The sequence below is a fragment of the Colwellia sp. KS18-150 genome (genome assembly GCF_057551365.1).
Genome location: NZ_BAAJMC010000005.1, coordinates 172,329 through 229,999 on the forward strand (window position 1 = coordinate 172,329; position 57,671 = coordinate 229,999).

At 38.6% G+C, this 57,671-nt stretch carries 42 protein-coding genes (2 of these 42 cut by a window edge); 21 read left to right on the plus strand and 21 right to left on the minus strand.

All coding sequences use genetic code 11. From position 1 onward, the window contains the following. Window positions 1-2,503, minus strand: partial view of a beta-galactosidase gene (locus AC27IF_RS09560; protein ID WP_487053956.1) — the 5' portion only. 647 nt of this gene lie to the left of the window's left edge; the window shows 2,503 of its 3,150 coding nt (coding positions 1-2,503); it begins with the start codon at window positions 2,501-2,503; its stop codon lies beyond the left edge, outside the window. 126 nt (window positions 2,504-2,629) lie between these two features. Here AC27IF_RS09560 and AC27IF_RS09565 point away from each other — a divergent pair, with 126 nt between their 5' ends. Together AC27IF_RS09565 and AC27IF_RS09570 are read left to right on the plus strand one after the other, a co-directional pair. Next, complete coding sequence (locus AC27IF_RS09565) at window positions 2,630-3,454, plus strand: helix-turn-helix transcriptional regulator (protein ID WP_487054024.1); 825 nt, start codon at window positions 2,630-2,632, stop codon at window positions 3,452-3,454. A 346-nt stretch (window positions 3,455-3,800) separates the two neighbouring features. Further along, window positions 3,801-5,933 (plus strand): alpha-galactosidase, encoded by a 2,133-nt coding sequence (locus AC27IF_RS09570; RefSeq protein ID WP_487053957.1) that lies wholly within the window; start codon window positions 3,801-3,803, stop codon window positions 5,931-5,933. 37 nt (window positions 5,934-5,970) lie between these two features. Here AC27IF_RS09570 and AC27IF_RS09575 read toward each other — a convergent pair whose 3' ends face one another. Beyond that, window positions 5,971-6,741: a DeoR/GlpR family transcriptional regulator gene (locus tag AC27IF_RS09575; RefSeq protein WP_487053958.1), complete on the minus strand. Its 771-nt coding sequence runs from the start codon at window positions 6,739-6,741 to the stop codon at window positions 5,971-5,973. A gap of 487 nt (window positions 6,742-7,228) precedes the next feature. Between AC27IF_RS09575 and glpK the strand changes: the two genes are divergently transcribed. The 6 genes from glpK (at window position 7,229) to AC27IF_RS09605 (ending at window position 17,197) form a co-directional block, all read left to right on the plus strand. Continuing rightward, a complete protein-coding gene (gene glpK, locus AC27IF_RS09580) occupies window positions 7,229-8,707 on the plus strand; it encodes a glycerol kinase GlpK (protein WP_487054026.1) in 1,479 nt (492 codons plus the stop codon). Between the two features lie 111 nt (window positions 8,708-8,818). Further along, window positions 8,819-11,584, plus strand: coding sequence for a TonB-dependent receptor (locus AC27IF_RS09585; RefSeq protein ID WP_487053959.1), 2,766 nt, complete (start codon window positions 8,819-8,821; stop codon window positions 11,582-11,584). A gap of 134 nt (window positions 11,585-11,718) precedes the next feature. Continuing rightward, complete coding sequence (locus AC27IF_RS09590; protein WP_487053960.1) at window positions 11,719-13,239, plus strand: tryptophan halogenase family protein; 1,521 nt, start codon at window positions 11,719-11,721, stop codon at window positions 13,237-13,239. A 9-nt stretch (window positions 13,240-13,248) separates the two neighbouring features. After that, window positions 13,249-13,998 carry a SapC family protein gene (locus AC27IF_RS09595; RefSeq protein WP_487053961.1) on the plus strand — a complete coding sequence of 250 codons (750 nt, stop codon included), beginning with the start codon at window positions 13,249-13,251 and terminating at the stop codon, window positions 13,996-13,998. A gap of 95 nt (window positions 13,999-14,093) precedes the next feature. Then, the gene (locus tag AC27IF_RS09600; protein WP_487053962.1) at window positions 14,094-15,551 is read left to right on the plus strand and encodes an SLC5 family protein; all 1,458 of its coding nucleotides are present in this window, start codon (window positions 14,094-14,096) and stop codon (window positions 15,549-15,551) included. Between the two features lie 23 nt (window positions 15,552-15,574). Further along, complete coding sequence (locus tag AC27IF_RS09605; protein ID WP_487053963.1) at window positions 15,575-17,197, plus strand: glycerol-3-phosphate dehydrogenase/oxidase; 1,623 nt, start codon at window positions 15,575-15,577, stop codon at window positions 17,195-17,197. 80 nt (window positions 17,198-17,277) lie between these two features. Here AC27IF_RS09605 and hisIE read toward each other — a convergent pair whose 3' ends face one another. From hisIE to hisG, 8 genes are all read right to left on the minus strand, one after another. Beyond that, window positions 17,278-17,898 carry a bifunctional phosphoribosyl-AMP cyclohydrolase/phosphoribosyl-ATP diphosphatase HisIE gene (gene hisIE, locus AC27IF_RS09610; protein ID WP_487053965.1) on the minus strand — a complete coding sequence of 207 codons (621 nt, stop codon included), beginning with the start codon at window positions 17,896-17,898 and terminating at the stop codon, window positions 17,278-17,280. Continuing rightward, complete coding sequence (gene hisF / locus AC27IF_RS09615) at window positions 17,892-18,668, minus strand: imidazole glycerol phosphate synthase subunit HisF (protein ID WP_487053966.1); 777 nt, start codon at window positions 18,666-18,668, stop codon at window positions 17,892-17,894. The genes hisIE and hisF overlap by 7 nt, the downstream gene beginning before the upstream one ends. Beyond that, on the minus strand, window positions 18,650-19,387 hold the full coding sequence (hisA, locus tag AC27IF_RS09620) for a 1-(5-phosphoribosyl)-5-[(5-phosphoribosylamino)methylideneamino]imidazole-4-carboxamide isomerase (protein WP_487053967.1): 738 nt from the start codon (window positions 19,385-19,387) through the stop codon (window positions 18,650-18,652). The genes hisF and hisA overlap by 19 nt, the downstream gene beginning before the upstream one ends. Window positions 19,388-19,391: 4 nt before the next feature. After that, window positions 19,392-20,042, minus strand: a complete 651-nt coding sequence (gene hisH, locus AC27IF_RS09625) for an imidazole glycerol phosphate synthase subunit HisH (protein WP_487053968.1) — start codon at window positions 20,040-20,042, stop codon at window positions 19,392-19,394. Beyond that, a complete protein-coding gene (gene hisB, locus AC27IF_RS09630; RefSeq protein ID WP_487053969.1) occupies window positions 20,042-21,121 on the minus strand; it encodes a bifunctional histidinol-phosphatase/imidazoleglycerol-phosphate dehydratase HisB in 1,080 nt (359 codons plus the stop codon). The genes hisH and hisB overlap by 1 nt, the downstream gene beginning before the upstream one ends. Before the next feature lie 40 nt (window positions 21,122-21,161). Next, entirely contained in the window at window positions 21,162-22,253 is a 1,092-nt protein-coding gene (gene hisC, locus AC27IF_RS09635) for a histidinol-phosphate transaminase (RefSeq protein ID WP_487053970.1), read from the minus strand. Then, window positions 22,253-23,581, minus strand: coding sequence for a histidinol dehydrogenase (hisD, locus tag AC27IF_RS09640; protein WP_487053971.1), 1,329 nt, complete (start codon window positions 23,579-23,581; stop codon window positions 22,253-22,255). Before hisD ends, hisC begins: the two co-directional genes overlap by 1 nt. Window positions 23,582-23,735: 154 nt before the next feature. Further along, window positions 23,736-24,638 (minus strand): ATP phosphoribosyltransferase, encoded by a 903-nt coding sequence (hisG, locus tag AC27IF_RS09645; RefSeq protein WP_487053972.1) that lies wholly within the window; start codon window positions 24,636-24,638, stop codon window positions 23,736-23,738. A gap of 503 nt (window positions 24,639-25,141) precedes the next feature. Here hisG and AC27IF_RS09650 point away from each other — a divergent pair. The 7 genes from AC27IF_RS09650 (at window position 25,142) to fadD (ending at window position 32,188) form a co-directional block, all read left to right on the plus strand. Further along, the gene (locus AC27IF_RS09650; protein WP_487053973.1) at window positions 25,142-25,435 is read left to right on the plus strand and encodes a hypothetical protein; all 294 of its coding nucleotides are present in this window, start codon (window positions 25,142-25,144) and stop codon (window positions 25,433-25,435) included. Window positions 25,436-25,506: 71 nt separating this feature from the next. Further along, a complete protein-coding gene (gene yoaA, locus AC27IF_RS09655) occupies window positions 25,507-27,453 on the plus strand; it encodes a DNA repair helicase YoaA (protein WP_487053974.1) in 1,947 nt (648 codons plus the stop codon). 59 nt (window positions 27,454-27,512) lie between these two features. After that, window positions 27,513-28,223: a tRNA (adenosine(37)-N6)-threonylcarbamoyltransferase complex dimerization subunit type 1 TsaB gene (gene tsaB / locus AC27IF_RS09660; RefSeq protein WP_487053975.1), complete on the plus strand. Its 711-nt coding sequence runs from the start codon at window positions 27,513-27,515 to the stop codon at window positions 28,221-28,223. Between the two features lie 72 nt (window positions 28,224-28,295). Next, window positions 28,296-28,646, plus strand: a complete 351-nt coding sequence (locus AC27IF_RS09665) for a hypothetical protein (protein ID WP_487053976.1) — start codon at window positions 28,296-28,298, stop codon at window positions 28,644-28,646. Window positions 28,647-28,685: 39 nt separating this feature from the next. Further along, window positions 28,686-29,378: a M50 family metallopeptidase gene (locus AC27IF_RS09670; protein WP_487053978.1), complete on the plus strand. Its 693-nt coding sequence runs from the start codon at window positions 28,686-28,688 to the stop codon at window positions 29,376-29,378. Window positions 29,379-29,397: 19 nt separating this feature from the next. Further along, window positions 29,398-30,291 (plus strand): alpha/beta fold hydrolase, encoded by an 894-nt coding sequence (locus tag AC27IF_RS09675; protein ID WP_487053979.1) that lies wholly within the window; start codon window positions 29,398-29,400, stop codon window positions 30,289-30,291. A gap of 241 nt (window positions 30,292-30,532) precedes the next feature. After that, window positions 30,533-32,188, plus strand: a complete 1,656-nt coding sequence (fadD, locus tag AC27IF_RS09680) for a long-chain-fatty-acid--CoA ligase FadD (RefSeq protein WP_487053980.1) — start codon at window positions 30,533-30,535, stop codon at window positions 32,186-32,188. Between the two features lie 75 nt (window positions 32,189-32,263). Here fadD and AC27IF_RS09685 read toward each other — a convergent pair whose 3' ends face one another. Next, window positions 32,264-33,001, minus strand: a complete 738-nt coding sequence (locus AC27IF_RS09685) for a YciK family oxidoreductase (RefSeq protein WP_487053981.1) — start codon at window positions 32,999-33,001, stop codon at window positions 32,264-32,266. 364 nt (window positions 33,002-33,365) lie between these two features. Between AC27IF_RS09685 and AC27IF_RS09690 the strand changes: the two genes are divergently transcribed. Further along, window positions 33,366-35,810, plus strand: a complete 2,445-nt coding sequence (locus AC27IF_RS09690; protein ID WP_487053982.1) for a VolA/Pla-1 family phospholipase — start codon at window positions 33,366-33,368, stop codon at window positions 35,808-35,810. Window positions 35,811-35,924: 114 nt separating this feature from the next. Then, window positions 35,925-36,989 (plus strand): protease SohB, encoded by a 1,065-nt coding sequence (sohB, locus tag AC27IF_RS09695; RefSeq protein WP_487053983.1) that lies wholly within the window; start codon window positions 35,925-35,927, stop codon window positions 36,987-36,989. A 57-nt stretch (window positions 36,990-37,046) separates the two neighbouring features. On the opposite strand, the gene AC27IF_RS09700 is transcribed toward sohB, so the two are convergent. Then, on the minus strand, window positions 37,047-38,405 hold the full coding sequence (locus AC27IF_RS09700; RefSeq protein ID WP_487053984.1) for a dicarboxylate/amino acid:cation symporter: 1,359 nt from the start codon (window positions 38,403-38,405) through the stop codon (window positions 37,047-37,049). Between the two features lie 218 nt (window positions 38,406-38,623). On the opposite strand from AC27IF_RS09700, the gene AC27IF_RS09705 reads away from it, so the two are divergent. Then, window positions 38,624-41,134 (plus strand): Ig-like domain-containing protein, encoded by a 2,511-nt coding sequence (locus AC27IF_RS09705; protein WP_487053985.1) that lies wholly within the window; start codon window positions 38,624-38,626, stop codon window positions 41,132-41,134. Window positions 41,135-41,224: 90 nt separating this feature from the next. Here AC27IF_RS09705 and AC27IF_RS09710 read toward each other — a convergent pair whose 3' ends face one another. Then, the gene (locus AC27IF_RS09710) at window positions 41,225-42,334 is read right to left on the minus strand and encodes an arginase family protein (RefSeq protein WP_487053986.1); all 1,110 of its coding nucleotides are present in this window, start codon (window positions 42,332-42,334) and stop codon (window positions 41,225-41,227) included. A gap of 377 nt (window positions 42,335-42,711) precedes the next feature. Here AC27IF_RS09710 and topA point away from each other — a divergent pair, with 377 nt between their 5' ends. Next, the gene (gene topA / locus AC27IF_RS09715) at window positions 42,712-45,384 is read left to right on the plus strand and encodes a type I DNA topoisomerase (protein ID WP_487053988.1); all 2,673 of its coding nucleotides are present in this window, start codon (window positions 42,712-42,714) and stop codon (window positions 45,382-45,384) included. 68 nt (window positions 45,385-45,452) lie between these two features. Here topA and AC27IF_RS09720 read toward each other — a convergent pair whose 3' ends face one another. Together AC27IF_RS09720 and AC27IF_RS09725 are read right to left on the minus strand one after the other, a co-directional pair. Continuing rightward, the gene (locus AC27IF_RS09720; protein WP_487053989.1) at window positions 45,453-45,824 is read right to left on the minus strand and encodes a ribosome recycling factor family protein; all 372 of its coding nucleotides are present in this window, start codon (window positions 45,822-45,824) and stop codon (window positions 45,453-45,455) included. A gap of 77 nt (window positions 45,825-45,901) precedes the next feature. Next, window positions 45,902-46,669 (minus strand): hypothetical protein, encoded by a 768-nt coding sequence (locus tag AC27IF_RS09725; protein ID WP_487053990.1) that lies wholly within the window; start codon window positions 46,667-46,669, stop codon window positions 45,902-45,904. Between the two features lie 320 nt (window positions 46,670-46,989). Here AC27IF_RS09725 and cysB point away from each other — a divergent pair, with 320 nt between their 5' ends. Further along, window positions 46,990-47,964, plus strand: a complete 975-nt coding sequence (cysB, locus tag AC27IF_RS09730; RefSeq protein WP_487053991.1) for an HTH-type transcriptional regulator CysB — start codon at window positions 46,990-46,992, stop codon at window positions 47,962-47,964. A 56-nt stretch (window positions 47,965-48,020) separates the two neighbouring features. Here cysB and AC27IF_RS09735 read toward each other — a convergent pair whose 3' ends face one another. From AC27IF_RS09735 to pabB, 3 genes are all read right to left on the minus strand, one after another. Next, window positions 48,021-49,397 carry an L-serine ammonia-lyase gene (locus tag AC27IF_RS09735; RefSeq protein WP_487053992.1) on the minus strand — a complete coding sequence of 459 codons (1,377 nt, stop codon included), beginning with the start codon at window positions 49,395-49,397 and terminating at the stop codon, window positions 48,021-48,023. Between the two features lie 145 nt (window positions 49,398-49,542). Beyond that, window positions 49,543-50,121: a CoA pyrophosphatase gene (locus AC27IF_RS09740; protein ID WP_487053994.1), complete on the minus strand. Its 579-nt coding sequence runs from the start codon at window positions 50,119-50,121 to the stop codon at window positions 49,543-49,545. A 3-nt stretch (window positions 50,122-50,124) separates the two neighbouring features. After that, entirely contained in the window at window positions 50,125-51,585 is a 1,461-nt protein-coding gene (gene pabB, locus AC27IF_RS09745) for an aminodeoxychorismate synthase component I (RefSeq protein WP_487053996.1), read from the minus strand. A gap of 180 nt (window positions 51,586-51,765) precedes the next feature. Here pabB and AC27IF_RS09750 point away from each other — a divergent pair, with 180 nt between their 5' ends. Next, window positions 51,766-53,295, plus strand: a complete 1,530-nt coding sequence (locus tag AC27IF_RS09750) for a fumarate hydratase (RefSeq protein ID WP_487053998.1) — start codon at window positions 51,766-51,768, stop codon at window positions 53,293-53,295. A gap of 71 nt (window positions 53,296-53,366) precedes the next feature. On the opposite strand, the gene dapD is transcribed toward AC27IF_RS09750, so the two are convergent. The 3 genes in view from dapD to map are tightly spaced (at most 40 nt apart) and all read right to left on the minus strand, a layout consistent with a single transcriptional unit that may run on beyond the window. Next, window positions 53,367-54,200, minus strand: a complete 834-nt coding sequence (gene dapD, locus AC27IF_RS09755) for a 2,3,4,5-tetrahydropyridine-2,6-dicarboxylate N-succinyltransferase (protein ID WP_487053999.1) — start codon at window positions 54,198-54,200, stop codon at window positions 53,367-53,369. Between the two features lie 25 nt (window positions 54,201-54,225). Continuing rightward, window positions 54,226-56,862 (minus strand): [protein-PII] uridylyltransferase, encoded by a 2,637-nt coding sequence (gene glnD / locus AC27IF_RS09760; protein WP_487054001.1) that lies wholly within the window; start codon window positions 56,860-56,862, stop codon window positions 54,226-54,228. A 40-nt stretch (window positions 56,863-56,902) separates the two neighbouring features. Then, window positions 56,903-57,671 carry the 3' portion of a type I methionyl aminopeptidase gene (gene map / locus AC27IF_RS09765; RefSeq protein ID WP_487054002.1) on the minus strand. 20 nt of this gene lie beyond the right edge of the window, so only the last 769 of its 789 coding nucleotides appear in the window; its start codon lies off the right edge, out of view; its stop codon occupies window positions 56,903-56,905.

The following is a 57,671-nucleotide window of genomic DNA, read 5'->3' on the forward strand; positions in this document are numbered from 1 at the left end:
CATCTTGCCAACGTGATGCCCAAGCATTGGGATCAATATTATCCGCCTCACTTGTTCCTATATCATTATCAATGGGAGCGCGATAAAAGTTATCTACTAATGGAGAGCTTATGACTTTAGTGCCTTGTCTTTGCCATAATGTTAAAAGGCCAGACTCTTTATTCCAAATAAAAGTGAAAGTATCAGAAGATGATGTAGCCGCTTTATTACTGATCTCTATTTCTTTATCTGATTTATGTAGAGTTATAGCAGTTGCGTTATCTTGATTAGTAATACCGCTATTGATTAAAGTGTGATCTGTCGTTATTGCATTGACATTTTTAAGACTAAATTGCTCAATGGCAATAATGCTTCCGGCCAATGAAAAATCATTATCTTCAATCGTTACAATTTCAATGTCTAAATGATATTTGCAGCCAGTTAATCGTTTAAACTCAGTATCAATCGTAATATCTTGTGTAGATTGTGCTTTAATAGCTAATGGTAGCGTTGACGTCTGAATAGTTTTGCCGTCTTCAGTTAAACGCCAAATTAACTTTTCATTATCTGTGTCTCTAAACAAGTACTCACTGGTTATGTGCAACAAAAACGTTTGGCTCTGTGGTGTATTCGATTGCTCGCTTAAGCAACATTGAAAAAACTGTTGGCAATATTTAACCTCGCTAAGCGAGGGGTGCGGTGTTCTATCAGGAAACACTAAACCATTGATACAAAACTGCCTGTCGTTCTGTACATCGCCAAAGTCACCACCGTACCCCCAATAACTATCGCCATTGTCATCTTGCTTAGTTAAGCCTTGGTCGACCCAATCCCATATAAAGCCTCCTTGTAATCGTGGGTTTGCTCTGAACGCTTGCCAATATTTATTAAAGCTACCTAAACTGTTTCCCATAGCATGAGCATACTCACATAAAATTAATGGTCTAGTTTCCTCAGGTAGCGCAATCCATTTTTTAATTGACCACTTAGGCACAGCTTCAAAGGGTTGATCTTCGTCCACTCTAGAATACATAGGGCAAATAATATCGGTCGCTTTAGTATTTGCACCTCCTCCTTCATATTGAACAGGGCGAGATGGATCAAAATCTTTTGACCAAGCATACATGGCATTATGGGTTGAGCCGTGGCCTGATTCATTACCTAATGACCAAATAATAATACAGGCATGGTTTTTATCACGTTGGGCCATTTGTGTATATCTACTCATAAAAGCGTGTGTCCATTGGGGATCAGCGGCTAAGCGCCCCATAGGTGACATGCCATGAGTTTCAATATTAGCTTCATCGCATACGTACAAACCAAATTGATCACATAATTCATACCAACGAGGATGATTTGGATAGTGAGCTGTACGAACGGCATTAAAATTGTTTTGCTTCATTAATTTAATGTCGTTAATCATATCTGCTTCGGTTGCGACATGACCAAGCTCTGGATGATGTTCATGACGGTTTACGCCTCGAATTAATAAAGGTTTGCCGTTGAGGCATAATTGTCCTTTTTTAATTTCAATTTTTCTAAAGCCAATATCATAAGCTTCTATATCAACCATTTGGTTATTATCATCAAGCAAGCACACCACGCATCGGTATAGTTTGGGTATTTCTGCGCTCCATTTTGTGGGCGATGAAATAGCCATGTTATGAAAACAAATATCTTGGTAGCCACCATTTTCGTCGATGACTTTATTACTAGTTGCTTCAATATGCTTTTCTGAAATAGGAGTTTGTTCATCAAATAGCTGTACCTGTACCTTATAAGTACTTGGGGCTGCTATGGTCGTTTTTATGCTGAGGGTAGCATCTCGATAGCAAGCATCGAGATCCGGGGTAATGTAAACATCTTGAATGTGTGATTTAGGTTTAGACAGTAAAGTTACATCACGAAAAATGCCACTCAGCCACCACATATCTTGATCTTCAAGATAACTACCATCACTCCAGCGAATGACCATTACCGCTAATTTATTTTCTCCTTCTTGAAGAAAGTGGGTTAAATCGAACTCACTAGGTAGGCGACTATCTTGTGAATAACCAACCCATTGGCCATTACACCAAAGGTGAAAAGCAGAGTTAACACCATCAAAAATGATATGGTTTTGCAAAGACAGTTGCTCATCGGATAACGTAAAGCTGGTTCGGTAACAACCCGTGGGGTTGTTGGCAGGTACAAAGGGAGGGTTGACAGGAAATGGATATTTTACATTGCAATAAATAGGTTTATCAAAACCATGTAGTTGCCAATTCGAGGGCACAGTAATTTTATGCCAATTTTTATCATCGATATTGTTGTTGATAAATGACTCTGGCACTTCCTCCGGGGCATTAAAAAGCTGAAAGTCCCATTCACCATTAAGCGATATTGTCGATTTATTAGTGTTATTTACAGCATCCGATATTGTTTGGTAACCACTAAGTGGGCTATGTGCCTTAATTTGGTTGACTTGAAATGACAGTGGGTTTTCCCAATCTCTGCGCTGGATAATAGCTGCTAATGTGGTCATAAACTTTATACCTTTAACCCTTACGTAATAACACGTACTTAATGCATAAGGTAAATATAGCTAAAATTGCTTAGTTAGTTTATGCTAAAAACTATCAAAGGTTTATCCAAAACTATCATTGTTGTTATGAAGTCAAAGTTCAAAGAAGTATTAGATATTGGTCCTAATTGTTATGAGCGATTTATAGATTTAGACAATGCCCCTGAAATTGCTGAGCTAGGTATTCAAATGGCAGGATCGTCAAATCTCTCTGGACGATACCATGTTAGTCGGATAAAGCCCGCAGATCACACCTTGTTTTATACTCTAGCCGGCCAAGGGACACTTACCACTATGGCTGGCAGTTATGGTTTAGTGGAACATTCATTGGCAGTTTTGCCAGCTAATGTTCCATTTTCAGTTAAAATAAATGCTCAACAATGGGATATTATTTGGTTGAATTTATGTGATATTGATAAATGGCAATATATACCTCAGACTTTACCAACAGTCTTATATAACCAAAATCTTGAATCATTACATTTAGCATTAGAGTTGCTATATCGAGAAAAAGAAGCTTTGTTACGAAAATCAATGATTGAAATTATTGATAGCTATTTGTCGAAAGCTCTCAGTAAGGTTGATAAAACACCTGAAAGTCAGCGATTAGTAAATTTATTTGCAGCGGTTGAAAAGCAGTTACACTTTAACTGGTCCATACAAGCGATGTCTGAATATGTTCACTATTCGCCACCTCATTTACATCGACTTTGTTTAAAACAATTTAACCGCAGTCCAATCCAACAATTAATTTTTCTGCGTATCGAGCGGGCTAAATACTTATTACGTAATACCGCTTGGCCTATTTCTCAAATAGCCCACTACGTCGGTTACTCAGAAATATTTAATTTCTCTAAGCGTTTTAAAAAGTCAGTAGGGCTATCACCAAGTCGATTTAGACAAAAGAAATAATTTGGATGTATTTCCTCTTTTAATAAGTAAATAGAAAGCTAATCATTTCATCAAATTATACTCACTCTGAACAATTAACGAATCAAAAAGAACATATAAATCACTATTTGCGAACATTTCATGGTGACTTGTTGGTGATTATGTACTAAGATTTTTCAAAATTTGCAGCCACAACCAGAATATATACTTAGCATTATTCACCGGTTGTTAATACTTAATATATCCAAATGACTTAGAGTAATTTATGCCGAGTTTACTACTATTGTAGTTAATGCAGAAAATTAATATAGAGTACTTAAGCTTTATAAAGTCTTTGTTAAAGAGCTTCCTTTAGGAGAAAGTCCCGATGAATAAAAAAACACAATTTGTACAGTTAAACAGTTGTAATGTCTCGATGATTATTAACTGTCAATCACGAACACCAGAAGTGTTGTATTGGGGTAAATCACTTACAAAAGCAACAACAGCTAATATGATCAAACAGTTAGCCACCAGACAAGAAGTTAATTGTGCATTGGCTATCGAGGCTCCAATATCGCTTTCTCCTTTATTAGGGCAGGGCTTTACCGGTAGCCCTGGTATTGAACTCCATGATCAAACTAATGGTTGGGGGTTAGGTGGTGATATTTCTGCAGTAAATCAAATAAATGACAATGAAGTAATTTTTGAAAGCCTTGATGAATTACGTAATATTAAAGTGGTTCATCACCTTCATTTAGAGCAAGAGTCTGATGTTCTTGCCGCTTCTACTACACTAATTAATTTAGGTGAAAAACCATTAGCCATTAACTGGTGTGCAGCACCAACGCTACCTTTACCTGATAATATGAACAAAATTATGTCTTTTGAAGGGCGTTGGTCTAAAGAATTTTCTCGTCAAACAGTCGACTTCTTCCTAGGTAGCTTTGTTCGAGAAAATAGAAAAGGAAAAACGTCGCATGATAATTTCCCCGGTTTTGTCGTTCATAATAATTTAACCAGTGAACAATCAGGAGAATGCTATGGCTTTCACCTAGGTTGGAGTGGTAACAATAAACTTAGGGTAGAGCATTTACCTGAAGGGCGGAATTACGCACAACTTGGCGAATTACTATTGCCAGGTGAAATTGAGTTAGCTGCACAGGAAAGTTATCAAAGTCCTAAACTCTATGCTAGCTATTCAAACCAAGGTTTTAGTCACTTATCAAATAAGTTTCATCAGTTTGTTCGTAGTCACTTATTATCGCCAAGTATAAAGAGTAAACCACGACCTGTTCATTATAATACTTGGGAAGGTATTTATTTCGATCATAATATCAATACCCTAAAAGCATTGGCGGATCAGGTTGCTGACTTAGGCATTGAGCGTTTTGTACTTGATGATGGCTGGTTTAATGGCCGCCGAGGTGATAATGCCGGTTTAGGTGATTGGTTTGTTGATAAAGCTATTTACCCAGAAGGTTTAGCGCCGTTAATTGAACATGTTAATGACAAAGGTATGGAGTTCGGTATTTGGTTTGAGCCAGAAATGGTTAATCCAGATAGTGATTTATTTCGTCAACACCCTGATTGGGTATTGTCAGTTGAAGGAAGTGAGCAGTTAGCATTTCGCAACCAATATGTTCTTGACTTAACGCGCGATGAGGTGGTGGAGTATTTATTTAAAGTCATCAACGATGTTCTGATTGAATACCCTAATATTGCTTATATAAAGTGGGATAATAATAGAGATTACAACCATGCAGGTGATCAGTATGGAAAACCTGCCATTCACAAACAAACGTTAGCTTTTTACAAGTTAGTTGATCGCATTAAAGCAGCACATGCAGGTTTGGAAATTGAAAGTTGTTCATCTGGTGGCTCACGTATTGATTATGAAGTATTAAGTCATACAGATAGAGTTTGGACTTCAGATTCAAACGATGCCCTAGATAGATTATCTATTCAACGAGGTTGTTCATTCTTTTTCCCTGCTGAAATTATGGGAGCACATGTTGGACCAAGAGATTGCCATATAACGGGACGTAGAGTGGGAATGGAAATGCGTGCCGCGGTTTCATTTTTTGGCCATATGGGTATTGAAATGGACCCTCGTGAACTCACCGGTGAAGAAAGTGCCCAATTAAAAACCATTATCGAACTACATAAGAAACACCGTACTTTAATTCATAGTGGTGAATTAATACGTATGAATGATGATGAGTTTTCTGTGGATTTTGCCATAGTGAACAAAGAGCGAACTCAAGGCTTATATGCTTATAATAGTATTAAAGAGATTGAGCGAACGAATCAGCCTAAATATCGTTTTGTTGGTTTAGATGAAGAGAAAACATACCAGATAGATTTAATTTGGCCAACGCAGTTAAACGAGTATTCACCCTCAGTGATTGGACAAATAAATGGTCAGCAGTTTAGCGGAGAAGCACTGGTAAACTTTGGTATGCAGTTGCCTAGAGTGTTTCCACAAACGTCACTTATTTTTGAACTAACACAAATCTAAATTATGAAGAAGGCACTAGCTGCGCCAGGTATTGCAGCTAGTGTTTTTGAATTATATTTGTTTCTACTTGATGATTAATTAATAACTCACTAATTTCATTTGGTGGTTTTTTATCTGTAAATAATTGATCTACTTGAGTAATACTACCTTGTTTTACCATAGCGCTGCGGCCAAATTTCGAGTGGTCTGCGGCCAAAATAACCTTGTCTGAATTATCAATGATGGCTTGAGCAACTTTAACTTCACGAAAATCATAATCGAGTAATGAGCCGTCTGAGCTAATGGCACTAATACCTATAATGCCAAAATCCATTTGAAATTGCCCAATGAAGTCACAGGTGGCTTCACCGATAATTCCCCCATCGCGGTGACGTACTTCACCTGCAGCAATAATGACAGTAAAATCTTCTTTAGCAGATAATATTGTCGCGACATGAATGTTATTGGTAATAATATTCAGGTTTTGATGGTTTAACAGTGCTTTCGCAATCGTCTCAGTCGTGGTGCCTATATTAATAAACAAGGACGAGCCATTGGGGATATTCTTTACTAGCTCTTCAGCTATTAGCTGTTTTGCTTCTAAATTCAATATCTTTCTACTGCGATAGGAAGTGTTTTCTGTTGTCGATGAATTAATCTCTTCTGCACCGCCATGATGCCGAACAATTAACTTCTCTTCGGCTAAATAATTAAGGTCTCGCCTTATGGTTTGCGGAGTTACATCAAAGTATTGCACAAGTTCATCAATAGTCACATAGCCCTTATCTTTTAAGAACTCAATAAGTAACCGTTGCCTTTTATTTTGCATTTTATAACCTTTTACCTGTGAATTTACCTACTTAATTGAACATTACTAATGTTCAGAATATACAATTTTTAAGCTAAAACAACATTTATTTGTTGTAAATCATCATAATGAAAATATTTATTTCACTTGGTAGATGTTTTTGATGAATAAAAGTTCATTTTGAGTTTGTATATATTGATAATTATTGATTTGTTGTCTATATACTTAGGTGTTAACAATATAAAAAATTAATGAACATTATATAGTTGTCTATTCTATGTTCTAACTAGTTGTATTTAAGGTTATTTCTAGTGTGCTGCCAGAGTTGTGTTAGATGTAAGGCTAAATTGTTTATTAAATATTGACTTTCGTTTGTATTTATTTAAAAACAAAAAAACAATTATATTAAACACTTAACTTTATATTTGTTCGTTTTTGAAAATTAAAGGTTGAAAAATATTCGATTACGAACTAGATTATGGCAAATGTTATAGAAAATGATGTTTTTATGTCTAGTTATATATTGTCTATCGATCAAGGTACGACCAGCTCTCGCGCTATTGTTTTCACAAAAGAAGGCAATGTTGCCGGTGTTGCTCAACAAGAGTTCCCTCAACATTTTCCTAATGATGGTTGGGTGGAGCATGATCCTAATGATATTTTTCAATCCGTGCTATCTACGTGTAAGCAAGTGCTTGTCGACAATGAATTATCGGCGAGTGATATCGCCGCGATTGGCATCACCAATCAAAGAGAAACCACGATTGTTTGGGATAAAGCTACTGGTAAGGCGATATGTAATGCCATTGTTTGGCAAGACCGTAGAACGAACGATTATTGTAAGTCTATTGAATCCCCCTCTTTGAATGCTCTTATCAATGAAAAAACAGGACTATTGTTAGATCCATATTTTTCTGCCACTAAAATTCGTTGGATTCTAGAAAATATAGCTGGTGCAAAAGAAAAAGCTGAAAATGGTGACTTACTTTTTGGCACGGTTGATACTTTTCTTTTATGGCACTTAACGGGTGGTAAGTCCCATAAAACCGATGCCAGTAATGCCTCAAGAACCATGCTATTTAATATTCGCGAGCAATGCTGGGATAAAGAATTACTTGCGCTATTTTCTATTCCTGCAAGTCTTTTGCCTGAGGTTATGGATAGCTCAGCCCAATTTGGCTTAACAGAAAAGTCTATTTTTGGTGATGCTATCCCTATCTGTGGCATAGCTGGCGATCAGCAGGCTGCGCTTATTGGCCAAGCTTGTTTTAAAAAAGGTATGGCTAAAAGTACCTACGGCACTGGTTGCTTTCTAATGCTCAATACCGGTGATGAAATACTATCCTCTCAAAATAAACTCCTTAGTACTGTTGCTTATCGATTAAATGGCAAAGTCACTTATGCCATTGAAGGCAGCATATTTATGGCGGGAGCCACCATGCAGTGGATTCGCGATGGTTTACAGCTTATTAGCCATGCTAAAGAGTCTGAAGCGCTGGCGGATCAAATTCCTTATGAACATGGTGTGGTGTTAGTACCTGCCTTTACGGGGCTTGGTGCTCCTTATTGGGATGCCGATGCTCGTGGCGCCATTCTCGGTTTGACCAGAGATTCTGGCATTAAAGAAATCGTATCAGCCGCACTGCAATCCGTTGCTTATCAAACAAAAGATTTATTGCTCGCCATGGAAAGTGATGGTCTATCTCCTCAAGTGCTTCGTGTTGATGGTGGCATGGTCCAAAACGATTGGTTGCTAACCTTTTTATCGGGTTTATTAGGCATAAGTGTGCAACGACCTAAAGTGAGTGAAACAACAGCATTAGGTGTTGCCTATTTAGCCGGTTTAGCTGTTGGAGTATTTGAGTCGACAGAGCAATTAGCGCAAATGTGGCACTGTGAAAAAACCTATCAAAATACGTTAGATGAAAAGTTAACAAATAACTTATATAGCCAGTGGTTACAAGCGGTAAGCAAAGTACAGAGTTAGGACCTTATTAAAGTATTATTCGTTGAAAAACGCGTAGTTAGGAAGTGTTATGTGAAGGATCACAGGTAAAAAAACTATTATAAAACCATAATCTTCTAAGGGGAGATAATTATGCAAAAAAGAATTAAAGCTATGGGTAAACATACTGCATTAGCTTTAGCAATTTCGAGTGCTTTAACTAACGTAAATGTTCAAGCTGCTGAAACCGATACACAAGATGTTGAAGTTATCACAGTGACGGGCATGCTAAGTAGCTTAAAAAGAGCAATGTCTGATAAGAAAGAATCAGCGGTTGTGTCAGATGGCATCGCAGCAGAAGATTTAGGTAAATTCCCTGATCTTAACGTAGCCGAGTCTTTACAACGTATCACAGGTGTTTCAATTGACCGTAGTGGTGGTGAAGGACAAGCGGTAACAGTACGTGGTTTCGGTCCACAGTTTAATACTGTTTTAGTTAACGGTCGTCAAGTTGCTACTGATAGTGCTGGTCGTGAATTTAACTTTGATATTTTAGCTGCCGATCAAATTACGGGTGCTAATGTTTATAAGACAGGAAGTGCTCAACTTCAAGAAGGCGGTATTGGTGGTACAATTAATGTAACCACGGCAAGACCTTTCGAATACGACGGTTTTCAACTTGTTGGCTCAGTGAAAGGCATGTACGAAAGCTTGTCTGAAGAAGTATCTCCCGCTGCGTCTTTACTAGTGAGTAATACTTTTAATGATGACAGAATGGGCCTTTTACTCGCCGTAAGCCATTCAGAGCGTGATGTGCAAATTAACCGTATTGAAACGGCTGGTTGGCGTTCAGGTCAAACTATCCAAAACAGAAATGAAGTGTTATTTACTAATGCTTACATTCCTCGTAATTGGGATCAAATAGTCGACAATCAAGAACGTACTCGTACTAACGCAAGTTTAGTTTTTCAATATGCTCCTACCGATGAGATAAGCATCACTGTTGATGGTTTTATGTCAAAGTTTGAGGTTAACTCTGAAGTGACTGATTTAGCTTCTTGGTTTGAACCTGATCGTGTTGGCAGTGCTACTATTGATGAAGCAACGGGTACATTAACGTCATTTACTCAAGAAATTGGTATTCATGGTAGTAATGGTTTAACAGGTAGTGGCGATCCAGCGACTGACTTCGTTTCTCATACACGTAACTCTAGAGATGTAACCAATAAAGGTTTTGGTATTAAAGTTGATTGGGATATTACTGATCAGTTAACGTCTTCTTTTGATTTATCAACATCATCGGCTGAAAATGATCGTGCTGGTAATGACAGATTTAACGTTGTTGGTATCATCAATAACTATGAATTTGACTCAACTGGTGGCACACCAACAGTACGTCATGATGGTTTTGTTGATGGTAGCTTACCTGATGCCAGCTTATCTCGTTTACACTACAATGAGAAAGGTAATAAATTCTCAGACGAAGATGAAATCTCAGAATTTAAAGCTGACTTCGTCTATGCAGCTGACGGTGATGTGTTTGAATCAGCGAATTTTGGTTTTTATCGTCAAGAACGTGAAAAATCAAGCTTTCAAATCTTTGGAAACCAGTGTGAGTACTGTGGTTATGGTACAGAAGCGCCAAATGACATCATAGATTTTAGACCATATACTGCTGAGAACTATTTTTCAGGGTTAATTGATACTTTCTATACTTATGATGGCGATGCCATGGTAGATTTCTTGGCGGATCAAGGTTTCCCAATTGAGCCGACATTACAAGATAATCGTTATACCATTAATGAAGATATCACCAGCTTATATCTTGATTTCACATTTGGTTATGATATTGGCGATATGCCTATCATGGTTAACTTTGGTGCGCGTTATTCAACAACTGATGTTGATGCTACTGCCATTCAAAGTGATATCACCGATGTAATTGCAACGTCAGATAATACCTTATTTCAAAATGTGTTCTCGAACGCGCCGCAACAAATTACTGAATCAGCTTCATATTCAAACTTGTTACCTAGCTTAAATGTTAAGTTAGAAGTACAAGAAGATATGGTAGTACGCTTTGCTGTATATGATTCAATAACGCGTCCTACTATGTCGCAAATGTCTCCAGCGACTACGTTTAATGAACCACGTCGTCAAAACTTAACGGCTCAAGGTGGTAACCAAGCACTTAAACCATACACAGCTGAGAACTGGGATATTTCTTACGAGTGGTACTATGGTGATGCAAGCATGTTCTCATTTGCCTTCTTTAACAAGAAAGTTGATGACTTCATTATCACTTTATCAGGTGAAGAAACTTATACCTTATCTGACCGTATGCCAACAGACTTCTTTTGTACAGGCGATTTATGTACAGATGAAACTGCAGCAGCTAACCCTGAGCTGAATGGTGAGCAAGAAGTTTACACCGTTACTCGCCCGCAAAACGGTGAAGAAGCGAATGTAACAGGCTATGAAGTTGCCATTACTCATGTTTTTGACAATGGTTTTGGTATTACAGCCAATGCTACGGTTGTAGACAGTGATGTTAGCTTAGGTGAAGACACCACTGAAACGTTTGCTTTAGAAGGTTTAGGTGACTCACAAAACCTTATCCTTTTCTACGAAGCTGATAACTGGCAAGCACGTATTGCTTACAATAATCGTGATGAATTCTTACGTTATATTGATAATGCTTCAGCGGGCGGCTCTACTGGTGAGCCTGTTTACACTAAGCCATTTAGCCAATGGGATATCAGTGCAAGCTATGACATTAATGAAAACGTATCTGTGTTCTTCGAAGGTATCAACATTACTAAAGAAGAGTTAGTTCAAACAGGTCGTTTTGCTAATCAAATTTACAATATTGAAGATAATGGCTCACGCTACGCCGTAGGTGTACGTGCTAAGTTCTAAAGTGTTGTAATGGTTTAATGGCCTCCGGTACTTGAGGAGGCCATTTTTTGTAAACTCTATAGTTTTATTTATAAATTAACAGGTTATAGTTTAGTTACGCCTATTTAAAAACTATACATGTTAGGAAAAACATAATGTCAAATGCAGTGAAAAATATTGTTGTGGTTGGAGGTGGAACAGCGGGTTGGTTAACCGCAGCTGTTATTGCAGCACAACACAAGCATGCTAATGCGCATCAGTTCACTCTTACCTTGGTTGAATCTTCCGATATTCCTACGATAGGGGTTGGTGAAGGTACTTGGCCAACAATGAAAAATACCTTACAACAAATAGGCATTAAAGAATCAGACTTATTTAAACGCTGCCATGCTGCGTTTAAACAAGGTGGTAAATTTGTAGAGTGGGTTCATGGTAATGAAGATTACTATTACCATCCGTTTACCGTGCCATTAGCTTATGGACGAATAGACTTAGCCCCTTATACATCAGAAATTAAAAACTTTTCCCCTGAGACTAATTATCAGCAGGCATTATGTGAAGCAGGTCTTGCACCACGTACTATGTCTGAGTCCGATTATCAAGGACAATGTAACTATGGTTACCATTTAGATGCCGGCGCTTTTGCGGATTTATTAAAAAATCACTGCAAAGAAAATTTAAATGTTAAGCATATAATCGACACAGTAAAAATCTGTAATACTCGTGATGAAGCAACTATCGATAGTATTATTCTAGAAAAAAATGGCGAGGTAACTGCTGATTTATTTATTGATTGTACAGGCACAGCATCACTGTTATTAGGTAAAACATTAAAGGTACCTTTTAAACCAGTAGATCAATACTTATTTAACGATAGCGCTCTGGCTATGCAAGTGCCTTATGAACATGAGGACTCGCCCATTGCATGTCACACCATAGCAACAGCACAAAATGCAGGTTGGATATGGGATATTGGCTTAACAAATAGACGCGGTGTTGGTCATGTTTATGCCAGTGACTTTTTAAGTGATGATGAAGCAGAAGCTAATTTACGTAAATATATCGGCCCTCAAGCCGATGGTTTAACGGCAAGAAAAATCAGTTATGAATCTGGGCATAGAGAGCAGTTTTGGAAAGGAAACTGTGTCGCGGTTGGCATGTCGGCAGGGTTTGTTGAGCCATTAGAAGCCACGGCAATTATGCTAGTTGAAATCTCAGCCCGTTATATTGCTGAAAATTTACCTGCCGATAATACACAAATGCCGTTAGTTGAGCAGCGCTTTAATACCCAAATGGATTATCGTTGGAGCCGCATTGTCGATTTTCTTAAATTTCATTATATGTTAACCAAACGACCGGAGCCGTACTGGCAAGCACATTGTCAAGACAGCTCAATACCACAAAGTTTAAAAGATGATTTAGCACTTTGGCAATTTCGTGGCCCAACAACGAGTGACTTTACTAGTGCCATGGAGTTATTTCCTGCCGCAAGTTATCAATATGTACTTTACGGTATGGAGTTTAGTCCAGATTTTTCACGCCAAAGTTACCTGTTTAATCAACAGCAACATGCAGAGCAAATTATGAATCGCAACAGCCAATTAACACAACAAATGTTGCAATCGTTACCAACGCACCGTGATTATATTAATCAATGGCTTGCCGCTTCAAATTAGGAACTTTTAATGACTGAATTAGTAGAATTAAATAATAAAAAGCATAGTAACTATAAGGTAGCAAGCAATAGTCGAATTGACTTTGCCTCATCGCAACATTTACTGCAAGTTAGAGTCGCTGAGATTGGCCACGTGGTTTGTAGTCTTCCGGTGTTTTTATCTAAAAGCCCTCAGCAAGGTAACTGGCAATTATCGGCATTAAGTAGTTTTCAATTGGGCAGTAATTTGTTGGTTCAAGACGGACAGTGGACCGTACCTTATCAGCCGACGAGCATACAAACGTATCCTTTTTACTTGATGAATTCACCTACCGAAAAGCGTGCTTATACCATAGGAATTGATGAAAAGAGTGACGCTTTTTCAACTACGCAAGGTGACATGCTTTTTGATAATTCTGGGAAAGCGACTCAAACACTAAGCCGAATTAAAACGCTTTTAGAAGCTGACATAGAACATGACTACAACACTTATAGCTTTGGAAAGATGCTAGATGAATTGGGCTTGTCGAAATCCATCAATTTATTGGTGCGCTATCAAGATGATAGCACGCAAAAAATTACCGGTTTGATGACTATTGATGAAGATAAATTAAGGTTGTTGTCGCCCTCGACACTGGAGACGCTGAATAAGAAAAATTATCTAGCGGCAATTCATGCCATGTTAATTTCAATTTTACAGTTAAATACCCTTATTCAAAAAAATAATGCTCAAGCACATTTTCCAGCAATTAAAAATATCACTATAGAAGTTAATAAATAATCAGAAATCAATTTAAAAACATTATTGCGCTTTCGAAGAACTAACACTAAACACAGCCAGCTTAACTATATATTTAGCTGGTAGGGGAATTATGAATGTCAGAAAACATTATCCAAATTGCGGTATTTTTATCGGTTACCGCCTTAATAGGTTTACTCACCTATTTGCATTGTCGAGGTAAAGGCCATACACAAGCCAACCAAACCAAAGAATATTTTTTAGCCGGTGGAGGCTTAGCTTGGTATTTTGTTGCTGGTTCTATCACCTTAACTAATTTAAGTACTGATCAGCTCGTTGGCATGAACGGTCAACAAATGGCGCTACTCGCTTTGTGGGAGTTTTCTGCGGTTGTCGGCTTAATTATTTTAGCGAAAGTATTTTTACCTGTTTATTACAAGTTTGATTGTACAACTACCACTGAATTATTAGAAAAACGCTACAACAACAACAGTATTCGTGCGGTGATCAGTGTGATGTTTTTCTTAGGAAGCGCACTTATTTTCTGCCCAGCTGTAATCTATTCTGGCTCATTGTTTATGCAGTCTATGTTCAATGTTGATATTCCGCTTATGTATATTGCCATTACGTTCGCCGTTGTTGGCGCACTTTACGCGATATTTGGCGGCTTACGTGCCGTTGCGGTATCTGATACTTATTCAGGGGTGTTGCTGTTGGTAATGGCGGTAATGGTGGTGATTTTAGCCCTTAATGCCATTGATTATGACTTTTCGGATATTCCAGCTGAGCGATTAACACTGATCGGCGGTGACGACTCGCCAATTCCTTGGCATACATTGCTAACCGGTATGATCTTTATTCAAATGTTCTACTGGGGAACTAATCAGGTAGTTACTCAGCGTGCTATGGCTGCGCCAAATTTAAAAGAAGCGCAAAAGGGCGTTTATGCTGCTGCGGTTATTCGAATAGTTATTGTTCCGGCGATAATTGTTGTCCCTGGCATTATCGCTTTTAAGCTTTATGGAGATATTGGCGATGTGGCTTACGGTCAAATTGTCGGTGATTTATTACCTGCATGGTTATCGGGGATCTTCGCTGCTGCTATGGCCGCCGCGGTACTAACAACTTTTAACAGTAATTTAAATTCAGCTACGGCACTCTATGTTTGTGATATCCATGAAGCCTATATCAATGATAATCCGAACGTCCCTAAGTTGAGTGGTTTCGTGACCATATTATTAACCGTGCTTTCATTATTGTTAGTGCCTGTTTACCAACAAGCTGACAGCATTATTAATTTACTACAGCAACTATATGGCTTACTAAGTATGCCAATTTTATCGGTATTTATTATCGGTTTAGTCTTTAAAAATGTGCATGCAAACGCGGCAATTGTCGCCGTATTCTTCGGGGTGTTTTTATACGGCGCAATGAGCTTTGAATTTTCGCCATTACACGCTCCTTTTGGTCTTCATTATATTCACTTAATGTTTGTGACATTACTTTCCTGTGTAGCGGTTGCTTTATTGTTGAACCGAGTTGTATTTGGCCAAAAAGCTGAGTTAGCTTGGGTAAATAACACGGCTTCAGCTTAACTTAGGTTTAAATTGAAAAAAATATGAATAGTTTACGAAAAAACAATGTAAAAAAACTCGTTCAAGGTACCTATGATGTGCTGATATTGGGCGGGGGAATTAATGGTGCTGTTTCGGCAGCATCACTTGCCGCTAAAGGCGTAAAGGTAGCGTTAATTGATAAAGGTGACTTTGCTGGTTTTACAAGCTCTAATTCATCAAACCTAGCGTGGGGCGGTATTAAGTATTTAGAAAGTTATGAATACTTACTGGTGAATAAGCTCTGTAAGAGTCGTAATCACTTAATGCGTAGTTACCCGTCAACGGTTAAAGAAGTACGATTTTTAACCAGTATTCAAAAAGGCTTTAGATTTCCGCCATTTTTTATCTACATGGGTACGGTTTTATACTGGATGATGGGGAGGTTATTTACTAAAAAGCCTTCATTGTTATTTAGTAAAGAAATAAAGGCATTAGAGCCAAGTATTAATACCGCGAACGTCAGTGGCGGTTTTGAATATTCAGATGCCTATTTATATGACAATGACGCACGCTTTGTTTTTAACTTCATTCGAAATAGTATGAGTTATGGCTGTATTGCTGCTAACTATGTTGAGTCTCAAGGCTCAGCCAAAGAAGGCGATATATGGTTAACAAAAGCCAAAGACGGTATTACCGGTGAAGAAATCACTATTCGCTCAAAAAGCATTATCAATGCTTGTGGTCCTTTTGTTGATAAAATGAATGACACCAATAAAGAAGAAACGGCTCATCATCATGTTTTTTCTAAAGGTATTCATTTAATTGTTGATAAAATTACTGACAGTGAAAAAGTGCTGACTTTCTTTGCTAGTGATGGTCGATTATTTTTCGTTATTCCAATGGGCACGAAAACTTGTATAGGTACTACTGATACCCAAGTTGAAAATGCTAATGCTAAAGTGACTGATGAAGATCGCAACTTTGTTTTAGATAATGTTAATCAGCTTTTAGACTTAGCTAAGCCATTAACCGTTGATGATATTATCTCTGAACGTTGTGGTGTAAGACCACTTGCCATTAAAGGCAAAGGCGGTAAAGCCGATTGGGTACAGTTATCACGTAAACATGCGATAGATGTCAATAAAGACACATCTTATATGTCTATTTTTGGTGGCAAACTGACCGATTGTATTAATGTCGGTGATGAAGTGGCTAAGTTAGTGGCTAGCTTTGGTATTGAGTTACCTTATGCTAATCACAAATGGTATGGCGAGCCTGATGACAGCATTAAAGCAGAGTTTATGCATAGAGCAAGGTTGATGAACTTTGATGATTTAACGCCTTCAACGTCTTCTGAGCCATTAACACAACGATTCTGGCGACGTTATGGTCGTAATGCCATTAATATGCTTGAGAGTATTAGAGAAAAGCCTGAGAAAGGGAAGTTACTCATTGAGAATACTGAGTACCTAGTCGTTGAACTAGAGCATGCCTCGCAGCGTGAAATGGTGACTAAATTAGATGATTTCTTACGTAGGCGTTCAAAAATATCTATGGTACTCAATGAGGAAGATATACTTTCAGATCCTGGTTTAGTTGCTGCCTGTAAGATCTTATTTGGTGATGAAGCGGATGCTAAAATTGAAGAGTATAAAGCGATGTTAGCTGCTCAAAAGCAGTCATAAAGTGTTTTATATATTGTGATTGGATAAGCGGTACCTTGTGTTTTACACAAGGTACCTACTAGTTAAAAAATAAGCGCTAGTTATTTATTATGGCGCTCTTGTAGAACTGCCATCACTTCACTTAAGTCAATTTTCTGATCGGCTAACAATACCAGCGTGTGATAAAACAAATCAGCACATTCACCTAGTAAATCTTCTTTGGTTTCTGCTACTGCAGCAAGGGCAACTTCAACCCCTTCTTCACCGACTTTTTGCGCCATTTTAGTGGTGCCGCGTGAAAATAAATGGGCAGTGTAGCTTTCTTTAGGGTCATCATCTTTACGACTAGCAATAACTTGCTCAAGCTGACTGAGAAAGTTCTGCTGAGTCAATTTTTGCTCAGGGAAACAAGACTCAGTGCCTAAATGACAAGTTGGGCCATCTGGCGTACAGGCAATTAATAAACTGTCTTGATCGCAATCTGTTAATACTTGCTCAACATTTAATAAATGCCCTGAAGTCTCACCTTTAACCCATAGGCCTTGTTTAGAGCGACTATAAAAAGTTGCCTTACCTGAGTCTAGCGTTGCCGCTAATGACTCTTGATTCATAAAACCTTGCATTAATACCGCACCAGTGCCGCTGTGCTGAATGATGGCAGGGATAAGATCATCCATTTTTTGCCATGCTAATTCATTGATATTTTCTTTGTTCACTAACATGGTCTAACCTCAATGTTGTGTGATTTTAAATAAGTTTTTAACTCACTAATAGGGATAATGCCCTTATGAAAAACGGATGCGGCTAAAGCGCCATCTACATCGGCCTGCTGGTATACATCGCTAAAATGTGACATTTCACCCGCGCCGCCAGAAGCAATTAATGGCACACTACAAACTTTACGTGCTTGTTGTAATTGTTCAATATCATAGCCTTGACGGACACCGTCTTGATTCATGCAATTAAGCACAATTTCACCGGCACCTAAGCTAACGACCTCTTTGATCCAATCAAAAGTGGTCCAGCTAGTTTTTTGGGTACGGGTTTCATCGCCGGTAAATTGATACACTTGATATTTACCAGTGTCTTTATCATAAAAACTATCAATGCCGACAACGATGCATTGCTGACCAAAATGATCGGCAAGACGAGTAATAAGGCTTGGATCGCGAAGGGCAGGTGAGTTGATAGAAATTTTATCAGCTCCCATCATTAATATTTCTTTGGCGTCTTCTTCACTTTTGATGCCACCAGCGACACAAAAAGGAATATCAATAACTTCAGCAATACGGCTGACCCAGCTTTTATCGACTACGCGGCCATCTGAGCTGGCGGTAATATCATAAAAAACTAGTTCATCGGCACCGGCTTCGGCATACTTTTGTGCTAGCGGGACAATATCACCAATAATTTCGTGATTTCTAAACTGTACACCTTTGACAACTTTACCATCGCGTACGTCTAGACAGGGAATTATTCTGCGGGCCAACATGCAATAGCCTCCTCTAGGGTAAATTTACCTTCAAGTAATGAACGACCTAAAATAACGCCGCTAACGCCACTACCAATAAGCGCTTTAATATCATCTAAAGAGCCAATACCGCCAGAAGCTTGCCATTGAATACTTGGGTAGTTTTTACATAGCTCAATATATAAGTCGACGTTTGAACCACTTAAGGTACCGTCTTTAGAAATATCAGTACATAAAATATGTTTAATACCTGCTTCAATGTAGGCATCTAATAAGTCTTCTAAATTAACACCACTATCTTCAATCCAGCCGTGAGTAGGTAAGGTTTTATTGCCTTGCTCATCAATTTTTATATCAAGCGCTAAAACAATTTTTTCGCCGCCGTAAGTTTTTAGCCACTCAAGGACTAACTCGGGTTGCTTAATCGCCAGCGAGCCAATAACAACGCGGGTAGCCCCTAAATCGAGTAACTGCTGTACGTCTTCTTCACAGCGAATACCACCACCGACTTGTGTGATCATGGTGTCATGATTTACCACAGTTTTTAACGTAGATAACTGGCGTTTAGTGCTGTCTTTAGCGCCATCTAAATCAACAAAGTGCATTACAGTAGCCCCTGACGCCGCATAAGCTTGCTGGCGCTCTTGCACTGTATATTGATAGTTGGTTTTCTGGTTGTAATCACCTTGGAATAAACGAACGACTTCGCCGTTTATCAGGTCTATTGCAGGAATCATCATGAGGTTATAGCTCCAAAAAATTCTTAATTATTTTACTGCCCAATTCGCTAGAGCGTTCAGGATGAAATTGGCAACCGATAAAGTTGTCTTTTCCGATAATGGCGGAAAACTCGCTGCCGTACTCACAACTTGCTAGCGTATATTCACTAATCGGCGCCGCAAAGCTGTGAACAAAATAGAAATAATCACCGATGTTAATGTCTTTTAATACCGGGTGGTCTGATACGCTAACTAGTGTATTCCAGCCCATATGAGGTAGACGATTACCTTGTGCTTTTAAAGGCTCAACATGTGTTGGGATCATACCTAAACAATCAACGTGATTTTCTTTAGCGCCCTCAGTAGAAGCTACTCCCTCTGTTGAGGACTCGGTCATTAACTGCATGCCTAGACAAAAGCCTAATACCGGCTGGGTTAAGCTTTGTAGTGTAGCTACCAACCCTTTGGCATTGATATTCGCCATGGCATGTTTTGCACTACCCACCCCAGGGAAAATCACTTTATCGGCGGCTTTGATTTTTTCAATATCATCGGTAATAGTCACGTTAAAGCCTAAACGCTCAACGGCAAATTTTACTGAAGATAAATTAGCACAACCGGTATCAACGATGACATTATTTGACGCTGTCGTAACCTGTGACACATCTTGCGACATTACAAGGTTCCTTTTGAGCTAGGCATTTCATCGCCTTCAACTTTAATGGCTTGACCTAATGCACGGCCAAATACTTTAAACAAGCTTTCTACTTGGTGATGACAATTACCTTTACTGGTTGATAAATGTAATGTGATTAACATGGAGTCAGCTAATGAACGGAAAAAGTGTGAAACCATTTGTGTGGACATGGTGCCAACATTGTCGCTAGTAAATTCAGCATCAAACTCAAGCCATGGGCGGCCTGATAAATCAATTGCACATTCAGCGCGGCATTCGTCCATAGGAAGAACAAAGCCGAAACGGCCAATACCACGTTTATCACCTAAAGCTTGATTAAGTGCTTGTCCTAACGCTAGCGCGGTATCTTCAACACTGTGGTGCTCATCAATGTGGTAATCACCACTAACACTACATTGTAAGTTAAAGCCGCCGTGGGTGGCGATTTGATCTAACATATGATCAAAAAAGCCAAGGCCAGTATCTATTTTGCTGCCACCTTTCTTGTCTAAATTCACTGTGATAGTAATATCAGTTTCTTTAGTGGTGCGGGTTACGCTAGCAATACGTGGTTTATCGAGTGAGTCTAAAATTTGCTCGCTTACTTGTGCCCAATTATAGGTTTTACGATCGTACTTAATACCGACAATACCCATGTTAGCGGCTAAGCCTAAATCGGTTTCTCTATCGCCAATAACATAAGAGTTAGTAAAATCTACACGACCTTGTTGCAAGTATTCACTGACCATGCCTAACTTAGGTTTGCGGCAGTTACAATTATCTTCATCAAAGTGAGGGCATAATAGAACGTCTTGGAATGTCACCCCTTGTGAGGCAAATATCGCCATCATTTGATCATGAGGTAAGTCAAAATTAGCTTGTGGGAAGCTATCCGTTCCTAAACCATCTTGATTGGATACCATCACTAGGGCAAAACCTTTCGCTTGAAGTTTTAACAGCTCAGGAATAACGTTTGGCTCAAAAACAAGTTTTTCTAACGTGTCGAGTTGTTTATCAATAGCGGGCTCTTCAACTAAAGTGCCATCTCGGTCAATAAATAATATTTTCTGTTGTTTCATATGTTGCTCTGCTTAAGTGCGTGAGTTTACTCGCGCACTGCTATGATAATACTTGTGTTAATTGGTTAATTTCTGCTTGGCTACCGATACTGATGCGTAAACAATTTTCCAGTTGCATTTGTTTAGATTGATCGCGAATTAAGATATTTTGACTCACTAACAGCTCAAAAATTCGTGTTTTTTCACTGTTATTTATACAACGAAATAATACAAAATTGGCATCGCTAGCAAACACTTCACTACACCAACTTTGTGCATTTAGCCAAGCTGATAAGTCAGTTTTGATGTTATTACATTGTGCAACGCGCTCTGTCATCACTGATAAATCTTCTGTCAGTGCTTTACTAGCAATTTCTGCAACAGGTGCCGAAATAGGGTAAGGGGCAATCACTTTACTTAGTAGGGTAATAATCTCTTCACTCGCTAGGGTAAAGCCACATCGTAAACCTGCTAAAGCAAAGGCTTTAGATAAAGTTCTAAGTACAATAACATTGTCATATTGCGCTAATAATGTTGTGCTGGTTTGCTCTGGGGAGAACTCTATATAAGCTTCATCAACCACTACAATGGCTTGATCTTTAAATAACTCGATAGTTTGTATAATCTGCTCTTTGGCTAATAAGTTACCTGTAGGGTTACCCGGCGAGCATAAAAATACCACTTTCACTTTACCCACTTGCTCGGCTAAAGCGTCAATATTAAGTTGCATACCTTCAGAGGAATCTATCAAAGGAACCTTTACGATACCTGCGCCATGGTTTTCAGCACTGATGGCATACATACCGTAGGTAGGTGGGCAAATCAAAATACTGTCGTGATAAGCTTTACAAAAACTTCTGATAATAAGCTCTATGCCTTCATCAGCGCCGCGCGTTGCTAATACTTGCTCACGCTTAAGACCGCAGTAGTCACTGTAGGCGTTAAGTAAATTATCAGGCTGAAAATCAGGGTAGCGATTAACGTTTTCACTGGTAACCGTGTAGTCGCCTGTACCGGGTGCTTCATTGGCGTTGAGCCACACCTTACTATTCGCTTGTGCTGAGCTACCACTAGCAAATAATCGACGTGCAGATTGATAAGGCACCATGTCGATAAGCTCTTCACGAGCGAGTTTATTTATAACATCAGACATTATGCTGATGCGCCTTTTTCAGTGGAATCGTCATCTTCTAAGCGAATAGTCACGGCTCTTTGGTGAGCATCTAACCCTTCAGCATCTGTTAATTCAATTATACACTCAGCGAGATTAGCTAAACCTGCTTTACTGATTTCTTGTACCGTATAACGGCGTGAAAAATCTGCTAGTGATAAGCTTGAAATCACTTTTGAATAACCGTAAGTGGGTAATACGTGGTTAGTACCGCTGGCATAATCACCTGCTGATTCAGGGGTGTAAGCACCGACAAAGATAGAACCAGCATTACGAATATCAGTGAGTAAGCTTTGCGGATCTTCAGTTTGAACTATTAAGTGTTCAGGACCGTAAAGGTTGGATACCTCAACTGCTTGTTGCATATCTGTAGTTAAAATGAGTCTAGATTGCTTTAATGCTTGCTGAGCAATTTCACGTCGTGATAAAACTGCAACTTGTTTAGCTAATTCAGCCGCTACGTTTTCGATTAATTGTTCACTCTCGGTAAGCAAAATGACTTGGCTATCAGCGCCGTGCTCTGCTTGCGATAATAAGTCAGCAGCAATAAACGCTGGGTTAGCTTTGGCATCGGCTAAGACGAGAACTTCAGAAGGGCCAGCAGGCATATCAATAGTAAAGCCAGCAACTTGTTGAGATAATTGCTTTTTAGCTTCAGTTACATAGCGATTACCTGGGCCAAATACTTTATTGACCGCCGGAATACTTTCTGTACCGTAAGCCAGTGCCGCAACGGCTTGTGCACCACCAATAGTATATATCTCGGTAATACCACATAAATCAGCAGCCACTAAAATCTCGTTAGCTAATTGGCCATTTTTATCAGGTGGACACACTAGAACGGTACGTTTACAGCCGGCAAGCTGTGATGGCACACCTAACATTAACACGGTAGAAGGTAATGGCGCGCTTCCGGCTGGAATATATAAACCTACGCTTTCAATAGCTTCAGTCTTTAGCGTGCAACGTACACCTGGGCAGGTTTCAACAAAAATATCTTCTGGTGTTTGAGCACTGTGAAAACGTTTTATTTGACCATAAGCAGTACTGATAGCTTTTAAACGTTTGTCTGTTAACGCCAGTTTTGCTTGTGCCACTTGTTCAGCTGTAACCGATAAACTTGCTAATGCAATGCCGTCAAACTGTTCAGTTAATGAAAAAAGTGCTTTGTCACCTTGCTTTTGTACTTGCGCTAAAATATTTGATACTTGTGTTGATAATAAGGCGTTATCAGCAATTGCAGGACGGGCAAGCGCATTTATTTTCTGCTGTGCAGAAGTTGATTGCCAATTGATGATTTGAGTGTTCATATATATTCCAAAGTTACTACTTAAAATTTTGTATCCGTTAAATAATTGAAGCTTGAGCAAAGCGTCTACGTTGTGAATCGACTGAGCTTAGTTTACTAAGTGATGACGATGAACAATGAAGACAATGCCGCACAAGCTACAATTATAAAGCGGATTAGCCCATCATTTTCTCAATCGGCATAACAAGGATTGAGTCACAACCCAGTGCTTTTAACTCTTCCATTGTTTCCCAGAAGAAGGTTTCAGTGGCAACAACATGCACAGCCACTAAATCATCACGCCCCGCTAGAGGTAAAACCGTTGGTGTTTCTTTACCCGGTAATAATGCACTGACTTCGATAATTTTATCTTTTGGTGCGTGTAACATGATGTACTTACTTTCTTTGGCTTTCATCACACCATTAATACGAGGAAGTAAGGTATCTAAAATCGCTTGCTTTTCTTCACCTAACGCGTCAGAGCGTTGAATGAGAGATGCTTTTGAGCGAAACACTTCGGCAACTTCTTTTAAACCGTTGGCTTCAAGCGTGGCGCCGGTGGATACTAAGTCACAGATTCCATCAGCTAAACCTACTCTTGGTGCTACTTCAACCGAGCCTTTTAATAAACAAAACTCGACGTTAATGCCGTTATCTTTTGCAAAACGATTTAATAATTGTGGGTACGTGGTTGCAAAACGTAAGCCGTCTAAGCATTGTAAACCTGTGTATTCAAACTCTTCAGGCATAGCAATTGAAAAACGACAGCCACCAAAATTAAGTGGTGTTGTTTTAATGTAATCGTTTTTGCTGCCAATTAGTGCGCGTGATAATTCTTCTTCTTCCAAGGTGTTGTCACCAACAATACCTAAATCACACACGCCATCCATAACTAGGCCTGGAATATCACTACTACGTACTCGCATAATATCAATTGGCATGTTTTTAACGTGTGCAAGTAAGCGTCGGTCGCTTACATTTAGTTTTAGTCCACAACCTTTAAGTAACTTTTGTGTGTCGTCACTAAGGCGTCCTGATTTTTGCATTGCTATGCGTAAACGTGGCTCTGATGTTGTCATCTTGTTCGATTCCTAATTTAAAATTCTGTTTTATTGAAAATATGTATATACAATTTTCAGGGGCATAAAATGCGAAAAACCCCCGAAAGATTTAAAGCTCTTTCGGGGGTTCATAAATATGTTTCTTTAGTTCAACTCCACGAAAAGCCTTTAGCCCTTCATGGTTTTCTCTACTGATAAAAAGTAGAGACCTGAATGGGCTAGTCTATATGGTGGTGATGATGTCGGCTATTCAGGTTAAAAGTCATAATATGTTAAACTCAATAATAAGGTGTTATTTTCTATATGAACTAAGGTTACTGTCAAAGCTTATTCGCCGCAAGGAATAAATAAACATTTTTTATGATGATTTGTTATATGGTGCGAACTTAGTGTTATTACTCTGTTCTAAGTCTTGTAGAGGCTTTGCTTGCAATTATTAAAGGTTTTACGTGAATGCCCGATAAAATAAGTATAGCAATGAGCCTATTACATTTTGACTATTAATGATAACTGGATATTTTATGGATATATTTACCACTGCATTAACCCGTGTTGTTCCTGTACCTATTAAACCAGCAAGTTTAAAAGTTAAAGCGCTTTTAAAAGAAGCTGGCACCAGTAAATTAAAGGATGATTTAGATCATCTTGAAAATCATGAACATTATTTTCAAGAAAAAAATGATAATGAGGCTCAATCAGAGCAAGAGGGAAATGATCAGCAGGAAGCTTCGGCCAAGAAGTCAACTGATAGTGAAAACACCGATGCAGAGTCAGGTGATAAAACAGGGATTAAACATCTAGATATCTACGTTTAATCTTTAAGTTTGGTAATAAACCAGTATAATCTGCCTTTCTTGTAATTTTTCCGTTTAACTATTGCCGTCTCATGACTTCTGTTGCTCAAGCATTTTCCACTAATGGCGCTTTAGCCAATGCTATAGATGGCTTTTCTCCTCGACAAGCTCAAACTGATATGGCGCTAGAAGTAGCAACGGCCATAGAAAGCCAATCGTCTTTAATTGTAGAGGCTGGTACCGGTACAGGTAAAACATTTGCTTATTTAATACCGGCTTTTTTGAGTGTTAATTCCTCAGGAAGTGGCGATGAGCTCAATACAAAGATTATCGTTTCAACAGGAACAAAAAACCTTCAAGAACAACTGTTTCATAAAGATATCCCCTTAGTTAAAAAAGCGCTTGCCAGTAATGTACAGGTGGCCTTATTAAAAGGGCGAGCTAATTATTTATGTCGATATCGGTTGGCACAATATCAAGAAACACGTGGTCAATTAGATGCGAATACGCTAACAGATCTAGTGAAAGTAAAAACTTGGGCTAACACTACGCAAAGTGGCGACATTGGTGAATTAGTGAATGTTACTGAAGATTCAGGCGTGTTTCCTTTTATCACGAGTACTCTAGATAACTGTTTAGCCAAAGATTGCCCTGACTATGAGCAATGCTATCTGGTTAGAGCCAGACAAAAAGCAATTGATGCCGATTTAATTGTCGTAAATCATCACTTGTTTTTTGCTGATATGGCGTTAAAAGATACAGGCTTTGGTGAGCTGATTCCAAAAGCACAAGTGATGATTTTTGATGAAGCACATCAAATTGGTGATATTGCCAGTGACTATTTTGGTGAGGCTTTCTCCACTCGGCAACTTGTCGATTTGTGCACGGATGTCCTACAGGTTTATCGAAGTAAATTAACTGATGTAAAACAATTAGGGTTAGCAGCTGATAAATTACAAAAAACTTGTCAAGAGTTCCGGTTACTATTTAATTATGATCCTGAGCGAGGTAATTGGCGCGAAAAGTATCATCAGCCTCAATTTTTAACTAAATTTCAACGCTTGAAAGTTGATTTAGATTTTTTGTATCAAGTGATTAAGTTGTGTGTTTCTCGTAATGAAGCGATAGATAGTTGTTTTGAGCGAGCAGTAAACCTATTATCACAATATGATGTGATGGCGAATGTTGATGTCAATGGCATGAGTTTTTGGTATGAAACAACGCCACGTCACGTAGTCTTACATTTAACCCCTTTAAGTGTTGCTGATAAGTTTAATACTTATGTTAAAGAGTCAGGGGCAGGGTGGATTTTCACTTCAGCAACGCTGGCGGTAGATAATAGTTTTGAGCATTTCTCTAAACACCTTGGCTTGCATGGGGCAAATCAATTGCTGTTAGAAAGCCCGTTTGATTATCAACAACAATCACAATTAATTGTGCCCAGATACCTACCCGAAGCTAATGATAAAAACCGAGCAGCCCATTTAGCAAAATTAGCTCAACCACTTATAACAGCCAGTAATGGCGCTTGTTTTATGTTATTTACGAGTTATAGAGTCATGAATCAAGTGGCTGAAATTCTTGCTGACAGTATTGATAACCCGTTATTAGTACAAGGGCAAATGGGCAAAAGAGTATTATTAGATAAGTTTGTTGAAACTGATAATGCTGTTTTACTCGCCACGGCAAGTTTTTGGGAAGGTATTGATGTGAGAGGGGATAAGTTAACTTGTGTTATTATTGATAAATTGCCGTTTGCCTCACCTGATGATCCTCTATTACAAGCTCGTTGTGAGGATGTCCGTCGACAAGGTGGTGATGCATTTGCACAAATTCAGCTACCACAAGCTGTTATTGCGCTAAAGCAAGGAGTGGGTCGGCTTATTCGAGACATCAGTGATCGTGGTGTGATGGTTATTTGTGATAACCGGTTAGTTAACCGTCCTTATGGACAAACCTTCTTGAAGAGTTTGCCAGCGATGAAACGAAGTCGTGACTTAACCAAAGCCGCTACTTTTTTAAAAAGCATTAACGACTAGAACATTGTAAATAAGCATTGATGCTTATTTGATAAATATTAAATTTAAAGGTAAAGAAAGTGAATTATTTGGCCATTGATGCTTCAACAGAAGCCTGCTCTGTTGCTCTTCAAATTAATGAGAAAGTATATAGTCGTTATGACTTATGTCCGCAATCTCATAGTTTACAATTACTGCCCATGGTTGATGAGGTATTAAAAGAGGCGGGCATTAAATTAACACAATGTGACGGTCTTATTTTTGGCCGTGGACCTGGTAGCTTTACTGGTGTACGTATTGGTGTTGGTGTGGCACAAGGATTAGCATTTGCAGCAAACTTGCCTGTTGTAGGCGTTTCAAGCTTACAAGCAATGGCACAATTAGCCTACGCTACAGCAAAACAAACTAGTGTGTTATCTGTTATCGATGCCCGTATGGGAGAAGTATATAATGGCTATTTCAACCTGGATGAACATAATATTATGCAGCCGGTTGAGCTTGTGGATAACATGGCAGAATCTGTAAACGCACCTGAGCAGGTAAAAAGTCGTCTAGCTAACTTAGCAAGCGATAAATTTTATGGCGTAGGTACTGGCTGGGATGCTTATAATGAAACCTTTTCATCATTAAAGATTAATGATGGAACACCTGAAGTCCTATTCCCTAGTGCAGAAGCGATGTTAGCTATCGGAATTTCAGCACTTGAAAACGGAGAGGGGGTTTCTGCTGAAAATGCACAGCCTGTTTATGTACGTGACACGGTTTCTTGGAAGAAATTACCGGGCCGTTAATCGTGAGTTATTTCATTGGTAATTGCATCACTGGTAATTGCCTAAATATTAAATGTTTGCTAAATTAAATAGATGCAAATCTCTAGCCCTGTTGGGCACACAACTCCATTTGGCTCTATTACCAAAGCCAATGTCAATAATAAAGACACTGAGAATAATCGCTCAGTGCGTCCGGTTGAGCCCGATTTAGAGCAAGAGCAATCCGCCAATAAACAAGCGCAAACAAGCATAGTTATTGATGAACAAGCCTTGGCTAACTATCAGCAAAGCCAAAACGCTCAAACATCCAATGATTATTCTTCTGCGAGTCAAGATCAACCTTCTGCAAAAAATGAAACGGCAGTTGCCAGTTACCAAGCTATTGATAACTTAGCGCAACGTGAGTCTGTTCAACAACTGTTTGGTGTTGATCTCTTTGCTTAATAGGCAATAATAGCTCGCCCACAAAAAAACTGAGTACCTATGTCCTTTTTTTCTTCTGATAATACAGGTCAAAAATCTTTGAGTTTTTGGCAAAAATACCATTTCTTTATTCTTCTTATTGCTGCCGTCGTTATTAAGCAACTACCTTTAGTTTCTATTCCGTTTAATTGGTTAGAAAGCTATTTTCATGAAATTAGCCATGGTATTGCCGCACTTTTGACTGGCGGAAAGGTATTACGTATTCAACTTTTTGCTAATGGTGCAGGTCTTTGTACTACACAAGGAGGCATTGCTTTTATAATTAGCTTTTCAGGTTATGCCGGAGCAACATTTTGGGGGTGGGGTATTTATAAGTTAGCCAGCGCTCATCAAAATATTGCCAAAGCTTTTTCGGTATTTATTTTTATCTTATTACTCATCTCAATAATTTTTTGGGGAAGAGATTTATTGACTTGGTTTATTTTAGGTGTTTTAGCCGGACTATTTTTATTAACGCTTAAATTACAAAAGCTGCATTACTTGCAACGATTAATGCAGCTTTTTGGTTTGCTTATTTTATTAAATAGTTTATCAAGTCCTTCCTATCTTCTTGATGGACGTCATTTAGGTGATGGTGCAGCATTAGCTTCTATGACTTTTATCCCTGAAATAATTTGGGTAATAGTTTGGTTTTCTCTCGCATTGGTCGCTTTATATTCCCTCTATAAATCAGCCAGAAAATCAACGGTATAACAACAATAAGGATTGAGCTTTGTTTACTATTAAAGATGAAATTAAATTTAACTTTGAAACTATGTCTATACAGGGAGTGACGACAGGCAGTAAACAAAATGAAAATGTCGATAATATCGTTTTGTGTTTGCATGGTTGGCTTGATAATGTCGCGAGTTATTCACCAATGTTCCCTTATATGGTTAGTGAATTACCCAATAAGCATATTATCGCTATTGATTGGCCGGGACACGGAAAATCTACACATAAAAGTATTGATGCGCATTATCATTTTATTGATTGGGTTTATGATCTTTTACAGCTTTTTGAATTAAACCAATGGCAAAAGGTTGATATTGTTGCTCACTCTATGGGAGGGATGGTGGCAAGTGCCTTTACTGCGGCCTTTTCCGAAAAGGTAAAGTCATTAACATTAATCGACTCAATTGGTTTTATCAGTGCAAAAGCAGAGCAAACTACCCAACAGCTTCGTGATGGCATGTTGAGCCGTTATAAAAATAACGTCAAAAATCATAAACGAAACCGGAAAAAGTTGCACCCTAACATTGAGTCAGCAGTTAAAGCTCGCGTTAATGTTTCAGATCTTCAATATGAGCATGCTAAATTATTGGTAGAGCGTGGCTTGGAAAAAGAAAGTGAGGGATTTAGTTGGCGAAGTGATGCCCGTTTAAGAAATACTTCTCCTTATCGACTAACATTAACTCAAGCTCAACAGTTTATTCGTGATATAAAGTGCCCTGTACAGCTGATTTATGGCAGTAATGGCATGGAGCAGGTGAGCTCAGGTATTAAGGTCTTTGGGCATTTGTTTGATAACTTTACCAGTCACGAATTAAATGGTGGACATCATGTTCATATGGAGCAGCCAGAAAAAACTGTCAAGTTAATTAAACATTTTTTAGCTGAATGTTGAACGTTAGCGACAGTTTACTAGGATTTAATTAATAATTATGGAAACATAATGAATAATTGAGTTAAAACTCTAATTATGTTTATAATTCAAACAAGCGTTTAAATTTATCTGGAACTATCTGTTAAAATTTGATAAAACAGTAGCCGAATTATAAAACTTCAATACATATGAAGTATGAATAAAAAGTAAACTGTGCGCTACACTATAGCTAGCGACAAATAAACCATTGAGGAAAAGCGTTGTGGAAAAAATCTGGTTAGAAAAAAGTTACCCGCCTGGAGTTCCATTCGAGATAAACCCAGATAAGTATCCATCGTTAGTGGCCATGTTTGATAAGTATACGGCCCAATATAGTGACAGAACTGCTTTTATCAATATGGGAGCAAAAATCACTTATGCTGAGTTTGCTGAGCAAGCAACGGCATTTGCGGCTTATCTTCAACAAGATTTAGGGCTAAAAAAAGGTGATAAGTTCGCCATTATGGTACCTAATACCTTGCAATATCCTATCGCATTGTTTGGTGGCTTATTAGCGGGTTTAACCGTTGTAAACGTCAACCCTTTATATACAGCTCGTGAATTAGAGCATCAGCTTAAAGATTCTGGCACTAAAGCCATGCTGATAATTGAAAACTTTGCACAAACGTTAGAAAAGGTTATTGCTAATACCCCCGTTGAACATGTGATCATGACATCATTGGGTGACCGTTTAGGCTTGGTGAAGGGCAAAGTGGTTAACGCTGTTGTTAAATACGTGAAGAAAATGGTGCCTGCATTTAATTTGCCTGATGCCATTCGTTTTAATGCTGCACTTGCCAAAGGAAGCCAATTAACTTTTACGCCTGTTGAGTTGTGTGGAGATGATTTAGCCTTTTTACAATATACTGGTGGCACAACTGGCTTATCAAAAGGTGCCATGTTAACTCATCGAAATATGGTGGCTAATTTAGAGCAGGCGAAAGCGGCGATAAAACCTTTATTACAAGAAGGCAGTGAGCTAATTGTTACAGCCTTACCTCTTTATCACATCTTTGCTTTAACGGCTAACTGCTTAACGTTTATCACTTTAGGCGGAACCAATTTATTAATCACTAACCCTAGAGATATGCCAGGTTTTATTAAAGAGCTAGGCAAATATGATTTTACCGCAATCACTGGTGTTAATACCTTGTTTAATGGTTTGTTAAACACCCCTGGCTTTAAAGATTTAGATTTTTCAAAGTTAAAAATGTCACTAGGTGGTGGCATGGCGGTTCAGCGACCTGTTGCTGAAAAGTGGCAGCAAATTACTGGTACAAGGCTACTTGAAGGTTATGGACTAACTGAATGTTCACCTATGGTCAGTTTAAGCCCTTATAACCAAGAAAGTTACGATGGCACTATCGGCGTTCCTGCTCCCTCTACAGATATCAAGATTATGCTAGAAGATGGCAGTGAAGCACCTTTAGGTGAGCCAGGTGAAATGTGGGTTAAAGGCCCTCAAGTGATGAAAGGTTATTACAATCGCCAAGAAGCGTCAGATGAAATTTTAAAAGACGGCTGGTTAGCCACAGGTGATGTTGCCTGTGTTGATGAGCAAGGGCACTTTAGTATTGTAGATCGTAAGAAAGATATGATCATAGTGTCAGGCTTTAATGTTTTTCCAAATGAAATCGAAGAAGTAGTGATGATGCACGATGGTGTACTAGAAGCTGCTGCCATTGGTGTTCCTCATGACGCGAGTGGTGAAATGGTGAAAATATTTGTGGTAGCTAAAGATGAGGATTTAGATGAAGCTTCATTAATCAAGCATTGTCGTGAAAATCTAACCAATTATAAGGTGCCGAAATTGGTAGAGTTTAAGGAAGAGTTACCAAAAACAAATGTAGGTAAAATTTTAAGAAGAGAGTTACGATAATTTCTTTTTGATTTGAAATGCAAAGGCGAGATTTTATGTTTACTTAATAGAAACATACAATCTCGCCTTTAGTTTTTACTGAGCCTTTAAAACCTGCCCATTGACATCAACACTATCGTTAGACATTAAATAAACATACAAAGGCATAATATCATTTGGTGTTGCTAGTATACCTTTATCTTCAGCGGGATAAGCACTAGAGCGCATGTTTGTGTTTGTTGCACCGGGGTTTATCGCGTTAGTTCGTAAGCCGCTATTTTCATACTCATCAGCAATAACTTGCATCATACCTTCTACAGCAAATTTTGAGATGCTGTAAGGGCCCCAATATGCTCTTCCTTGACTACCGACACTTGAAGAAGTAAACACTAATGACGCTTGCTCTGCCATTTGTAATGTTGGGATCAATGCTTGTGCAATTAAATACTGCGAAGTGACATTTACCTGTAGAACGTCATTGAATATTTGTTCATGAATTTGAGTAAAAGGTGTTAATTCACCTAAAACTGAAGCGTTAAGTAATGCACCATCGAGCTTACCAAACTGACTGGCAATAGTTGCAGACATATCAATATAGTTTTGTTTAGTTGCTCCCTTTAAGTCCAGAGGGATGATAGCTGGCTCAGGAAGGTCAAGTGCTATTATTTCATCATAAACACTTTCTAGCTTACTTACGGTTTTGCCAAGTAAAATAACGGTAGCACCTAACTTTGCGTAGGTGAGTGCTGCTTCTCTACCGATGCCGGCACCAGCACCCGTGACTAAAATAGTTTTATTCGCTAAGGCATTTTCTTTAATGGGGTAATCAAACATTATTATTTATTACTGAGCTAATTGATGAGGGTATTCTACTATTGGGACTTTTTAATAACGAGTAAAAATTATCTTTATTGAGGTTTTTATCGTGTTTTCACTCATTATCTTTACATAATAGTGACGTTTTTAAGCACAATCAGAAAAAAATATTGATTAAAGTGCAAAAACAACTGGCACATTGCTATTTGTTGCGTTAAGTTTAACTGGTCTAACTAGTTAAATTTAACGTTTACTTGTTCGTGAAATTTAAAGTAATTACTCAAAATTAATGATTTTGGCTAAAAGATTTAAAACAAGTTTTGAAATACTAAATGTAAAGAATAATAAAGATAAAACAAATACTAGGCTTTGGGGAGATAAAATGAAAAAGTTAGTTCTAAGTCTTGCTGTTATTAGTGCGCTGGGTTTAAGTGGCTGTGATAGTGAAACAATTGAAGATGTAAAAAAAGACGTCGCTGAAAACGGCACACCTGTTATCGCATCAGCAAGAGTCGTGTTTGATCCAGGTGCAGACGTACCACTATTATCTGTACCAAATGATCTCTTGTTTTCTGGAACAACAGATGGCACTTTAAATTTACCAGTCGATGATGCCACTGACTTTTCAGATCCTACAGTTGCAATGAGTGCAGTTGATGGATGGTCAACCACTAACCCTTTCGTTCTCGATATAGATTTTCCGACCGATAGAAGCCTTGATGGTAATACTGTCTTTAGTCCCGCGTCAGTTAAGATTTTTGAGTGTGAGCCAAAAACACTAGCCGATGATTGTGTGGTAACGAGTGAACTAACCTTCGGTGAGGATTTCGTTGCACAAGCTTCAGGTAATAGTATTGCTGTTGTTCCCCTTAAACCATTAAAGGGTAAAACTACTTATATTTTAGCATTGACCAATAACTTGAAAGATAATACCGGTAAGTCAATTGCGGGCTCATCTACTTATGAGTCTGTCCGCCAAGATATTACTACTCACCCACTTGCTACTGAAGCTCAATTAGGTTTGCAATCGGTTATTAATAGTTATGAAAATGCTATCGTTACTGCAGGTGCCGATAAAGATTCGTTAATATATACTATGTCGTTAACGACTCAATCTACTGTTGATGTTTTAGCTACTACAAAAGCATTAATGGCGAACAATGTACCGGCTATGCTTGAAGCTGCATTGGGCGGCACTCCAACTATAGGTATTCAAGATACAGGTATGTCAGTTGCTGACATCTTAGCAGGTCAAATTCCAGCTGAACTTGTTCCTCTTTATAGCAGTGCTAATTTCTTTCAAGGTAGTATTTCATTACCTTATTATTCAGGAATACCAACAGCTGAAAATCCTATGGCACCAGTAAATGATTGGTGGAAAGGGTTATGTGATTCTGGTCTTACTTTGTCTGTTTATGCGGCGAGTGGTGGAACTATTCCTGAAGGACCTTTATCTGTTGCCGATGCTACTTGTATAGCTGTAGCCGATGCAGCAGGATTGGCAGCGCCAGGCTTACGTGACTTAAGTACAGCACCAGGCTTTGAAGAGTTTGATACTGAGCGTAACTTAACGCAATACAGTCCTATTCCTAAACAAAATACAGCTATGGATGTGGTTGTACAAATGACTACTCCTGATGTAGCTATCGCTAACATGGTTCGTCCTAGCTTTGGTTTAGCAGGGGACTTAGTTGAACCAGCAGCTGGTTGGCCGGTAATTATTTTACAACACGGTATCACTTCGAAGAAAGAAGATATGTTAGCTATAACAGGTATTCTTTCAGCTTTTGGTTTTGCAACAGTTGCAATAAACCAACCAATGCATGGAGATCCTGATGTATTTGGTGGGTTATTACCAGGTGGTAGCCGTGGGTTTGATTTAAATGGTGACGGTACTGACGAAATAAATGCTAGTACAGTTTCTGCTACTCACTATATGAACTTAGCCAGCTTGTTAACTACACGTGATAACTTACGTCAGTCTACATCCGATTTGTTAGGTTTACGCTTAGGTTTGAACTTCTTAGGTGGAGTTGACTTAGATGGTAACCCTATCAAAGTTGATGCTTCTCAAGTGCACTTTTTAGGACATTCATTAGGTGCTATTGTTGGTATTAACTTTATTGGTTTGACCAACACAGCACTTGATCCGCAAGTAGATCCTCTGTTTGCTGTTAATACTAACTCGCTTGCTATGCCTGGTTTAATGGCAGCAAACTTCTTATTTGAATCTGGCGCATTTGGCAATGTTGTTAAATCTAGTTTAACTTATGCTGCGTCTGAAGAGTTCCAAGGCTATGTTGCTCAAGTTCATCCGGGGGAAGTACCACCAACTGAAGCTGAGCTTGTCGGGTATTATCTAGATTTCTACGCACTGTTAACGCCTGAGCAGCAAGCTGGTTTAGAAAGCACATTTGCTGAGTTTGCTTTTGCAGCGCAAACAGTTACTGACGCTGGTGACCCTGCAAACTATGCAGCAATGATGGCAGCAACTAACACACCAACACACTTGATTGAAGTTGTTGGAGATGGCGGCGCTAACCTAAGCGATCAAGTTATCCCTAATTCAACTTCTGCTGCACCATTTGGTGGAACTGAAGGTGCTATTACGTTATTAGGTTTACCTAGTGTAAGTGCTGATGCGGCTGGCTCAGGAGCTGTTCGTTTCGTATATGGTCATCATAGCTCTATCTTAGACCCAAGTGCGAAACCTGAAGCACCAGATAATACAGCAGCATCTACGCAAGAGATGCAAGGTCAAGTTGCTGGTTTCTTCTTATCTAATGGACAAGCGATTACTGTGACAAACCCTGAGGTAGTCCAGTAGAATAATCTATTGAATGTAAAAGCCCTTAGCTAAAACTAAGGGCTTTTTTTTACCCAAAAATCAAGTAGAATCACGGACAGTTATTTTTATGTATATAGTGATCAGGAGTATCATTTGGAATTTTTATACGAATATGGTTTGTTTTTAGCAAAAACAGTAACCTTTGTTATTGCCGTTATTGCAATCGTTGCAGTAGTCGCTGCATCAGCAATTAAACAAAAGCATAAAAAAGGTGAATTGGAAATCACCGACTTATCAGAGCAATTTGAAGATGTGGAACAAGAAATTGTTCATGCATTGCTTAATAAAGAAGAATTAAAGCAAAAAGAAAAAGCTGATAAAAAGCTAGCTAAAGAACAAGCAAAAAAAGATAAAGCGTCCGCGAAAGAAAATGCTAAAGCAGAGACTGAGCAGCTAACCGAGACGAAATCAAAAGTATTTGTTATTGATTTCAAGGGTAGTATTGATGCTAAAGAGGTGAGCTCTTTACGTGAAGAAGTTAGTGCTGTGTTATCGGTTGCCACCAAAGAGGATGAAGTATTTGTTCGTTTAGAAAGTGGCGGTGGTATGGTTCATGGGTATGGTTTAGCGTCATCCCAACTTGATAGACTTCGTCAGCACGAAATTCCTCTTACCGTCTCTGTAGATAAAGTTGCCGCATCTGGTGGTTATATGATGGCCTGTGTTGCGAATAACATTATTGCCGCACCATTTGCTATTTTAGGCTCTATAGGGGTTATTGCTCAACTTCCTAATTTTAATAAATTACTGAAGAAAAATGATATTGATTTTGAACAATTTACTGCCGGTGAATTTAAACGAACAGTGACTATGTTTGGAGAAAACACAGCTAAAGGTAAAGAAAAGTTTGTTGAAGAGCTTGAAGAAACTCATGTGCTGTTCAAGGATTTTGTTAATGAACACAGACCAAGTTTAGATCTTGATAAAGTAGCAACGGGTGAGCATTGGTTTGGAACTAAAGCGCTAGAGCTTGGCTTAATTGATACTATTCAAACTAGCGATGATTACTTACAAAAGCTAAGTAAAAGCCACAAAGTTGTTGCTATTAAGTACGAAGTGAAGAAAGGGTTGGCGGAGAAGTTTGCTAAAGCCGCATCGTTATCTGTAGAAGGTGTATTTGGTAAATTAATGCAGAAAAATAGAATTTTCCCAAGTTAAGCCGTTCGATAATAAGCGCTAAACTGAACACTGTTTAGCGCTTAAATAATATTATCGTTACTGGTCTTTTAAATGATGAAAGTCTATTTCTTCAATTTTATTACCGGCATTATCATTTAAGAACATTTCTTCATCAAACTGTCCTTCACTTTTCGCAACAACAATACTTACCATACTATCACCCGTTACATTAACGGCAGTACGTGTCATATCTAGTAATCTATCAACACCTATAATTAATGCTATACCTTCTACTGGTAATCCAACTTGATCTAGTACCATGGCCAACATGATTAATCCTACACCTGGGACACCTGCTGTACCGATAGAGGCTAACGTAGCGGTAAGTACCACAGTAACGTAATCTGCTAGTGTCAAATCTTGACTGAAGACTTGAGCTATAAATACCGTAGCAACCCCTTGCATTATTGCTGTGCCATCCATATTTATTGTTGCCCCTAACGGCACAGTAAACGAGGCTATTGAGTTTTTCACTCCCATTTTTTTCGTAGCAGTTTCTAAAGTCACTGGAATAGTAGCGTTAGAGCTAGCGGTAGAAAAAGCAAAAATGGCTGCATCACGCATCTTCTTAAGGAACTTAATCGGACTTAATCCCGTGAATAACTTGAGGATAATAGGGTAGGTAATCAATGCATGGCTAAATAATACGACTAATACAACGATGAAATAAACAATTAAATTACCAAAGGTTTCTAATGATACGGTAGTGAATAACGTTGCTAGTAAAGCAAAAACACCGTAAGGCGCAAGGTTCATCAAAATAGTAACGAGGCGCATAATAACTTCACTTAAATCTTCAAAAAGTGCAGCAATACGCTCACCAGCTTTACCAGATAAAGCGATAGCTATACCAAAAAGTAAAGCAAAGACAATTATTTGTAGCATTTTTCCTTGAGCAAATGCTTCAAAAGGGTTTGTTGGAAACATCTGAATAATCACTTGAGCAAGTGAAGGAGCCTCTCTAGAGCTAAAGCTAGTATTGGTTGTCATGCCAACACCTTCACCTGGACCAACGATGAGAGCTATTAAAATAGCAAAACTAATAGCAATAGCGGTAGTGATTAAATATAAGCCGATAGCTTTACCACCTATACGTCCTAATTTGCTAGTATCTTGTAATGAGCAAACCCCACAAACTAATGAAACAAACACCAGTGGAACAACTAGCATTCGTAAACTTGCCATAAAGATTTGACCGGTAATTTCTAATACACCATCGACTAGAAAGCTCTGCAGTGATATTTCAAATAGAAACAAGTTGATGACAAAGTCTTTACCATTGGGCATCAGCCATTGTAAAAAAGTCCCTAAAAGTATGCCGCAAACCATTCCGATTACAATTCGAGTGGTTAAACTATATTTTTTAGGGAGAGATGTTGAATCTGTTTCAGACATGATTAATTGAATACTCTTAGATATTATTATGCATGGTAGGTTAACAAGATTTCTTAGGATTAAAAACAATTTTGCTTAATTTATACTTATTGAAGAAAAGCTGAATTTTAGTTAACAACCTAAATGGATAAGGTTTTTTTCATTTAAGTTGTACTTTTTTGCTATTTATCAGTTAATATGATTAAAGAAGATTAATAAAAGATAATAGGGATGCCCTTATGGAGTTACTTCGACGCTTAAGATTTACCATGCTACTAATGATGTTAACCACATTAATAGCATGTGGTGGCGGTGATGGAAGCCTTTCTAGAGATGATGACGGCGGTGGCGATGGTGGAACTACAGATAATCCAGTTGCAATTACTTTGGCGTTATCTAATCAAAATGTTACAGGACAAGAGCCGGTAACAATTTCTGCTACATTAACCCAAGATGGTGCTGCAGTAACGGATACTGTAGTAACTTTCTCCTCTGAAATAGGTGCATTCTCTCCAACTTCAGGTACCGCACTTACTAATGACGCAGGTGTTGCTGAAATCACTTTAACCGCTGGTAGTGTTCGAGGTGCAGGGGAAGTAACCGCATCTGTCTCTTCTGGTGAAGAAGCAAGTATTGGCTTTACTACGCAAGGGGATGATATTGGTGTTGTCGGTGACATTAATATCACCGTGACTTTAGTTGATACTGATGGCAACCCAACCGATACAATTACTTCCTCTAAGTCAGGCAAAGTTATTGCTCATGTTGATGGCATAAGTACACCAGTTATTGTTAGCTTTGCATCTAATGTTGGTGAAATACCTATTGCGTCAGCGATAACAGATGAAAATAATCAAGCTAGTGTTGATATCTTAGCAGGCGGCAGTTTAGGAGCTGGCTCTGTGGTAGCAGGAATTGACAGTGGTGAAATAGGGCATGTCCTTTTAGTAGTAGGCTCTTCAACAGTAACTATGGGCAGTGGCGACCCGCTTGTTGAAGGTGAAGCTGAAATTAGCTTAGCGCAAATATCAGCTGGTGGTACTACGGTAGTTACCGTTAATATTGTTGACGACCAAGGTGCTTTATTTACAGAGCCTGTTGATGTTAATTTCTCATCAAGTTGCTCAAGCTTAAGTACCGCAACAGCAGAGCTAAGCTCACCAATTACTACCTCTAATGGTATTGCGACCAGTACATACTTGGCTAAAGGTTGTGTTGGTGATGACCCAATTAATGTGACGGCTAATGCCGGTGGTATAAACCTTTCAGCAACTACTTCAGTGAATGTATTACCTGCTGATGTCGGTAGTATCGAATTTGTTTCGTCTGTTCCTGAGAATATTTCAATTTTAGGAACGGGTAGTTTAGGTGGCTCAGAAAGCTCAGTGGTTAAATTTAGAGTATTAGATACCAACTCTAATCCGGTAAACAACCAAGTCGTTAATTTCTCTTTAAATACTGATGTTGGTGGTATTCAACTCATTCCAGCGAGTGCGACGACTAATAATGAAGGTATAGTTCAAACCGTCATTAATTCAGGTACTGTTGCTACCAGTGTTAGAGTACAGGCGACTATTGATGGTAGTGACCCAGCTATTTCATCTCAATCGAGTGTATTAGTCGTTTCTACGGGTATCCCAGATCAAGATAGTTTTAGTTTATCTGCAACCATTTTAAATCCAGAAGGTTGGGATAGAGATGGTACAACCGTTGAAGTTACTGCCCGATTAGCTGATGCATTTAACAACCCTGTTCCTGATGGTACAGCGGTGAGTTTTACCACTGAAGGTGGCTCAATTGAACCGTCATGTGTAACTACTGCTGGAGCCTGTACAGTAACTTGGACTAGTCAATTACCAAGACCTGAAGGACATGTGTTAGCGCATAATACAGGTGATGAGTACAATTTCTTTACTAATATGCCTGATATTATTCACCCGCCACAGCAATACAATACGTTAGGGCAAAAATACGGTGGCCGCGCAACGATTATTGCGACTGCGATTGGTGAAGAGTCCTTCCCTGATTTAAATGGTAATGGTCGTTTTGATGCAAGTGAAGCAGCTGCATTTGCTGGGACTGACGTTAGTGGTCAGCCTTATGATTTAAAAGAAGCTTATGCTGATTATAACGAAGATGGTTTTTATAACCCCGGTGAAACGGATGCCGCTGAAGAAATTGGTGGTGAATTAGAAGAATTTCTAGATTTTAATAATGACGGCGTATTTACGGTTAATGACGGATTGTATAATGGCGTGCTTTGTTCTATTCCTGCTCATGCTACATGTTCAGAAGATAAGTCGTTAAATGTGCGTGCCCAACTTGTGTTAGTAATGTCTGGCAGTAACCCATTATTGATAGTGAATAGTACTGATGATGCTGTTAGCCCGACTTATGATGATGATAACGATACAAATACGCCTGAAATAGCCAATCCTGATTTTGATTCAGATGATAGTGCAGTTTACATCGCAGGTGAAAATACTGGTTTTGTTACTTTAACCATTGCAGATTTACATAATCAGCCTATGCCTGCAGGGACTAAAATTACCTTTTCTCCTTCGGTAGGTGGTGGTGCTACACCAAGCACTTTCGTTTGGCCTAATGATAACCATAACGGCGGCTTAACGTTTTCTGTTGGTATCAAAGGTGCAAAAGAGCCAACGGCAGGGGTGTTAAGTGTCACTGTAGAAACTGAAGAAGGGCAAGTAGCAACTACCTTTTCACCTGTGACAATAATTATTCAATAAAAATTATCTAGGGTAATTCCCGAAAAAGCTAACTAAAAAAACCGCTTAACTTGTAAAAAGTTAAGCGGTTTTTTAATGGTCGTATTTAATTTATGATTTATTGATTGCTTCAATCAAAAAGGCAGAAATTTCACTGGCTACTTGTAGCGTTTTATCTCTACTTGTTTCTCCTTGCCCTGTGCTATCGGTAAATGGCGCTATTTCCATCATATCGCCACCCGTAATTGGATATTTTTCTCCAATAGCTTTGAGGATTTTCATCGCTTCACTGGGCATTAAACCATCAGGCTCTGGTGTACCTGTTGCACTAGCATATGAGTCATCAATAGCATCAATATCAAAGCTCACATATAACTCATCAATATTCTGCTCTGCTAATTGGGCGAGTATGTTAGCTATAACGGTATCAACACCAAGGTCTTTGACTTCATTTGCCCAATGTTGTTTAACACCAAAGGTACTTTCCCAATGTGATTTAGGCTTACCGCTTGAGCGGATCCCCACTTGAATCAAATGTTCATTGGCAGGTAAGTGATCTAAGATATGAGTACACCATGAGCCAAAGCATAAATCTATGCCTAAGCGCTCTACTAATAAATCTGTATGAGCATCAAAGTGAATAATACCAGTACGTATACCTTTTTGCTTTTTAGCTTGTAAATAAGCCTTAGTCAGTGGATAACTTACGCTATGATCACCACCAATACCAAAAATACCTTTATCAGGAAATTCAGCATAAAAATCATGTAATACATCTTCGGTGATACTTAATGGACTAACACAATAATCACTTTCTGTATTTTGATATAGCGCTTTTCGACAATTAGCTATTGTTGCATCATTCAAATATTTATCCGCTAATAAATGTGGGATCACACGAACATCGCCTAAATCAAATGTCTGAATATTTGGGTATTGTTCTAGTAATGATGAACGCAAAAATAATGGTCCCCAATTGGCACCTCGTAATATACCGCCGCCACAATCTGATGCTATACCTAAAATAACAGCGTTAGAGGCCTCTGGCAGTTCATCTAAGGTGTTTTTCCATAGTTCCTCAATATCGGTCGCTTGACCATAAATTGATTGGTGAAGTTGCTCCTTACGCTCTTTGGCTGTATTGACGGTAAATACTCCGTTTCCAGGAGGACATAAACATTGTGTTAATTTTTCTTTAAAGTGTGTAGTTAATTGCGGCATTTTTATCTCAACAAACAGGTCAGTGATAAGATCAATTTTAATTTTTTACTCTTTAACCCTTATTTTTTTTTACAAAGTCGATTATGATTGCGCTGAAAGTAAGGTTAATTAAGTATTATAGCCAAAAGTCATAAGTACTTATAGGCGTGAAACAGAGCCTAAAAAATAAATGCTTGTCAATTTGCATATTTATAGATATATGTATAAATAGGTATGCAACCATATTTTTTAAATGAAATTAATTTTAGCGCTATTTAAGTGATTCGAAAGAGCATGCTCGCACTTTTTGAGCTTAAGTAGTGAATGAATAAAAAGACAAAAATAAATTTTTCTTCATATGTAGAAGAACGATCGAATTAGTAGGAATACAAACTTTTATGGCAAAATCATTAGTTATTGTCGAGTCGCCAGCCAAAGCGAAAACAATAAATAAATACTTAGGAAAAGACTTCGTTGTCAAATCAAGTGTTGGTCATGTACGCGATTTACCCCACAGTAGTACGGGAAAAAAAGTAGCGACAAAATCACCTGCTGAAGTACGTAAAATGGCGCCTGAAGCTAAAGCTAAATATAAAGCAAAGCGCGATAAACAAGCACTTGTCAATAGAATGGGTATAGACCCAGATAAAAATTGGGCGGCTAATTATCAAATATTGCCGGGTAAAGAAAAGGTTGTTACAGAGCTTAAGAAACTTGCCGATAAAGCAGATACTGTCTATCTCGCGACCGATTTGGATCGCGAGGGAGAAGCGATTGCTTGGCATCTTAAAGAAATTATTGGTGGCGATGATGATAAATTCCGTCGAGTAGTTTTTAACGAAATTACTGAAAGCTCAATTCAACAAGCGTTTTCTACGCCTGGTGAATTAAGCATGCCAGGGGTAAATGCACAGCAAGCTCGTCGATTTTTAGATCGAGTCGTTGGCTTTATGGTAAGCCCTTTGTTATGGAAAAAAGTAGCGAGAGGTTTATCAGCAGGGCGAGTGCAATCAGTAGCAGTGAAACTTGTTGTTGAAAAAGAACGTGAGATTAAAGCGTTTGACCCTAAAGAGTTTTGGGAAATTGCTGCTCAAACTCATGCTAGTAGTGGTGAAGCATTAGCACTTGATGTCACTCATGAAAATGGTAAAGCTTTTAAACCGACGAATAAAGTAGATGCAGACAAAGCATTGTCGACTTTAAAATCGGCTGATTATGCCGTAAGCAAGCGTGAAGATAGACCTTCAAAAAGTACACCTTCTGCGCCATTTATTACGTCAACTTTACAACAAGCTGCCAGCACAAAGTTAGGTTATGGTGTTAAGCGTACAATGGGGCTCGCTCAGCGTTTGTATGAAGCGGGTCATATAACGTATATGCGTACCGATTCAACCAATTTGAGTAAAGATGCGGTTGATATGTGCCGTGGTTTTATTAGTAAAAACTTTGGTGATAATTATTTACCTGAAAAAGCGAAAGTGTACGGCTCTAAAGCCGGTGCCCAAGAGGCTCATGAAGCGATTCGCCCTTCTAATGTTAAGCTTGAAGCTGCGTTACTTGAAGGAATTGATGCTGATGCTAAAAAGCTATATGAGTTAATTTGGCGTCAATTTGTTGCCTGTCAAATGACCGCAGCGAGATACACTGTGAGTACACTTACAATCAGTGCTGCTAGTTTTGATTTAAAAGCAAAGGGCAGAGTTATGCAATTTGACGGTTGGACACGTGTTCACCCTCAACTTTCTAAAGGTGATGATAAACACTTACCTGATTTAGCCGTAGGTGAAGGATTAACCTTAGACGATTTAGATGCAAGTCAGCACTTTACTAAGCCGCCAGCACGTTTTGGTGAAGCTTCATTGGTTAAAGAGCTGGAAAAGCGCTCAATCGGTCGTCCATCTACTTATGCTTCGATTATTTCTACCATTCAAGATAGAGGCTATGTACGTTTAGATAAAAAACGTTTCTATGCTGAGAAAATGGGCGAAATCGTAACAGACAGTTTATCCATGAGTTTTGAAAAACTGATGAGCTATGACTTTACCGCTAACATGGAGCAAGAGCTTGATGCTATTGCGGTTGGCGAGCTTGACTGGAAAGGTGTGCTTGATGAATTCTATAAGAATTTCAGTAAAAACTTAACCTTAGCCAACAAAGACGTTGATGATGGTGGCATGCGAAATAATTCGCCAGTATTGACAGATATTGATTGCCCAACCTGTAATCGTAAAATGGGAATAAGAACTGCTTCAACAGGTGTGTTCTTAGGTTGCTCTGGTTATGCTTTACCACCAAAAGAGCGCTGTACTACCACCATGAATTTAACCCCAGGTGAAGAAGCGGTAAGTGTTTTAGCTGAAGATCAAGAAACAGAAGCTTTACGTGCAATGCATCGTTGTCAAAAATGTAATACAGCGATGGATAGCTATTTAATTGATGAAACGAGAAAGCTACATGTTTGTGGTAATAACCCTGAGTGTGATGGCATTGAAGTAGAGCAAGGCACGTTCAAAATCAAAGGTTATGATGGCCCAGTTTTAGAATGTGATCGTTGTCAATCAGACATGGAATTAAAGTCTGGTCGTTTTGGTAAGTACTTTGATTGTACTAATGCAGAATGTAAAAATACTCGTAAATTACTGGCTAACGGAGAAGCTGCGCCACCAAAAGAAGACCCTGTACAATTACCTGAGCTAGCGTGTGAAAAGTCAGATGCACACTTTGTTCTTCGTGATGGTGCTGCCGGTATTTTCTTAGCAGCTAATACATTTCCTCGCTCTAGAGAAACTCGTGCGCCAAAAGTTGCTGAGTTGAAACGCTTCAGAGATAGAATTTCTAGTAAATTTTATTATCTTGCTGATGCACCAGAGCAAGATAATAACGGCAATTTAGCTGTTATTCGTTATAGTCGTAAAACCAAAGAGCAATATGTTATGACAGAGGTCGAGGGTAAAGCCACCGGCTGGACAGCGAAGTATATTGATAGCAAATGGGTAGAAGAAATTCCTAAGCCGAAAAAGAAAGCAGCGGCTAAGAAAAAGCCCGCGAAAAAAGCGGCAGCTAAAAAATAGTTAAAAAAGAGCCTACATTATGTAGGCTCTTTTATTTTACTCAAGATAAATTCAATATCACTACATTGCTAGTCTAACCCTTCTAATTCATCAATAACTCTTCTCGCTTCAACTATTGTACAGTCTGTTTTAGCAATTAAAGCACTAACGGTAACATCGCTTAGGTGCATAGCCACACTCATTAACTCATCATGATTTAAATGCTGATATGTTTTTTGTAGTAGCTTACTTAACCAAAGCCAACTCGGTTCATTAGCTAGCTCTATCGCATGTAATATTGCTTGTATTTGTTCATAATTAGCTTTTAACTGCCAATTCCTCGAGCGGCCAATACGTTGCAGTGTGCAGCCTTCCTTTCTTATTATCGCTTTAAGAGCATAGGCTTTCATCGCTTTACGCAAAAATGAAGGTAAGGTAATGGTATTAGTTTTATTTAGCATTATAAACAGTTACGAAAGGAATAAATGGCATTAAAAAGCCAGCGAGAGGCTGGCTTGTTAATGTGTTAAATAGTGACTTACCATTTCTTCTTAGGTTGAAATAACAAATCCAGCTCATCTTCTTCACTTTTTGCTTTTTTCGCGGCATCTTGTGCGTTGGTGCTTTTCAATGCATCAGTTATGTCAGTGAGTTGCTCAGAAATTTCAGCTTGCTTTTTAGCAACATAATCGGTTTTTAGTGGATGATTGGCTAAAGTTTGTAAAGCTTTCTCAAGGTATTGACGTGCAGAGCCGAGCATATCTTTATTTTGGGCTTGTGAGCCTCTTTTCACTAAACTTTCGATGTTAATTTTTAATTGCATAGCATCAAGTCGCTGATCTTCTTGAGTAAATGTTTGCGCGTCTAAATTGCCTTTGCTTTGCTCTGATTTTAAGGTCGCGCGCAATTTTTTAATACATTGTAAAATAGTTAATATTTGTTGCTCATTGTCGGGTAGCATAAATGTTTCATCACCTGACTGATTAGCAGCTAAATCTTCTGCCGCTTCTAATCGAGAGCTCAGCTCTCTAACTCTATTCTTTATGCCTTTCACGTTAGGAGATAAATCTTGCATAGCTTTGGCAGCATTTAAGCTTCTTCGGTTTAATATTTTTACTAAGTTAGGGCTTGAAGGTAAGTTGGATAAGTTAAGAATGAGTTCTTCACTTTCGTCAATGATAGCTTTTTGCTTAGCAACCTTTACTCGTTTTTCTGCTTCTTGCTTTTCTTTATGCTGTTGAATGGCACTAACCACAACAACAAAAATGATTAAGGCGATGATTAGGCCTACGATTATAGCGATCATAATAGAGCTCTTATGTTAAAAATGTAAACGACTGTTCACTTGGATTTTTTACTTAGGTAATAGCAGTCTACAAAAAATGTAATGTTTAGCAAAGAAGAAGTTAACTTTAAGCTAATTTAATTTCTATAGCGCTTAGAAAACTAAAGAAAAAGTTGTTAACTGGGTGTAAAGAATAAGTTAGCTTAAAATAATATTAGCGGGTTTATGGCAAAATGTTGAATTTAATTTACAAAAATTGAAATTTGATATGGAATAAAATCTCAATTAAGTATATTATTTTGGCATAAGAACCTTCTTGAACCAACTCATTAAGTCTAATTATGAAATTGCAACAATTACGCTATATCGTTGAAGTACTAAATAACAACTTGAATGTTTCCGCTACAGCAGAAGCACTTTTTACTTCTCAACCTGGTATTTCAAAGCAAGTAAGAATGCTTGAAGATGAGCTAGGTATTCAAATCTTTGGTCGAAGCGGCAAGCACCTCACGCATGTAACTTCAGCGGGACAAGAAGTGATTAATATCGCTCAGCAAATATTGTCTAAAGTTGAAGGGATAAAAGCTGTTGCTCGTGAGCATACACAACCTGATGAAGGTAGATTACGGATTTCAACAACGCATACGCAAGCACGTTATGCATTACCTGAAGTCATTCAAGGTTTTATTAAGAAATACTCAAAAGTTTCATTGCAAATGTCACAAGGCACTCCGGCACAAATAAGTGATGCTGCGGCGAAAGGAGATGCAGACTTTGCAATCGCGACTGAATCTTTACATTTGTATAATGATTTAGTAATGCTGCCGTGTTATCACTGGAATCGCAGTATCATTGTTCGTAAAGATCATCCTTTAGCGAGGAAACAAGACTTAACCATCTCTGATATTGCCAAATATTCTTTAGTTACTTATGTTTTCGGTTTTACAGGTAGATCTGAGCTTGATGCCGCATTTGAAAAAGCAGGTGTTGAGCCTAAGATAGCCTTTACGGCTACGGATGCTGATGTGATTAAAACTTATGTCCGTCTTGGGGTAGGGATCGGGGTTATCGCCTCAATGGCAATTGATCCTAAGATTGACAGTGATTTAGTTACGATTGATGCAAGTCATTTATTTAAAGCAAGTACCACTAAAATTGGCTTTAGACGCGGTAGTTTCTTACGTGGCTATATGTTTGATTTTATAGAACGTTTTGCTCCTCATTTAACGAAAGATATTGTTACTCGAGCTATGATCATGAAAAACAACGCTGAAGTTGATGAATTATTAAAAGACATTAAATTACCAACGTATTAAGCCAGTTTCACCAGTTGTGAGATCTATCACAACTGGTAGCCTTCCCGGTTATTAAGTTAACATTCAATGATATTAACGGCTAACCCACCCCTTGAAGTTTCTTTATATTTAGTTTTCATATCATTACCTGTGTCCCACATGGTTTTAATAACTTTATCTAAAGACACCTTTTGAGTACCAGTACCACGTAGTGCGAGCCGAGAGGCATTAATCGCTTTTACTGAGCCCATGGCATTACGTTCAATGCAGGGCACTTGTACTAAACCGCCAACAGGATCGCAAGTTAAGCCTAAATTGTGTTCCATTCCAATTTCAGCGGCATTTTCTACCTGGGTTGGACTTCCACCCATAATTTCAGTTAAGGCTGCTGCAGCCATTGAACAAGCAACGCCGACTTCACCTTGACAGCCAACTTCAGCACCTGAGATAGATGCATTGGTTTTATATAAAATACCAATAGCGGCGGCGGTTAATAAATACCGTATACAGTCATCGTCTGTAACAGGTTGGACAAATTTATCGTAATAACAAAGTACGGCAGGAATAATACCTGCAGCGCCGTTGGTGGGTGCAGTAACAACACGGCTTCCCGCCGCATTTTCCTCGTTAACCGCTAAAGCAAATAGATTGACCCAGTCCATCGCTGATAATGGGTCATTTGACTTTTCTACTTTCAATGTTCGGTGTAAAGCAGGGGCTCTACGATTAACTTTTAGTCCACCAGGTAAAATGCCTTCGGTTTTCATGCCTCTTTCAACACTACTGCGCATTGCTTGCCATATAGTAATTAATTGCTTACGAATACTCGCTTCATCATTCAAGCACTTTTCATTATTCATCATAATGGTACTAATACTGAAACCACTTTGTTTTGTTATAGCTAATAGCTCGGCAGCATTACTAAATTTATGCGGTCTATCTATATTTGCATGCAATGATAAAGCGTTATTTTTCTCTTTTTCAAAGTCACAATCTTCAACAATAAAACCTCCGCCAATAGAGTAATAAGTTTGCTCAAGTATCATTGTGTCATCTTGATAGGCATATAGGGTCATGGCATTGGCATGAGCAGGCAGGGTTTTTCTATGATGATATATAATGGCGTCATCTTTAGGAAAGTCGACATTGTGTTCACCGTTAAGATGAATTTTTTGCGTGGCAACAACATCCGCTAAAATAGAGTCAATTGAATCAACGGGAATGGTTTCAGGCATCTCACCGGTTAAGCCTAAAATGACAGCTTTTCCGGTGCCATGACCTATGCCTGTTTGACCTAGAGAGCCAAATAACTCACATTTTACTCGATCAACGTTAAATAGTTGAGATTGTCTTTGGAGTTCATCAACAAATAATTTGGCTGCCTTCATTGGGCCTACGGTATGTGAACTCGAGGGTCCAATACCAATTGAAAACATATCAAATACACTAATCATATATATTTCCGAATAAAATTCCGCTCTTTGCGGTTTGTTCTGGTGTTAATGTGGGTAATGATAGCTGAAAGTTATTGTCATTAATATCAAATATTAGTGCAAATTTTAGAAAAGTTATAAAAATAATAGTGGATTTGAGAGATATCTATTTAATATGTTCAATAAAGTCTTTTAGCATCGCAGCAGTGGCACCCCATATATTATAGTGTTTGTAAGGGAAAAAATGGACATTGTGATAACGTCCTTGCCTAAATACCTTGATGCAATGGTGATTTTCTTCCTGTAAGAAATACTGTAATGGTACTTGGAATATTTCAGCCACTTCGTTGTCATCAAGTTGATAATTTTGTTGGCCATTAATTATCGCGATTATTGGCGTTACTTGGTAACCACTAATAACTTCATAATGCGGTAGCTTGCCAATTATCGAAACCGATTGAGCTGGTAAACCAATTTCTTCGTAAGACTCTCTTAAGGCTGTTGTAATGAGGCTATCATCCTCTGGTTCTACTTTTCCTCCAGGGAAGCTTATTTGAGAAGGGTGGTGCTTTAGGTGGCTTGAACGTTTAGTTAGTAAGACTTGTAAGCCTTGACCGTCTTCTGAATTGTTGACTAAACCAATTAAGACAGCAGCAGATTTAAGTGGTAAAGGGTGTTGATAGTTATGACTAGATTGCGGTAGTTGCTTTAAATGAAAACGCGTTAAAAATTCATCTTTAGTCATTGGCTACTCACTTACCTTAGCGGTGAATTTTTCTAATACAGGTAAAATACGATTTACTTTATCATAAGTTTCTTGATATTCACTGTCCGCAGTTGAATCAGCAACAAGTCCGCCACCCGCCCAGCAGTAAACTTTGTTTTCTTTAGCTTCGTCGGAATAATGCTGACAAACTAAGGTGCGTATAGTAATGCTGGTATCCATAGTGCCACACGTTGATATGTAACCAATGCTGCCACAATAGACACTACGTCGATGAGGCTCAAGCTGCTCTATGATCTCCATGGCACGTATTTTAGGTGCCCCAGTAATCGAACCACCCGGAAATGCAGCTCGCAGTAAATCATTAGCGCTATAATGTTCGGCTAATTGTCCTTCAACGGTGCTAACTAGATGGTGTACAGCTGGAAAGCTTTCTATATCAAATAATTTAGGAACAAGTACCGAGTTCGGCTCACATACTTTGGAAATATCATTTCGAAGTAAATCGACGATCATGACATTTTCGGCACGATCTTTCTCTGACTGTTGAAGTTTAGAGGCATTCTCTTTGTCTTCAATAGGGTTGATACTTCTTGGCATTGTACCTTTTATGGGTTTACTTTGTACCTTACCTTGAGATACTTGTAAAAAACGCTCAGGAGAAACACTTAAAATGGCAGAGTCTTCAAAGCGCATAAAAGCAGAGAAGGGGGTTTTATTTTCATCGCGAAGTGCACAGTAAGCCTCGAACTCATCTCCTTGATAACTTGCACAAAAGCGCTGCGCCAAATTAATTTGATAACAATCACCCGCAGATAAATGCTGCTGAACTTGATTGAATTTTTTTACATAACTGGACTTAGTCATATTACTTTGCCAGCCAGTCAATAATGAAAATCCTTGTGAAGTAGCTTTTGAGCTTGTATTTTTTGTTAAAATACCGTGTAAACTAGCTTCAATTTGTTCACGCTCATTGGCTGGGCAAACTAAGTAATATTGTTTTTGTTTATGATCATAAACAATCGCCTGACTGTAGATTCCAACGGCCATATCAGGGATACCGATATTCTGCTCAGCACTAACCGGAATATTTTCAAAACGTCGGCCTAGATCGTAACTAAAATACCCTAAAGCTCCCCCTAAAAAGGGAACAGGCATTGATTTATTTTCTTGCTCTGCAATTGTTGATTTAGTTAATATCTTTTCTTGAATCCTTGCTAATAAAGAGAGTGGATCTTCATTACTTTGGTATTTTTCATCACTATCAATATAATGAATATTCGTTATATCTGCAAAGGTAGTTAGAGTCGCTTTAGGTTGCCAAACGATGATGTCAAAGCAGGCATCTATATGTTTAGTTTGACCTGAGTCTAACCATATAGCCCATGGTAAAGCAGCTAAAGGTGTGAATATCTCTTTCGGTGAAATACCTTGGTTAACCGTTAATGGCTGTATAGATAAACTGAGGGGGAATAATGAAGACAAGGCTTTGTTTCTCTGAAATTTCGACTATTGGCTACTGGCGGCTATTTCAATAGCAGGTTATTATATAAGGACGAGATTATATACCCAAGTGAGTGTAATGTGCAGCTTTCAGTGAATTGAAACTTGCGCTTTATGTTCATTTGGCTTTCCACACTGTAACGAAAGCTGAGAGCGAACAAGATGTCCGATAAAATAATCAAACAACAAGATTTAATTGATAGTATTGAAGATGCACTGCAATATATTTCTTATTATCATCCGCTTGATTTTATTCAAGCACTAGAAAAAGCTTATCATAAAGAGCAGAACACCGCCGCTAAAGATGCGATTGCACAAATCCTTATTAACTCACGTATGTCAGCAACGGGTAAACGTCCAATTTGCCAAGATACTGGTATTGTGACTTGTTTTGTGAAAGTAGGTATGGCGGTTAAGTGGGACAAAACTGACATGACTGTTCAGCAAATGGTTGATGAAGGTACTCGCCGTGCTTATATGAATCCTGATAATCCATTACGTGCCTCAATTGTTGCTGACCCTGCTGGCACTCGTAAAAATACCAAAGATAATACCCCATCAGTTGTACATATTGATCTTGTTGAAGGCGATGAGATTGAAGTGATGATTGCCGCTAAAGGTGGTGGTAGTGAAAATAAAACTAAAATGGCGATGCTAAATCCGTCGGATTCTATTGCTGATTGGGTGGTAAAAACTCTACCTTCAATGGGAGCCGGTTGGTGTCCACCAGGTATGCTGGGTATAGGTGTTGGTGGTACAGCTGAAAAAGCGGGTGTTTTAGCTAAAGAAAGTTTGATGGACCCTGTAAATATACAAGAGCTTGTAGATAGAGGCCCTCAAAACGCTGAAGAAGAACTACGTTTAGAAATTTTTGAACGAGTGAATAATTTGGGTATTGGTGCACAAGGGCTTGGCGGTTTAACGACCGTAGTTGATGTGAAAATTAATTCAGTGCCTACCCATGCTGCTTCTAAGCCTGTGGTTATGATCCCAAATTGTGCCGCTACTCGCCATGTTCACTTTCATTTAAATGGCTCAGGCCCAGCTGATTTAACACCGCCTAAATTAGAGGAATGGCCAGATATTACTTGGGAAGTCGGTGAAGATGTTCGCCGCGTGAATGTGGATGGCTTAACTAAAGCTGATATTAGCGAATGGAAAACCGGCGAAACAGTATTACTAAGTGGTACTATTTTAACTGGCCGTGATGCTGCTCATAAGCGTATTGCTGATTTGATTGCCTCTGGAAAAGAGCTACCCGTTGATTTCACTAATAAATTTATTTATTACGTAGGTCCGGTTGATGCCGTTGGTGATGAAGCTGTGGGGCCAGCAGGTCCTACGACTGCAACACGTATGGATAAGTTTTCTGAATTAATGTTATCTAATACCGGTCTTTTAGGCTCTATTGGAAAATCTGAACGTGGTGCTGCAACCGTTGAAAACATTAAAGAACATAAATCAGTTTATTTAATGGCGGTTGGCGGAGCTGCTTACTTAGTGTCTAAAGCAATTAAGAAAGCTAGAGTTGTTGCTTTTGAAGAGCTAGGTATGGAAGCTATTTATGAGTTTGAAGTAGAAGATATGCCAGTGACGGTTGCCGTTGATAGCTCAGGTGAGTCAGCACATGTAACTGGCCCTGCTATTTGGAAAGCGAAAATCGAAGAGCTAGATGAAAAGTTAAAAGCTTAGTAGATAGAAAGCTTATTTTAAAAAGGCGGTAAGTTATTAACTTACCGCCTTTTTATATTTAAGTGCCAAGGTTACTCAGCTAAACGTAATAATTCATTAATACCCGTTTTAGCACGCGTTTTAGCATCAACTTTTTTGACAATAATTGCTGCGTATAAACTATATTGACCACATTTCGATGGTAGGTTACCAGGAACGACAACCGAGCCTGCAGGCACACGGCCATAATGTATTTCACCTGTTTCACGGTCGTAAATTCGGGTACTTTGTCCGATAAATACACCCATAGAGATAACTGAGCCTTCCTCAACAACTACACCTTCAACAATCTCAGAGCGAGCACCGATAAAGCAATCGTCTTCAATAATTGTTGGACCAGCTTGTAATGGCTCTAAAACGCCACCAATCCCAACACCACCAGATAAGTGTACGTTCTTACCAATTTGCGCACATGAGCCAACTGTTGCCCATCCGTCAACCATACAACCTTCATCAACAAAAGCGCCGATATTGACAAAGCTAGGCATGACGACAACGTTTTTTCCAATATAGCTACCAGTTCGTACCGAAGCTCCCGGTACAACACGAACACCGTCTGCTTCAAACATGGCTTGAGTATAGCCGTCATACTTCATAGGGACTTTATCAAAGAAAGTACTCTCAGCACCGTCCATTACTTGGTTATCCCAAATGCGAAACGATAGTAATACCGCTTTTTTTAACCATTGATGAACATACCATTCACCATCAATTTTTTCGGCTACTCGTGCTGAGCCATTGTTAAGGGCTGCAAGTGCATCGAGCACAGCGGTTTTTATCTCGTTTGAGACGGTTGATGGGCTAATATTAGCTCTATCATCAAAAGCTTGCTCTATTGTGGCTGATAATGCATTTAAATCTGTCATGAACTTTTTCCTGTAATAGTAAATATTAATCTATTTCTTGAGTTAGCTTGTCAGCAAGTTGTTGTTTTTCTTCATCGGTTAACGCCATGTTGTCACTGTTTGAAATAGTAAAAACATCGTCAGCTTTTTCTCCGAAGGTGGTTATTTTTGCTGAATGTATATTAATTTGTAGTTGTTGAAATACTTGAGCAATATTGCCTAATAACCTTGGTCTATCAAGGGCAATTATTTCAATCATGGTTTTACTTTTCGCGGTGATCTTAATAAAGCTAACTTGAATTGGAAATTTAAAGTGCTTCACTTCTCTACGCGCTGGCTGTAGCGGTATATCACAATAATTATCTTGCTTTAATTTTTCACTAAGTGCATTAGCTATTTGATCAGTATGATAACTTTCCTTAAGTGCTTTGCCACGAGAGTCTAAAATAATGAATGTATTAACCGTGTATCCGGTTTTTGTCGTAATAATTTTAGCGTCATGAATTGACAGTTTTTTAATGCCTAATAGATCAACAGTGCTGGCAAAGGTATTAAGCTTCTCTTTAGCAAAAACAAATACTTCAGTACCACCACGATAAGGTTTAGGGCTAATTATGACTAGCGGCTCACCACGATCATGACCAATAATCCGTTGGCAATGTCGAGCTATTTGCTCAGGAGAGTAACGTAAGAAATAATCAGCACGAAACTCTTTCCATAGTGACGTTAACTCTTCTTTATCAATATTGGTTGATTCTAAGATATCAAGCGCTTGCTGTTGGTTCTCACGAATTTTTGAGCGTGTTTCTACTGGTTTAGATAAACCGCGCCTTAGTGCACGCAGGGTATTAAAATATAAGTCATGTAATAAGTTGCCTTTCCAGCTATTCCATAAGCTTTCATTCGTGGCGCGCATATCTGCCACCGTTAAGCAGTATAAATAATCAAGGTGGGCTTCATCACGAACAATATCGGCAAAAGTGCGGATCACATTTTCATCATTTATATCACGGCGTTGAGCGGTGACAGACATAACCAGATGATTTTTGACTAACCAAGAAACCATATTGGTATCATGCTTATTCATTTGATGGGACTGACAAAAAATCTGTGCGTCTACTGCGCCTAACTCTGCATGATCACCACCTCTACCTTTAGCTATATCGTGAAAGATACCGGCTAAATATAATACTTCTGGCTTACGGATCTTTTGAACTATCTTGCTACACAAAGGAAATTTATGGTTATGTTCTTTTTGACTAAACTGATAAAGGTTTTTAACGACTCTGTAACTGTGTTCATCTACCGAGTAGGCATGAAAAAGGTCAAACTGCATCTGACCAACAATATTACGCCATGAAGGCAGATATGAGCCGATAATGCCGTGTCTATGCATTAAATTAAAAGCTAAACCTAATCCTCGTGGGTGTCTCATGATTTGCATGAAAATTTTTCGGCATTGTGCGTAGTCAATCAAACCAGATATCAAGCGTCTTCTCGCGTTACGCATCAACCGAAGCGTATGAGAATGAATTCCTTTAATTTCAGACTCTTGTGCGATAATCAAAAACATTTCGATCATTTTCGCTGAACGCATAAAAATTTTATCGTTCGTGGTGTTAATGAGTTTATCTACAATTTCAAAATCTTGGTTGATCGTTTTACTCTTTGATCGCTCCGGATCTTGAATTATTTCTTGTTTAAAGCGCTGTAATAAAATGGTATTTAGCTCGCCAACTCGGGCAATAATCCGAAAGAAGCGCTTCATCATACGCTCAACTGGCGCTTTACCTTCGTCACCGAATCCCATCATTTTGGCAACATCGGTTTGATAATCAAATAACAAACGGTTTTCGCTGCGTTTAGCAACAAAATGTAATGCAAAACGCATACGCCATAGATAATCTTGCGCTTCAATTAGCTCTGCAAGTTCATTAGGATATAGGTATTGATGTTGTACTAACTCTTCGAGTGAATCAGCTAAGAAATGCCTTTTTGCCACCCAGGCAATAGTTTGAATATCACGTAGACCGCCTGGACTGGCTTTTAAGTTTGGCTCCAAAGTATAGGCTGCGCCATGATATTGCTGATGTCTTTTCTCTTGTTCTGCGCGTTTAGCAATAAAGAACTTTTCAGATGTCCAAAAAACATCTTCGTTTAACAGTGGCATTAACTGCTGTGTTAAGGTTTCATTGCCTGCAATTTGGCGCATTTCCATTAAGTTAGTTGCAACAGTGACGTCATTAATGGCTTGCTTTAAACATTCTTTTAAACAACGAACACTATGGCCAATATCAAGTTTTATATCCCATAACTGGGTAATGAAACTTGATATTCTTTCCTCTAAATCTGTATCGATATCTGATTGAGTTAATAATAATATATCAACGTCTGAATACGGGTGTAATTCACCACGCCCATATCCACCCACGGCAAGTAGACTAATCTGAAACTCATCAAGTTGGTGCTGACACCACAGTTTGGTGAGTATGGCATCAACAAATACAGCCCGAGCAACTAATAAGTCATTAACATCACTTTCGGTGAAAGCGTCTTTATGCCACTCATTGAAACTCTTGGTTAATTGACAGATATCTTTACTCGTTAAGTTATCAGCGGCTATCGCTAAGCTGTCAGTAAAATGTATGGGAACTATATGTTTTGCTAAAGGAATATTAGTCAATTACTTACCTATTACTTAAGTTATTATCAGCGATTATTGCTTAGTTTTGTAGAATACGACGTATGGTTTCTTCTTGTCGTAATGTTAATATTTCACAACCTGTTTTGGTGACAACTAACGTGTGTTCCCATTGGGCTGAATTTTTACCATCACTAGTATATACAGTCCAATTGTCATCTTTATCTAATAGCGTAGTTGCTTTGCCTAAATTGATCATTGGTTCAATAGTAAAGCACATTCCCTCAACCATTTTCTCGCCAGTTCTATTTTTATAGTGAACAATTTGTGGCTCTTCATGAAATTCTTTACCAATTCCGTGACCACAGTAGTCTTTAACGATGGCATAACGACCTTTGCTTTTTATAAACTTCTGGATAGCCGTGCCGATTTCACCAAAATCAGCACCGGGTTTTACTTTTTTCAAACCAACGTAAAGAGCTTCTTGAGCTAAACGACATAAACGTTTATCTTCTGCGGATACATCACCAATAAGAAACATTTTACTGGTGTCACCATGATAACCATCTTTAATAACAGTAATGTCAATATTGATGATATCGCCATCTTTAAGCTCTGTATCATCAGGAATGCCGTGACAAACAACATGATTAACTGAAGTACAAATAGATTTTGGAAAATTATGATAGTTCAATGGTGCTGAAATTGCCTGTTGTACTTTTTCAGTATAATCAGCACATAGAGTATTTAACTCGTCCGTTGTGATACCAGCCTTTACGTGAGGGACAATCATTTCAAGGACATCACATGCCAATTGACCTGCAATGCGCATTTTAGCTATTTCTTCTTGG

Coding starts and splice junctions, on each gene's coding strand:
- AC27IF_RS09565 (WP_487054024.1), top strand. CDS start 2,630: ATGAAGTCAAAGTTCAAAGAAGTATTAGATATTGGTCCTAATTGTTAT.
- AC27IF_RS09570 (WP_487053957.1), top strand. CDS start 3,801: ATGAATAAAAAAACACAATTTGTACAGTTAAACAGTTGTAATGTCTCG.
- AC27IF_RS09575 (WP_487053958.1), bottom strand. CDS start 6,741: ATGCAAAATAAAAGGCAACGGTTACTTATTGAGTTCTTAAAAGATAAG.
- glpK (WP_487054026.1), top strand. CDS start 7,229: ATGTCTAGTTATATATTGTCTATCGATCAAGGTACGACCAGCTCTCGC.
- AC27IF_RS09585 (WP_487053959.1), top strand. CDS start 8,819: ATGCAAAAAAGAATTAAAGCTATGGGTAAACATACTGCATTAGCTTTA.
- AC27IF_RS09590 (WP_487053960.1), top strand. CDS start 11,719: ATGTCAAATGCAGTGAAAAATATTGTTGTGGTTGGAGGTGGAACAGCG.
- AC27IF_RS09595 (WP_487053961.1), top strand. CDS start 13,249: ATGACTGAATTAGTAGAATTAAATAATAAAAAGCATAGTAACTATAAG.
- AC27IF_RS09600 (WP_487053962.1), top strand. CDS start 14,094: ATGTCAGAAAACATTATCCAAATTGCGGTATTTTTATCGGTTACCGCC.
- AC27IF_RS09605 (WP_487053963.1), top strand. CDS start 15,575: ATGAATAGTTTACGAAAAAACAATGTAAAAAAACTCGTTCAAGGTACC.
- hisIE (WP_487053965.1), bottom strand. CDS start 17,898: ATGTTAGTGAACAAAGAAAATATCAATGAATTAGCATGGCAAAAAATG.
- hisF (WP_487053966.1), bottom strand. CDS start 18,668: ATGTTGGCCCGCAGAATAATTCCCTGTCTAGACGTACGCGATGGTAAA.
- hisA (WP_487053967.1), bottom strand. CDS start 19,387: ATGATGATTCCTGCAATAGACCTGATAAACGGCGAAGTCGTTCGTTTA.
- hisH (WP_487053968.1), bottom strand. CDS start 20,042: ATGTCGCAAGATGTGTCACAGGTTACGACAGCGTCAAATAATGTCATC.
- hisB (WP_487053969.1), bottom strand. CDS start 21,121: ATGAAACAACAGAAAATATTATTTATTGACCGAGATGGCACTTTAGTT.
- hisC (WP_487053970.1), bottom strand. CDS start 22,253: ATGTCTGATGTTATAAATAAACTCGCTCGTGAAGAGCTTATCGACATG.
- hisD (WP_487053971.1), bottom strand. CDS start 23,581: ATGAACACTCAAATCATCAATTGGCAATCAACTTCTGCACAGCAGAAA.
- hisG (WP_487053972.1), bottom strand. CDS start 24,638: ATGACAACATCAGAGCCACGTTTACGCATAGCAATGCAAAAATCAGGA.
- AC27IF_RS09650 (WP_487053973.1), top strand. CDS start 25,142: ATGGATATATTTACCACTGCATTAACCCGTGTTGTTCCTGTACCTATT.
- yoaA (WP_487053974.1), top strand. CDS start 25,507: ATGACTTCTGTTGCTCAAGCATTTTCCACTAATGGCGCTTTAGCCAAT.
- AC27IF_RS09665 (WP_487053976.1), top strand. CDS start 28,296: ATGCAAATCTCTAGCCCTGTTGGGCACACAACTCCATTTGGCTCTATT.
- AC27IF_RS09670 (WP_487053978.1), top strand. CDS start 28,686: ATGTCCTTTTTTTCTTCTGATAATACAGGTCAAAAATCTTTGAGTTTT.
- AC27IF_RS09685 (WP_487053981.1), bottom strand. CDS start 33,001: ATGTTTGATTACCCCATTAAAGAAAATGCCTTAGCGAATAAAACTATT.
- AC27IF_RS09690 (WP_487053982.1), top strand. CDS start 33,366: ATGAAAAAGTTAGTTCTAAGTCTTGCTGTTATTAGTGCGCTGGGTTTA.
- AC27IF_RS09700 (WP_487053984.1), bottom strand. CDS start 38,405: ATGTCTGAAACAGATTCAACATCTCTCCCTAAAAAATATAGTTTAACC.
- AC27IF_RS09705 (WP_487053985.1), top strand. CDS start 38,624: ATGGAGTTACTTCGACGCTTAAGATTTACCATGCTACTAATGATGTTA.
- AC27IF_RS09710 (WP_487053986.1), bottom strand. CDS start 42,334: ATGCCGCAATTAACTACACACTTTAAAGAAAAATTAACACAATGTTTA.
- topA (WP_487053988.1), top strand. CDS start 42,712: ATGGCAAAATCATTAGTTATTGTCGAGTCGCCAGCCAAAGCGAAAACA.
- AC27IF_RS09720 (WP_487053989.1), bottom strand. CDS start 45,824: ATGCTAAATAAAACTAATACCATTACCTTACCTTCATTTTTGCGTAAA.
- AC27IF_RS09725 (WP_487053990.1), bottom strand. CDS start 46,669: ATGATCGCTATAATCGTAGGCCTAATCATCGCCTTAATCATTTTTGTT.
- cysB (WP_487053991.1), top strand. CDS start 46,990: ATGAAATTGCAACAATTACGCTATATCGTTGAAGTACTAAATAACAAC.
- AC27IF_RS09735 (WP_487053992.1), bottom strand. CDS start 49,397: ATGATTAGTGTATTTGATATGTTTTCAATTGGTATTGGACCCTCGAGT.
- AC27IF_RS09740 (WP_487053994.1), bottom strand. CDS start 50,121: ATGACTAAAGATGAATTTTTAACGCGTTTTCATTTAAAGCAACTACCG.
- AC27IF_RS09750 (WP_487053998.1), top strand. CDS start 51,766: ATGTCCGATAAAATAATCAAACAACAAGATTTAATTGATAGTATTGAA.
- dapD (WP_487053999.1), bottom strand. CDS start 54,200: ATGACAGATTTAAATGCATTATCAGCCACAATAGAGCAAGCTTTTGAT.